The 55138-nt window shown below is 73.0% G+C and carries 54 protein-coding genes, 2 tRNA genes and 1 pseudogene (1 of these 57 cut by a window edge); 30 read left to right on the top strand and 27 right to left on the bottom strand.

Translation table 11 applies throughout. The features are described 5' to 3' along the window. The 3 genes from AB0F71_RS30180 to snpA (AB0F71_RS30170) all read right to left on the bottom strand — a co-directional run. Nucleotides 1–127: the 5' end (the start) of a pentapeptide repeat-containing protein gene (locus tag AB0F71_RS30180; RefSeq protein WP_360240794.1), read on the bottom strand. The gene continues 533 nt to the left of window position 1, outside the view; only the first 127 of its 660 coding nucleotides appear in the window; its start codon is at nt 125–127; the stop codon falls past the left edge of the window. A gap of 145 nt (nt 128–272) precedes the next feature. Further along, nucleotides 273–896 carry a snapalysin gene (gene snpA / locus AB0F71_RS30175; protein WP_360240792.1) on the bottom strand — a complete coding sequence of 208 codons (624 nt, stop codon included), beginning with the start codon at nt 894–896 and terminating at the stop codon, nt 273–275. Between the two features lie 333 nt (nt 897–1229). Further along, nucleotides 1230–1883 (bottom strand): snapalysin, encoded by a 654-nt coding sequence (gene snpA, locus AB0F71_RS30170; RefSeq protein WP_360240789.1) that lies wholly within the window; start codon nt 1881–1883, stop codon nt 1230–1232. Nucleotides 1884–2166: 283 nt separating this feature from the next. On the opposite strand from snpA (AB0F71_RS30170), the gene AB0F71_RS30165 reads away from it, so the two are divergent. Beyond that, entirely contained in the window at nt 2167–3141 is a 975-nt protein-coding gene (locus AB0F71_RS30165; RefSeq protein WP_360240786.1) for a LysR family transcriptional regulator, read from the top strand. 158 nt (nt 3142–3299) lie between these two features. Here the strand turns inward: AB0F71_RS30165 and AB0F71_RS30160 are convergent, their stop codons facing one another. Beyond that, nucleotides 3300–4514, bottom strand: a complete 1215-nt coding sequence (locus AB0F71_RS30160) for a low temperature requirement protein A (protein ID WP_360240783.1) — start codon at nt 4512–4514, stop codon at nt 3300–3302. A gap of 487 nt (nt 4515–5001) precedes the next feature. Next, entirely contained in the window at nt 5002–6708 is a 1707-nt protein-coding gene (locus tag AB0F71_RS30155) for an ABC transporter family substrate-binding protein (RefSeq protein WP_360240780.1), read from the bottom strand. A 366-nt stretch (nt 6709–7074) separates the two neighbouring features. Here AB0F71_RS30155 and AB0F71_RS30150 point away from each other — a divergent pair, with 366 nt between their 5' ends. From AB0F71_RS30150 to AB0F71_RS30135, 4 genes are all read left to right on the top strand, one after another. After that, complete coding sequence (locus tag AB0F71_RS30150) at nt 7075–8055, top strand: ABC transporter permease (protein ID WP_360240777.1); 981 nt, start codon at nt 7075–7077, stop codon at nt 8053–8055. Between the two features lie 16 nt (nt 8056–8071). Further along, a complete protein-coding gene (locus tag AB0F71_RS30145) occupies nt 8072–9046 on the top strand; it encodes an ABC transporter permease (RefSeq protein ID WP_360240774.1) in 975 nt (324 codons plus the stop codon). Next, complete coding sequence (locus AB0F71_RS30140) at nt 9043–11118, top strand: ABC transporter ATP-binding protein (RefSeq protein ID WP_360240771.1); 2076 nt, start codon at nt 9043–9045, stop codon at nt 11116–11118. The genes AB0F71_RS30145 and AB0F71_RS30140 overlap by 4 nt, the downstream gene beginning before the upstream one ends. Nucleotides 11119–11202: 84 nt before the next feature. Beyond that, nucleotides 11203–11276, top strand: a tRNA-Lys gene (locus tag AB0F71_RS30135). Nucleotides 11277–11393: 117 nt separating this feature from the next. Here the strand turns inward: AB0F71_RS30135 and AB0F71_RS30130 are convergent. Next, a complete protein-coding gene (locus AB0F71_RS30130) occupies nt 11394–12269 on the bottom strand; it encodes an alpha/beta hydrolase (protein ID WP_360240768.1) in 876 nt (291 codons plus the stop codon). After that, nucleotides 12266–13186, bottom strand: a complete 921-nt coding sequence (locus AB0F71_RS30125; protein WP_360240765.1) for a DUF998 domain-containing protein — start codon at nt 13184–13186, stop codon at nt 12266–12268. Before AB0F71_RS30125 ends, AB0F71_RS30130 begins: the two co-directional genes overlap by 4 nt. A 125-nt stretch (nt 13187–13311) precedes the next feature. On the opposite strand from AB0F71_RS30125, the gene AB0F71_RS30120 reads away from it, so the two are divergent. The 3 genes from AB0F71_RS30120 to AB0F71_RS30110 all read left to right on the top strand — a co-directional run bounded on the left by AB0F71_RS30120 (nt 13312) and on the right by AB0F71_RS30110 (nt 17245). Beyond that, nucleotides 13312–13385, top strand: a tRNA-Lys gene (locus tag AB0F71_RS30120). 223 nt (nt 13386–13608) lie between these two features. After that, on the top strand, nt 13609–16002 hold the full coding sequence (locus tag AB0F71_RS30115; protein WP_360240762.1) for a transglycosylase domain-containing protein: 2394 nt from the start codon (nt 13609–13611) through the stop codon (nt 16000–16002). 178 nt (nt 16003–16180) lie between these two features. Next, entirely contained in the window at nt 16181–17245 is a 1065-nt protein-coding gene (locus AB0F71_RS30110) for an EamA family transporter (RefSeq protein WP_360240759.1), read from the top strand. On the opposite strand, the gene lepB is transcribed toward AB0F71_RS30110, so the two are convergent. Together lepB and AB0F71_RS30100 are read right to left on the bottom strand one after the other, a co-directional pair. Next, nucleotides 17208–18029 carry a signal peptidase I gene (gene lepB, locus AB0F71_RS30105; protein WP_360240756.1) on the bottom strand — a complete coding sequence of 274 codons (822 nt, stop codon included), beginning with the start codon at nt 18027–18029 and terminating at the stop codon, nt 17208–17210. The two genes, AB0F71_RS30110 and lepB, sit on opposite strands and share 38 nt — an antisense overlap. Nucleotides 18030–18203: 174 nt before the next feature. After that, nucleotides 18204–18539 carry a chorismate mutase gene (locus tag AB0F71_RS30100; protein ID WP_360240753.1) on the bottom strand — a complete coding sequence of 112 codons (336 nt, stop codon included), beginning with the start codon at nt 18537–18539 and terminating at the stop codon, nt 18204–18206. A gap of 270 nt (nt 18540–18809) precedes the next feature. Here AB0F71_RS30100 and AB0F71_RS30095 point away from each other — a divergent pair, with 270 nt between their 5' ends. After that, entirely contained in the window at nt 18810–19235 is a 426-nt protein-coding gene (locus tag AB0F71_RS30095) for an OsmC family protein (RefSeq protein ID WP_350504848.1), read from the top strand. A 417-nt stretch (nt 19236–19652) separates the two neighbouring features. Then, on the top strand, nt 19653–21848 hold the full coding sequence (locus tag AB0F71_RS30090; protein WP_360240749.1) for an EAL domain-containing protein: 2196 nt from the start codon (nt 19653–19655) through the stop codon (nt 21846–21848). Here AB0F71_RS30090 and AB0F71_RS30085 read toward each other — a convergent pair. Continuing rightward, nucleotides 21824–22915: an LLM class flavin-dependent oxidoreductase gene (locus tag AB0F71_RS30085; RefSeq protein ID WP_360240746.1), complete on the bottom strand. Its 1092-nt coding sequence runs from the start codon at nt 22913–22915 to the stop codon at nt 21824–21826. The two genes, AB0F71_RS30090 and AB0F71_RS30085, sit on opposite strands and share 25 nt — an antisense overlap. A gap of 686 nt (nt 22916–23601) precedes the next feature. On the opposite strand from AB0F71_RS30085, the gene AB0F71_RS30080 reads away from it, so the two are divergent. The 4 genes from AB0F71_RS30080 to AB0F71_RS30065 all read left to right on the top strand — a co-directional run bounded on the left by AB0F71_RS30080 (nt 23602) and on the right by AB0F71_RS30065 (nt 30331). Further along, the gene (locus AB0F71_RS30080; RefSeq protein WP_360240857.1) at nt 23602–24189 is read left to right on the top strand and encodes a VTT domain-containing protein; all 588 of its coding nucleotides are present in this window, start codon (nt 23602–23604) and stop codon (nt 24187–24189) included. A 320-nt stretch (nt 24190–24509) separates the two neighbouring features. Beyond that, entirely contained in the window at nt 24510–25790 is a 1281-nt protein-coding gene (locus tag AB0F71_RS30075) for a hypothetical protein (RefSeq protein WP_360240743.1), read from the top strand. Nucleotides 25791–26240: 450 nt separating this feature from the next. Beyond that, on the top strand, nt 26241–28349 hold the full coding sequence (locus AB0F71_RS30070) for a cellulose synthase catalytic subunit (RefSeq protein WP_360240740.1): 2109 nt from the start codon (nt 26241–26243) through the stop codon (nt 28347–28349). 122 nt (nt 28350–28471) lie between these two features. Then, complete coding sequence (locus AB0F71_RS30065; protein ID WP_360240854.1) at nt 28472–30331, top strand: kelch motif-containing protein; 1860 nt, start codon at nt 28472–28474, stop codon at nt 30329–30331. Nucleotides 30332–30382: 51 nt separating this feature from the next. On the opposite strand, the gene AB0F71_RS30060 is transcribed toward AB0F71_RS30065, so the two are convergent. The 6 genes from AB0F71_RS30060 to AB0F71_RS30035 form a co-directional block, all read right to left on the bottom strand. Next, complete coding sequence (locus tag AB0F71_RS30060; RefSeq protein WP_360240737.1) at nt 30383–31297, bottom strand: glycoside hydrolase family 6 protein; 915 nt, start codon at nt 31295–31297, stop codon at nt 30383–30385. A gap of 352 nt (nt 31298–31649) precedes the next feature. Next, nucleotides 31650–32378: a uracil-DNA glycosylase gene (locus AB0F71_RS30055; RefSeq protein ID WP_360240734.1), complete on the bottom strand. Its 729-nt coding sequence runs from the start codon at nt 32376–32378 to the stop codon at nt 31650–31652. 78 nt (nt 32379–32456) lie between these two features. After that, a complete protein-coding gene (locus tag AB0F71_RS30050) occupies nt 32457–33740 on the bottom strand; it encodes a low temperature requirement protein A (protein ID WP_360240731.1) in 1284 nt (427 codons plus the stop codon). A gap of 82 nt (nt 33741–33822) precedes the next feature. Further along, entirely contained in the window at nt 33823–34602 is a 780-nt protein-coding gene (locus AB0F71_RS30045; protein WP_360240728.1) for an HAD-IIA family hydrolase, read from the bottom strand. 248 nt (nt 34603–34850) lie between these two features. Beyond that, nucleotides 34851–36425, bottom strand: coding sequence for a carboxylesterase family protein (locus tag AB0F71_RS30040; RefSeq protein ID WP_360240725.1), 1575 nt, complete (start codon nt 36423–36425; stop codon nt 34851–34853). A 38-nt stretch (nt 36426–36463) separates the two neighbouring features. After that, entirely contained in the window at nt 36464–37078 is a 615-nt protein-coding gene (locus tag AB0F71_RS30035) for a TetR family transcriptional regulator C-terminal domain-containing protein (RefSeq protein WP_360240722.1), read from the bottom strand. A 61-nt stretch (nt 37079–37139) separates the two neighbouring features. Between AB0F71_RS30035 and AB0F71_RS30030 the strand changes: the two genes are divergently transcribed. The 3 genes from AB0F71_RS30030 to AB0F71_RS30020 are packed head-to-tail and all read left to right on the top strand — an operon-like array spanning nt 37140 to nt 39226. Further along, nucleotides 37140–37952, top strand: a complete 813-nt coding sequence (locus AB0F71_RS30030; RefSeq protein WP_360240719.1) for a DUF998 domain-containing protein — start codon at nt 37140–37142, stop codon at nt 37950–37952. Nucleotides 37953–37965: 13 nt separating this feature from the next. Then, entirely contained in the window at nt 37966–39042 is a 1077-nt protein-coding gene (locus AB0F71_RS30025; RefSeq protein WP_360240716.1) for a Gfo/Idh/MocA family oxidoreductase, read from the top strand. A gap of 55 nt (nt 39043–39097) precedes the next feature. Next, nucleotides 39098–39226 carry a hypothetical protein gene (locus AB0F71_RS30020; RefSeq protein WP_360240713.1) on the top strand — a complete coding sequence of 43 codons (129 nt, stop codon included), beginning with the start codon at nt 39098–39100 and terminating at the stop codon, nt 39224–39226. On the opposite strand, the gene AB0F71_RS30015 is transcribed toward AB0F71_RS30020, so the two are convergent. Together AB0F71_RS30015 and AB0F71_RS30010 are read right to left on the bottom strand one after the other, a co-directional pair. Beyond that, entirely contained in the window at nt 39213–39635 is a 423-nt protein-coding gene (locus AB0F71_RS30015) for a type II toxin-antitoxin system VapC family toxin (protein WP_360240710.1), read from the bottom strand. The two genes, AB0F71_RS30020 and AB0F71_RS30015, sit on opposite strands and share 14 nt — an antisense overlap. After that, a complete protein-coding gene (locus AB0F71_RS30010; RefSeq protein ID WP_360240707.1) occupies nt 39628–39912 on the bottom strand; it encodes a type II toxin-antitoxin system prevent-host-death family antitoxin in 285 nt (94 codons plus the stop codon). The genes AB0F71_RS30015 and AB0F71_RS30010 overlap by 8 nt, the downstream gene beginning before the upstream one ends. Nucleotides 39913–40129: 217 nt before the next feature. On the opposite strand from AB0F71_RS30010, the gene AB0F71_RS30005 reads away from it, so the two are divergent. From AB0F71_RS30005 to yidC, 3 genes are all read left to right on the top strand, one after another. Next, a complete protein-coding gene (locus AB0F71_RS30005) occupies nt 40130–40660 on the top strand; it encodes a hypothetical protein (protein WP_360240704.1) in 531 nt (176 codons plus the stop codon). Nucleotides 40661–40751: 91 nt separating this feature from the next. Continuing rightward, nucleotides 40752–41045 carry a DUF6412 domain-containing protein gene (locus tag AB0F71_RS30000; protein WP_360240701.1) on the top strand — a complete coding sequence of 98 codons (294 nt, stop codon included), beginning with the start codon at nt 40752–40754 and terminating at the stop codon, nt 41043–41045. Nucleotides 41046–41156: 111 nt separating this feature from the next. Continuing rightward, nucleotides 41157–41849, top strand: coding sequence for a membrane protein insertase YidC (yidC, locus tag AB0F71_RS29995; RefSeq protein ID WP_360240698.1), 693 nt, complete (start codon nt 41157–41159; stop codon nt 41847–41849). Nucleotides 41850–41925: 76 nt separating this feature from the next. On the opposite strand, the gene AB0F71_RS29990 is transcribed toward yidC, so the two are convergent. Beyond that, entirely contained in the window at nt 41926–42615 is a 690-nt protein-coding gene (locus AB0F71_RS29990) for an HAD family hydrolase (protein ID WP_360240695.1), read from the bottom strand. Nucleotides 42616–42643: 28 nt separating this feature from the next. Then, nucleotides 42644–43261, bottom strand: a complete 618-nt coding sequence (locus AB0F71_RS29985) for an NUDIX domain-containing protein (RefSeq protein WP_360240692.1) — start codon at nt 43259–43261, stop codon at nt 42644–42646. Nucleotides 43262–43560: 299 nt separating this feature from the next. On the opposite strand from AB0F71_RS29985, the gene AB0F71_RS29980 reads away from it, so the two are divergent. The 3 genes from AB0F71_RS29980 to AB0F71_RS29970 all read left to right on the top strand — a co-directional run bounded on the left by AB0F71_RS29980 (nt 43561) and on the right by AB0F71_RS29970 (nt 45738). After that, complete coding sequence (locus AB0F71_RS29980; protein ID WP_360240689.1) at nt 43561–44328, top strand: CDP-alcohol phosphatidyltransferase family protein; 768 nt, start codon at nt 43561–43563, stop codon at nt 44326–44328. Between the two features lie 133 nt (nt 44329–44461). Further along, nucleotides 44462–45019 (top strand): hypothetical protein, encoded by a 558-nt coding sequence (locus AB0F71_RS29975; RefSeq protein WP_360240686.1) that lies wholly within the window; start codon nt 44462–44464, stop codon nt 45017–45019. A 290-nt stretch (nt 45020–45309) separates the two neighbouring features. Then, the gene (locus tag AB0F71_RS29970) at nt 45310–45738 is read left to right on the top strand and encodes a DUF6210 family protein (RefSeq protein ID WP_360240683.1); all 429 of its coding nucleotides are present in this window, start codon (nt 45310–45312) and stop codon (nt 45736–45738) included. Between the two features lie 55 nt (nt 45739–45793). Here AB0F71_RS29970 and AB0F71_RS29965 read toward each other — a convergent pair whose 3' ends face one another. Next, a complete protein-coding gene (locus tag AB0F71_RS29965) occupies nt 45794–46165 on the bottom strand; it encodes a metalloregulator ArsR/SmtB family transcription factor (protein ID WP_360240680.1) in 372 nt (123 codons plus the stop codon). A 110-nt stretch (nt 46166–46275) separates the two neighbouring features. Between AB0F71_RS29965 and AB0F71_RS29960 the strand changes: the two genes are divergently transcribed. Beyond that, complete coding sequence (locus tag AB0F71_RS29960) at nt 46276–47265, top strand: zinc-binding dehydrogenase (protein WP_360240676.1); 990 nt, start codon at nt 46276–46278, stop codon at nt 47263–47265. A gap of 22 nt (nt 47266–47287) precedes the next feature. On the opposite strand, the gene AB0F71_RS29955 is transcribed toward AB0F71_RS29960, so the two are convergent. Beyond that, on the bottom strand, nt 47288–48079 hold the full coding sequence (locus AB0F71_RS29955; protein ID WP_360240673.1) for an MBL fold metallo-hydrolase: 792 nt from the start codon (nt 48077–48079) through the stop codon (nt 47288–47290). A 94-nt stretch (nt 48080–48173) separates the two neighbouring features. On the opposite strand from AB0F71_RS29955, the gene AB0F71_RS29950 reads away from it, so the two are divergent. Both AB0F71_RS29950 and AB0F71_RS29945 read left to right on the top strand, forming a co-directional pair. Further along, nucleotides 48174–48488: a hypothetical protein gene (locus tag AB0F71_RS29950; RefSeq protein WP_360240851.1), complete on the top strand. Its 315-nt coding sequence runs from the start codon at nt 48174–48176 to the stop codon at nt 48486–48488. Between the two features lie 29 nt (nt 48489–48517). Further along, nucleotides 48518–49354 (top strand): NmrA family NAD(P)-binding protein, encoded by an 837-nt coding sequence (locus AB0F71_RS29945; RefSeq protein WP_360240670.1) that lies wholly within the window; start codon nt 48518–48520, stop codon nt 49352–49354. Between the two features lie 56 nt (nt 49355–49410). Here the strand turns inward: AB0F71_RS29945 and AB0F71_RS29940 are convergent, their stop codons facing one another. Beyond that, nucleotides 49411–49965 carry a GNAT family N-acetyltransferase gene (locus tag AB0F71_RS29940; protein ID WP_360240667.1) on the bottom strand — a complete coding sequence of 185 codons (555 nt, stop codon included), beginning with the start codon at nt 49963–49965 and terminating at the stop codon, nt 49411–49413. Nucleotides 49966–50148: 183 nt separating this feature from the next. Between AB0F71_RS29940 and AB0F71_RS29935 the strand changes: the two genes are divergently transcribed. Further along, nucleotides 50149–50592, top strand: coding sequence for an SUKH-3 domain-containing protein (locus AB0F71_RS29935; RefSeq protein WP_360240664.1), 444 nt, complete (start codon nt 50149–50151; stop codon nt 50590–50592). A 23-nt stretch (nt 50593–50615) separates the two neighbouring features. Here the strand turns inward: AB0F71_RS29935 and AB0F71_RS29930 are convergent. From AB0F71_RS29930 to AB0F71_RS29920, 3 genes and pseudogenes are all read right to left on the bottom strand, one after another. Then, a pseudogene (locus tag AB0F71_RS29930) lies at nt 50616–50834 on the bottom strand (IS110 family transposase); the annotation flags it as partial. Between the two features lie 169 nt (nt 50835–51003). Next, entirely contained in the window at nt 51004–51216 is a 213-nt protein-coding gene (locus tag AB0F71_RS29925; protein WP_360240661.1) for a DUF4287 domain-containing protein, read from the bottom strand. 82 nt (nt 51217–51298) lie between these two features. Continuing rightward, nucleotides 51299–52018 carry a DUF998 domain-containing protein gene (locus AB0F71_RS29920; RefSeq protein WP_360240658.1) on the bottom strand — a complete coding sequence of 240 codons (720 nt, stop codon included), beginning with the start codon at nt 52016–52018 and terminating at the stop codon, nt 51299–51301. Nucleotides 52019–52165: 147 nt separating this feature from the next. Here AB0F71_RS29920 and AB0F71_RS29915 point away from each other — a divergent pair, with 147 nt between their 5' ends. From AB0F71_RS29915 to AB0F71_RS29905, 3 genes are all read left to right on the top strand, one after another. Then, nucleotides 52166–52789 carry a TetR/AcrR family transcriptional regulator gene (locus AB0F71_RS29915; RefSeq protein WP_360240655.1) on the top strand — a complete coding sequence of 208 codons (624 nt, stop codon included), beginning with the start codon at nt 52166–52168 and terminating at the stop codon, nt 52787–52789. A 107-nt stretch (nt 52790–52896) separates the two neighbouring features. After that, nucleotides 52897–53829 (top strand): alpha/beta hydrolase, encoded by a 933-nt coding sequence (locus AB0F71_RS29910; protein ID WP_360240652.1) that lies wholly within the window; start codon nt 52897–52899, stop codon nt 53827–53829. A 16-nt stretch (nt 53830–53845) separates the two neighbouring features. Then, nucleotides 53846–54565, top strand: coding sequence for a YafY family protein (locus AB0F71_RS29905; protein WP_360240649.1), 720 nt, complete (start codon nt 53846–53848; stop codon nt 54563–54565). A gap of 200 nt (nt 54566–54765) precedes the next feature. On the opposite strand, the gene AB0F71_RS29900 is transcribed toward AB0F71_RS29905, so the two are convergent. Continuing rightward, nucleotides 54766–55041 (bottom strand): hypothetical protein, encoded by a 276-nt coding sequence (locus tag AB0F71_RS29900; protein ID WP_360240646.1) that lies wholly within the window; start codon nt 55039–55041, stop codon nt 54766–54768. Nucleotides 55042–55138 lie beyond the last annotated feature (97 nt).

The raw sequence follows: 55138 nt of genomic DNA, 5'->3' as shown, positions 1-55138 counted from the left end.
CGGTGCGCTGACCGCCGTCGAAGTGCGCGGTGTCGTACCGCTCGTCGCGGCGCAGCGGGCCGGTGTGCGGGTGCAGCAGCTCGGCGTACGGGAGGTCGGCGAGCTGCTCGGGGACGGAACGGGGCATGGCGGTGGCGCCTCTCGGATCGCGGGCGGACGGGTCTCGCCCGCATGCTCGCACGCCGTACCGACAGTGCGGCCGCACCCGCCCGCGGCGGCGCCCCGGCCCGGCCGCTGCGGACGCGGCCGGGCCGGGGCGCTCACGGGTGGCGTCAGCCGCGCGCCCAGAGCGAGTTGACCCGGCTGCGCTCGGTGCCGTTCGGGTACGGGTTGGTGCAGGAGGCGCCGGGGCCGCCGCCCGACATCAGCTCGCTGCACGGGCCGGAGTAGTGGTCCGGCAGCCCGAGCACGTGCCCGGTCTCGTGCGCCGTCACCCGGACCGAGTTGTACTGCCGGTTCTGCTGGTAGTCGAGGAAGACGTAGCCGCGCCCGTGCCCGTCGGTGCTGGCGTAGGAGCCGCGGCTGTCGTTGCCCTCGTAGTAGCTGAAGTCGGCGGCCGAACCGGCCCGCAGCTGGACGTTGCTGACCGAGCTGTTCCAGATCTGCGCGGCGCTGGCGATCTGGTTGCGGAAGGACGGCGCGGAGCTGGCGTCGTAGGTGACCACGACGGTGGCCAGGCCCGGGTTCGCGGCCTGCTTGGCCTTGGCGGAGGCCATCACGGCCTGGAAGAACGCCTGGTTGTCGGCCGCTTCCTGGGCCGAACCGGCGTACGTCGACGCGGTGTAGCCCTGGACGGCCGGGGCGGCCGGGGCGGCGGCGGCCGCGGTGGTGGGCAGCACGGCGAGACCCGCCGCGAGGGCGAGGCCGAGGGTCGCGGACAGCACGGATCGCTTCATGTGGGGGCTCCTGAAGGGGTCCTGGACGTGGGGGGTCCGGTCCCGGGTGCCGCAGCCGGGTTGGGGGCCGGCTCGGGGGGCACCTGGCGACCGGGTGTCCCCAGAGCTTCGGGCAGCCCGGCGGCCCGGCGGATGATGTCAACCACCGATAGCCCGGCCCAATACCCCTGGCTCCTACCGGATTCCGGCCGTCTTTTCCTCGTCTTGACCTAGCCATGCCCCTGGCATTCCGTTCCGGGGGCGGCTAGGCTCCGGGGCGGGGAAGTACCCATGCGGCGGGCCGCCCGTTTCCGGCCGGGCGGGCCGCCGCACCCGACTCACCTGCTGGGCAGGTCAGTTGGCCGCCGCCACGCCGTCCGCCCAGAGCGAGTCGACCTGGGCGCTCTCGTTGGCGTCGGGGTGCGCGTTGGTGCAGGACGTACCGGGGCCGTGGCCCGACATCAGTTCACTGCACGGACCGGAGTAGTCGTCGGGCAGGCCGAGCACGTGCCCCGTCTCGTGGGCGACGATCCGGAGCGAGTAGTACTGCTGGGCCTGCTGGTGGTCGATGAAGATGTAGCCGTGTCCGTGTCCGTCGGTGCTGGCGTACGAGCCGTTCGGGTCGTCGCCCTCGTTGTACGAGAAGTCGCCGGTGCCGCCGCTCGCCTCCTGGAGCCGGACGTTGTGCACGGAGCTGTTCCAGATCTGCGCGGCGTTGGCGATGTCGCCGGCGAAGGAGGGTGCGTTGGAGGCGTCGTAGGTGACGGTGACGGTGGTCAGGCCGGGGTCGGCGGCCCGCTTGGCCTGCACCGAGGCCAGCACGGCCCGGAAGAAGGCCTGGTTGTTCGCAGCCTCCTGGGCCGAACCGGCGTACCTCGACGAGCTGTGGCCGTGGACGGCCGGCGCGGCGGGCGCGGCGGTGGCGGGCGCGGCGACGGCGGTGGCGGGCAGCGCCAGGACACCGGCGAGGGCCAGGCCCAGGGTCGTGGACAGCAGGGATCGCTTCATGCGGGACTCCGGATTCGCGCGGCGCGCCGGCCCGCCGGGGCCGGTGGGGGCCGGCCGTGCGGCGGCGGCGCGCGGTGGGGGCCGTCCCGGTCGGCGCCGGGGCGGTGCGGTGTCCCCGAGCTTCGACCCGTCCGGGCCCGTCGCGGATGATGTCAACCGGCGATAGTCCGGCCGCATACCGGTGCGGCGCACCGGTGGGGATCCGCCGTGCGGTCCGTCGGTGCGCGCTTGATTCCCTGTCATGTCCTTGGCGATGTGGCTCGGTGACGTCTATGCTCCCGTCGTGGAGCTCGACGTGAGACACCTCCGGGTGCTGTGCGCGATCGCCGACACCGGCAGCCTCCGCAAGGCCGCGCTCCAGCTCGGCATGACCCAGCCCTCCCTCACCACCCAGCTGCACCGCATCGAACGGGCCATCGGCGGAACCCTGTTCACCCGCGAGCAGACCGGCAGCCGGCCCACCGCACTCGGCCACTCGGTGCTGTCCCGGGCCCGGCCGGTGATCAGCGAGATGGCCGCCCTGGTCGCCGCCGCCCGGCAGGAGGCCCGCGACACCGCGGGGCCCGGCCGGCAGCGGCGGCTGCGGATCGGCAGCGTCGGCAGCCGGGCCGTCGCCGCCTGGCTGCGCCGGGTGCACGAGCGGCTGCCGGACACCGACACCACCATCCACGTCGACATCTCCGCCAGCGCGCTGCTGCGGATGGTCGCCTCCGACCAACTGGACGTGGCCTTCGTGTACGAGAGCGAGGGCTTCCCGCTGCGGGTCCCGCCGGACGCCGAGCACCGGGTGCTGATGGCCCGCGAGCCGCAGTTCGTCGCGCTCGCCGCCGGGCACCCGGCCGCCGCCCGGCCGGTGGTCCACCTCGCCGACCTCGCCGAGGACACCTGGATGGTCGACCCGACCGCCGACCACGAGTACGCCGCGATGCGGCGGGTGTTCAGCGAGGCCGGGCTCAACCCCCGGGTGGTGCAGGTGCGGGACAACACCACCGCCGCCGAGCTGGTCGCCTCCGGCGAGGCCGTCCGCCCCTGCCAGCCGACCTCGCTGCCCGGGCCCGGCACGGTGGTCCGCCCGGTGCACGGGGACCCGCTGGCCGTCCGGCTGCTGTTCACCTGGCGCCCCCGGGTGCTCAGCCAGCCCGCCCTGGACGCGCTCTACGGCGAACTCCGCGCCGCCTACCTGGATCTGGCCAAGGTCAACCCGGCCTACCTGGACTGGCTGGCCCGGCACGAGCCGGTACTGCTGGAACGCGTCTAGGGCGTGTCTGACAATTCCCGCCGGGCGCGCGACGCCGGGGCACGCACCTCGCCGCGTTGTCGTCAGTCGCCGATGCTCCGCATGGACTCCCTCCTCCGCCTTGCGATGCACGCACCCCAACGCCGCGCGCTGATCCGACGCGAATTGTCAGACACGCCCTAACGCACGCCCTCCACCCGGCTCTCCCGGCTGTGGATCAGCACCCCCACCGCGACCATCAGCGCGCACACCAGGCCCGCCGCCAGCACCCCCGAGCCGCCGAACGCGGTGCAGGCCAGCACCAGCACCGCCGCGAGCGGCGCCATCGACTGGGCGACCAGCCCGCGCTTGGTGTGCCGGGAGTGCAGGTACCAGACGGTGGCCAGGTAGACGGCGGTCGGCACGGTGACCGTCGCGGTGGCGGCCGTCTCGGAGATCTCCGCCTTGTGCGCGGCCGACTCCACCGCCACCTCCAGTCCGGCACCGATCGCCGCCGCCGAGCCGAACACCAGGTAGTGCCCGTAACCCCAGGCGAAGGCCTGCCGGTTGGAGCGCAGGTGGTCGTGGACCGGCCGGGCGAAGTAGATCCACCAGGCCGCGAAGCAGATCAGCAGCCCGCCGACCGCCACCGGCACCAGCCGGCCCAGCCCCTCGTGCTCGTCCACCGCCGACTGCACCGCCACGGTCGCGGCGGCCACCGTCTCGCCGAGCACGATCAGGGTGAACAGCCCGTACCGCTCGGCGATGTGGTGCGGGTGCCAGGAGGTCTGCGCCCGCCGTTCGGCGACCACCGGCACGGCGAGCTCGCACAGCACGCCGATCGGGATGATCACCGGCCGGGCGGCGTCCGGCAGGAACAGCACCACCACCCAGGCGGCCTGGCAGAGCGCGATCCCCGCCGCGTAGCGCAGCGCGACCGTGCGCGCCTCGCCCTGCTCCCCGGCCGCCGCGCGCAGCCACTGGCTGACCATGGCCAGGCGCATCACCACGTAGCCGGTGATCCCCAGCGTCAGGTCCTGGGTCTCGAAGATCCTCGGCACCCCGGCGGCCAGGATCAGCACGCCGGCGATCTGCACCAGGGTGGTGACCCGGTACGGCACGTCGTCGCAGTCGTACGCGGAGGCGAACCAGGTGAAGTTCATCCAGGCCCACCAGATCGCGAAGAAGGCGATCACGTAGCCGCGCAGGCCCTCACCGTAGTGCCCGGCGGCGAGGGAGTGGGCGAGTTCGCGACCGGCCTGGCCGACCGCGACCACGAAGCAGAGGTCGAAGAAGAGTTCCAGCGGGGTGGCGACCCGGTGCGGCTCGGCGCGGTCGCGCGGGACCATCCGGCGCACCGGGGGCGGGTCGACGTGCGGGGCTCGGGGTGCCTCGGCGGCGTGGTCACTGGCCATCGGTGCTGCTCCGGGGGTCGGGGCGGGGCGGAGGCGGCCCGGCTGGGCCCGCCGTCCCGCGCATCCTGGCAGTGGCCGGGGTCCGACGCACGCACCGGCGCGGGCGCGTGCGCCGGTGCGGCAACTCCGTTCGAACCCGGGCGCGATGCCCCGGTATACCCCTTTTCTCCTTGCCGTCAGCGAGAGTTGACGCTCCGGTGCGCGAACTGGGTGACAGCACGGCGGGTTTCCGGGCGCGCCCCGCGCGCTGCGCCGCGACCGGCCCGGCGGCCCCGCTAGATTCGTCCCCGGTTGGAAGCGAGCACGGGCCCCTCGCGGGGCCCCACGACACGGGTGGCCTGCGGGCAACGCGGAAGGTCAAGGCCGGTGGCAGGACAGCGGGGGCGGCGAAGCCGACCCACCCGTGTCCGCACCACCGGCCTCGTGATCACCGCGCTGCTCGCCAGCGCCTGCCGTGCGGTCGCCCGCGCCGCCGCGGCGGCCGGGGTCACTTCTCCCAGCCGACCTTGGTGTAGTCCTCCTGGGCGAGGCCGAAGGCCCCGTAGTTGGCGAGTCCCTTGCGGGTCGCCACCACGGCGGGCCGCTGGTAGAGCTCGACGGTGTGGCCGAGCTCCCAGATCTTCGCGTCCGCCTGGTTGTAGAGCTTCGCGGCCTCCACCGGGTCGACCGTCCCGGCCGCCTTCTTCAGCAGGTCGTCGATCTCCTGGCTGCCCAGGCGGGACGGGTTCTGGAAGGAGTTGTCGCCCACCGGCAGGCGGAAGTTGGTCAGGCTCTTGGAGTTCGGGAAGGAGTCGGTGTTGCGCCAGCTCGCCAGGTCGAACTTGCCCGGGGTCACGTACTTGGAGAAGAAGTCGTTGGCGGCCACCTTGTCCAGGTCGACCTTGACCCCGGCCGCCTGCCACATCGCCGCCGCCGCGGTGGCGAGGTCGAGCTGCGCCTGCGCGGTACCGTCGCTGAGCACCCAGTGCAGTTCCAGCGGCTTCCCGTCCTTGGTCCGCGGTTGACCGCTGCCGGTCTCCTTCCAACCGGCCTCGTCCAGCCCCTTCTTGGCGGCGGCCAGGTCGAACTTGGCCCAGTCGCCGGAGTTGTCCTGGTAGCCGGCCTGGTTGGGCATGATGATGTGGTTGCCGAGCGGCTTGAACTCGACCGGCACCCCGTTGTTGGCGATCTTGATCAGCGCCGAGCGGTCGAGCGCCCTGCCGAGCGCCTGCCGGACCTTCTGGTCCGCCAGGGCGCCGTTGCCGCCGAAGGAGATGTGCACCTCGTCCCACGGGCTGGCGGAGCGGATCACGGTGTCCTTGGCGTTCTTGAGCTGCCCGTACGCGGCGGCGGTGCTGGCCGAGGCGAGGTCGATCTCGTTGTTGAGGTAGGCCTGGATGCTCGCCGACTTGTCCATCACCCGGAAGGTGATCTTGTCCAGCTTGGGCTTGGTCCCCCACCAGGCCGGGTCCGGGACCAGGCTGAGGGTCTGCGCGGTCTTGTCCGCCGTCCCGATCTTGAACGCGCCCGCGGTGACCGGGATCTTCTCCACCCAGCCCTTGTTGAAGTCGTCCGGGGTCGAGATGGCGGCCGCCGGGATCAGCGGGCGGAACAGGTTCTGCCAGTCCGCGTACGGCTGGGCGAAGGTGACCTTCACCTCGGTCGGGTCCGCGCCCTGCTCGACCGCGGAGATCAGCTCGTAGCCGGACGGGTCGGCGATGTTGTACGCCGGGTCCTTGCCGTTGCTGGTCTGCCAGTCCGCCTTGAAGTCCAGGTAGCTGAGCGGCTTGCCGTCCGACCACTTGGCCTTGGGGTTCAGCTTGTAGGTCACCACCTGCGGCGAGGTCGAGGTGACCTTGGCCTCCACCAGGTAGTTCGGGTTCGGCTGGAAGGTGCCGGAGGCGTCGGTGCCGAACAGGGTCGGCTCCACGGCGCGGATGAGGTTCACCGTGTCGGTGTACGCACCGCCGTCCACCTGGAGCGGGTTCCACTGGGTGATCCACTGGTCCAGCTGGAAGCGCACCTCGCCGCCGTCCTTGATCTGGTCCAGCGGCTTGGCGTTGATGTCCTGGGAGTCCTGTCTCGGCGGCTCGCTCTTGGCCACGTTGTCGGCCGAGCCGCCCCCGCCCGAGGTGCACGCGGTGACCGCCAGCGCGACGGCGACGGCGAGAACGGCCGTCCGGCCGAGGCGACGGGCCGTGCTGGAAGCGTCCATGAGGGTCCCCCTGGGGTCGATGGCAGGCGTCGGGCGCGCGCCACGGGTCCGGTTCGTGACACGAGTTGGGCCGTACGAGGCATGACCGGGCTTGAGCATGGGCACTCAATCCGGCACCGAGCCAGAGGAACGTAACAGCGGATCAGATCCGCCACCAGGGGGAGGAGCGGACGCCTGATCAAAAAGTCACACGGGGCAATCCCGCCGCAACATCACGGCCGTACCCCGGTGCAACACTGCGACCTGCGCGTTCGCCAACTGCCGTGCTCCCCCTGCCAGCTGAGGCCCTGACCGGGCCCCGACCGAAGGCCACCCGCCGATGCCCACCAGACGCGTCGCCGCCGCCCCCACCCCGGGCGGCCGCTGATGCTCCGCTACCTGTCGAAGCGGCTGAGCTACTACGCGGCGCTGCTGATCGCCGCCGTGTTCCTGGCCTACGCGATATCCGCGAGCGCCCTGCAGCCGCGCACCTACTTCGACGCCAAGGTGCCGCGCCCGTCCGCCGCCTCGGTCGAACGCCAGCTCACCGCGCTCAACCTGAACGACCACACCCCGGTCGTCGAACGCTTCGGCCACTGGGCCGGCGGGCTGCTCCACGGCGACCTCGGCCGGACCATCCACGACACCCCGGTCACCGACGACTTCGGCCGCCGGGTCTGGGTCTCGCTGCGACTGCTGCTGCTCGGCAGCCTGCTCGGCACCGTCCTCGGTGTCGCCGCCGGGGCCTGGAGCGCCGTACGCCAGTACCGGATCTCGGACCGGCTGCTCACCGTGGTGTCCTTCGTGCTGCTCTCCACCCCGGTCTTCCTGGTCGCGCTCTTCCTCAAGAACGGCGCGATCGCCGCCAAGGACGCGGCCGGCCACGAGGTCGTCCCGTTCACCGGCTACGAGACCCCCGGGCTGGCCGGCGGGCTCGGCGCCCACCTCGCCGACTGGGCCCTGCACCTGCTGCTGCCCACCGTCTCGCTCGCCCTCGGCGGCCTCGCCACCTACAGCCGCTACCAGCGCGGCACCATGCTCGACGTGCTCGGCTCCGACTACCTGCGCACCGCCGAGGCCAAGGGCCTCACCCGGCGCCGGGCCCTGCTCAAGCACGGGCTGCGCACCGCCGTGATCCCGATGTCGACGATGTTCGCCTACAGCTTCCTGGGCATCTTCACCGGCGCGATCTTCACCGAGACCATCTTCGGCTGGCACGGCATGGGCGAGTGGCTGATCCAGTCGATCAACGAACAGGACGTCAACTCCGTGGTGGCGATCAACCTGTTCACCGCCGTCGTCGTGCTCGCCTCCGGCTTCCTGGCCGACACCCTGCACGCCGCCCTCGACCCGCGCGTGCGGTCCTGACCGGAGGGAGACCGAGATGACCGCCCTCTCCGTGGAACCCGTCGAGCCTTCCGGCCCCGTCGGCTCCGCCGGCCCCGTCGAGCCGCCCGGGCCCGTCCCCGCCCGGGGGACCGGCCGCGGCCGCCTCGTCCTGGCCCGGCTGCTCGCCGCCCGCAGCGCCGTGGCCGGAGCCGTCGTCGTCCTGCTGCTGTTCGCACTCGCCTTCGGCGGCCCGTACCTGACGCCCTGGGACTACGCCGCCCCCGACTTCACCGCGCTGCACCAACCCCCGTCCGCCGAGCACTGGTTCGGCACCAACGGGGTCGGCCAGGACGTGTTCGCCCAGACCGTCCGCGGGCTGCAGAAGTCGCTGATCATCGGCCTGCTGGTGGCCCTGTTCTCCACCGTGCTGGCCTCGCTGGTCGGCGCCTGCGCCGGCTACTTCGGCGGCTGGACCGACCGGGCCCTGATGTTCCTGGTCGACCTCCTGCTGGTCTTCCCCAGCTTCCTGATCATCACCATCGTCTCGTCCCGGCTGAAGAGCGCCGGCTGGATCGCCTTCGTGCTGCTGCTCGCCCTGTTCAACTGGATGATCACCGCCCGGGTGGTCCGCTCGATGACTCTCTCCCTGCGCGAGCGCGAATTCGTGCGCGCCGCACGGTTCATGGGAGTGCGGCCGCTGCGGATCATCAGCCGGCACATCCTGCCGAACGTCGCCTCCTTCCTCATCATCGACGCCACCATCGCCGTCGGCGGCGCGGTGATGAGCGAGACCGCGCTCTCCTACTTCGGCTTCGGGGTCAAGGCGCCGGACGTCTCGCTCGGCACCCTGCTCGCCGCCGGAACCAGCGAGGCCCCGGTGTTCCCGTGGATGTTCTACTTCGCGGCCGGGCTGCTGGTGCTGTTCGTGCTCGCCGTCAACCTGGTCGGGGACGGGCTGCGCGACGCCCTCGACCCCACCGCCGGGGGCGCACCGCGCCGCACCCGCCGCCTTCGGAGGAAGCAGAAGTGAGCACCGCCGTCGAGACCCCGCTGCTCGCCGTCCGGGACCTGCGGGTGGACTTCGCCGGACCGCACGGACCGGTGCCCGCCGTACGCGGGGTGGACCTCACCCTGCACCGCGGCGAGACCCTCGGCATCGTCGGCGAGTCCGGCTCCGGGAAGTCCGTCACCGCGCTGTCCGTGCTCGGGCTGCTGCCGGGCACCGCCCGGATCGACGGCTCGGTGCGGCTGGACGGCCGGGAACTGGTCGGCCTGCCCGGCAGGGAACTCGCCGCGATCCGCGGCCGCCGGGTCGCCATGGTCTTCCAGGACCCGCTGTCCGCCTTCACCCCGGTCTACCGGATCGGCGACCAGATCGCCGAGGCCGTCCGGATCCACCAGCCGGTCGACCGGGCCACCGCCCGCCGCCGGGCCGCCGAACTCCTCGACCTGGTCGGCATCCCGGCGCCCGACCGGGCCCTGGACAGCTTCCCCCATGAGTTCTCCGGCGGCATGCGCCAGCGCGCCATGATCGCCATGGCCATCGCCAACCAGCCCGACATCCTGCTCGCCGACGAACCCACCACCGCACTGGACGTCACCATCCAGGCCCAGGTGCTCGACGTGCTGCGCACCGCCCGGGAGGAGACCGGCGCGGCGCTCGTACTGGTCAGCCACGACCTCGGGGTGATCGCGGGGGCGGCCGACCGGGTCGCCGTGATGTACGCGGGCCGGGTGGTCGAGACCGCCGGGGTGGACGAGCTGTTCGCGGCCCCGCGCCACCCGTACACCCTCGGGCTGATCGGCGCGCTGCCCCGGCTGGACGGGCGCGGCGGCCCGCTGGTGCCGATCCCCGGCACCCCGGCGCCGATGGCCGAACTGCCGCCCGGCTGCCCGTTCGCCGCGCGCTGCCCGCTCGCGGAGGAGCGCTGCTCGACGGCGGAGCCCGCGTTGAGCGGGGACGACGGGCACCGGGCGGCCTGCGTGCGCTCGGCGGAGCTGGCCGAACGGCGACCCGCCCCGAGCGAGGTGTACCCGGTGCCGGAGCTGCCCCCGGGGCCCGCCGCCGGGGACCGCTCGACCCGGCCGCAGGTGCTCTCGGTGAGCGGGCTGGGGAAGACCTTCCCGCTGCTCAAGGGCACGGTGTTCAAGCGGAAGGTCGGCGAGGTCTACGCGGTGGACGGCGTCGACCTGGACCTGCGCCAGGGCGAGACCCTCGGCCTGGTCGGGGAGTCCGGCTCCGGCAAGTCCACCACGCTGTTCGAACTGCTGAGCCTGAGTGCCCCGGAGACCGGCCGGATCGAACTGCTCGGCCACGACACCGCCCGGCTCACCCGGGCCGAGGCCCAGCGGCTCCGCTCCGAACTGCAGATCGTCTTCCAGGACCCGATGGCCAGCCTCGACCCCCGGATGCCGGTCGGCGACATCGTCGCCGAGCCGCTGCGCGCCCAGCACGCCCCGCGCGAGGAGATCGCCCGCCGGGTGCCCGAGCTGCTCCGCCAGGTCGGGCTCGACCCGGAGCACGCGGTCCGCTACCCGCACCAGTTCTCCGGCGGGCAGCGCCAGCGGATCTCCATCGCCCGGGCCCTCTCCGTCCGGCCCAAGCTGCTGGTACTGGACGAACCGGTCTCCGCCCTGGACGTCTCGATCCAGGCCGGGGTGCTCAACCTGCTCCAGTCGCTCAGGGCCGAACTCGGGCTGTCCTACCTGTTCGTCTCGCACGACCTCTCGGTGATCCGGCACCTCGCCGACCGGGTCAGCGTGATGTACCTCGGCCGGACGGTCGAGCAGGGCCCGGTCTCCGCCGTCTTCGAACGGCCCCGGCACCCGTACACCCGGGCGCTGCTCTCCGCCGTGCCGCTGCCCGACCCCGCCGCCGAACGCGCCCGCGACCGCATCCTGCTGGCCGGCGACCCGCCCTCCCCCACCGAGCGCCGCGCCGGCTGCCCGTTCCGCACCCGCTGCCCGCTCTACGCCGGGCTCGCGGACGCCACGGCCCGAACGCGCTGCGAGCAGGAGCGGCCGACCCTGGACGGCGACCGGGCGGGGGCCGGGCCCGAGACGGAGGGCGACCACCGGGCTGCCTGCCATCACCCGGGGTGACGACACAGTCCTAACTCCCGGTGGCCACGCGATTACGATTCGGCGGAACGGGCTGCCGACGTGTACTGTCTTCCACGTCAGCAGGCGCCGCTAGCTCAGTTGGTTAGAGCAGCTGACTCTTAATCAGCGGGTCCGGGGTTCGAGTCCCTGGCGGCGCACAGACAGCCGGAAGGCCCTTCGCGAGAGCGAAGGGCCTTCCGGCTTTTTCGGCGTTTCCGGCGTTTCCGGCGTTTTCGGCCCTCGGGACACCTTCCGTCCGGGGCCGTCCGGGGCCGTCAGCCGGTGTCGAGGACGGCGGAGGCCACCGCGTCCGGACGGTCGAACATCACCAGGTGCCCGGCCGGCGCCGTGGTTCGGAAGTCCGCCCCGAGCAGCGTCGCGAGCTCCCGCTGGTCGGCCAGCCAGGACTCGGTCCGGCTGGTCCGGCAGCCGTCGTCGGCGGCCAGCACGGTGATCGGCAGGTCCTCGGGCAGCGGCCGGGCCCGGCGCAGCGCGTCCAGCTCGGCGGCCATGTCGAGGTAGCGCCCGTTCTCCCGGAGCAGCGCGCGCAGGGCCCGTCCGGTGCGGTAGCAGTGCCGGACCAGCAGGGGCGGGGCCAGGTCCTCCCGGCGGACGGTGGACAGCCGGGCGGTCACCCGGCGGGCGGTCGGGCCGAGCAGGTACGGCACGGCGAGGGCGGTCGCCGCGCCCGCCACCACCCGGGCCGCGAGGTCCCGTACGGCCGGTGCCGGGTAGGGGCGGGCCGCCGCTTCGACGCTGCCGTCGACCAGGACCAGCCCGGCGGTCCGCTCGGGGTGCAGCCGGGCGAAGGCCTCCACGTGGAAGCCCGCGAGCGAGTGGCCGACCACCGTGCAGGGCCCGCCCAGCCCCAGGCCGTCCAGCACCGCGCGGATCCGGTCGGCCTCGCCGACCACCGTCGGGGCGGGCCGCCGCCCGGTGGCGGGCTCGGCGGCGCTGAGCCCGTAACCGGGCCGGTCGAAGCGGATGACCGTGCGGTACGGGGTGAGGAACGGGACGACGAGGTCCCAGTCGAACCAGCTGCTGCCGAGACCGCCGGTGAGCAGGCAGATCGGGCCGCTGCCCTCGGTGCGGACGTGCAGCGGGACGCCGTCGACGCGCAGGAAGCGGGCATTGGCGGCGGGCGCGCTCACGCCGGCCTCCGGTCGGCGGCCTGCGGTGCCGCCGGGGCGGCCTGCGCGCCCGGAGTGTCCTGGGCGTCCTCCGGAGCGGGCAGCACCTGCGGGGCGGACGAGCGGGCGACGGCCACGGCCAGGACGGCCAGCCAGAGCGCGACCAGCAGCACCTGCAACCGCTGCCCGGCACCGAGCGCCCAGGTGCCGCGACCGGCCTGGAAGGCGGCGATCGCGCCGAGGCTCCAGCCGGTGGCCAGCAGTTCGGCGCCGAGCAGCCAGGGGCCGAACCGGCGCACCGCCGGCCAGCGGTGGTGGCGACGGGCGAGGACGGTGAGCGCGACCAGTCCGGTGAGCGCGCCCAGCATGGCGAGGCTGCTGCTGACAGCGTGGGCGGTGTGGGTGGCGGGAACCAGTCCGGCGGTCTCCCGGGCCGCGCACATCTCGTCGCTGGTGGGGGCGCAGCTGAGCGGCAGCCGGGAGTCGGCGGCGGTGGCCGCGCCGAACAGTGCCAGGGCGGACCAGCCGACCAGCGCCCAGCGGTTCCGGCCGGGGTCCGCAGAGTGCCGACCAGGGCCCGCGGGGTCCTGACCAGGGGCCGAAGCACGTCGACCGGGTGCCACGGCGTTCCGGGCCTGCCCGGTGGCGAGGGCGGTGACGGCGGCGGCGAGCACGCAGAGCCCGGCGGCGAGGTCGGTGGCCCGGAAGAGGCCGCCCAGCGGCTGGTCCTCGGCGGCGAGCTCGCTGATGTACGCCTGCACCGGGTCGAGCCCGGTGCTGAGCACCACCTCCAGCACCCACGCCGTGTACGCCACCGCGCTGAGCAGCAGCAGCGCGGCGACCGCGGTCCGTGCGCGCCGGTCCGACGGCCGGCGGCGTCGGGAAGGGGGCCGCGGGTGGGTTCGGGGGCGGGGGTGTCCGGGCTGGGGGCTGGGCACGTTTCCACCCTAACCGGGCACGAACTCCGCCCCAACCGGGAGGAAACGGTCACCCGCGGCGCCCGGCGGACCGACCGTGGTGCAGGGCACCCCCGGGGACCGTGTATTGTTTTCCAGGTCAGCAGGCGCCGCTAGCTCAGTTGGTTAGAGCAGCTGACTCTTAATCAGCGGGTCCGGGGTTCGAGTCCCTGGCGGCGCACAGACAGTTGGGGAGCCTCTCGCAGCAGCGAGGGGCTCCCCGATTTTTTGGCCCTTGATGTCCGTTTTATGTGTGATGTCGGTCTCGATTGCCGCTCCGGTGGAGCCATGGGGCCCGCCCGGCTCGTCCAGGGCAGTAAACCGGAATCGGGACAAAGGTCCCTAACCGCCGATGTCCCCGTCTGTGCAGGCTGGCCCGGTCCGCCCGCAGGAAAGGCCGCGCCTTGTTCCGAAACGCCCAGAGCGGCCGGTCGCCGATCGACCTCCGGCCGGTCAAGCGACTCAAGCGCTCCACCACCACCCCGGGTGGCAAGAAGCCGCGCCGCCCCAAGCGCACCGGCTGGCGCCGGCTGATACCCACCTGGCGGATGACGCTGCTCGGCCTCGCCTCGGCGCTGCTGCTCGGCGTCGGCCTGTTCGCGCTGGGGATCGCGCTGGTGAAGGTGCCCGACGCGCACGCCGCAGCGACCGCGCAGAGCAACACCTGGCTCTACTCCGACGGCTCGGTGATCACCCGCACCGGCCAGACCAACCGGCAGAACGTCGGCCTGGACAAGGTCTCCCCCGCCGCCCAGCACGCGGCGCTGGCCGCCGAGGACCGCAACTTCTACAACGAGGGCGCCGTCAACGTGCAGGGCCTGGTCCGGGCCGCCCTCAACACCGCCAAGGGCGAGGGCACCCAGGGCGGCTCCACCATCACCCAGCAGTACGTGAAGAACACGTACCTGGACCAGAAGCAGTCCATCACCCGCAAGGTGAAGGAGCTCTTCATCGCCATCAAGGTGGACGCCACCATGAGCAAGGACGACGTCCTCTCCGGCTACCTGAACACCTCCTACTACGGCCGCGGCGCCTACGGCATCCAGGCCGCCGCCCAGGCGTACTTCGGCGTCGACGCCTCCGCGCTCAACGCGGCCCAGGGCGCCTACCTGGCCACCCTGCTGAACGCCCCGAGCGCCTACGACGTGGCCACCGCGACCCCGGCGGGCAAGCAGAACGCCGTCAACCGCTGGAACTACGTCATGGACGGCATGGTCAAGGAGGGCTGGCTCGGCGCCGACGAGCGGGCGAAGACCACCTTCCCGGACGTCAAGGACCCACAGCCCAACCCGGGCCTGTCCGGCCAGTCCGGCTACCTGGTGGACGCGGCGACCCAGTACCTGACCTCGAACAACGTCATCAGCGAGACCGAGCTGGCCAAGGGCGGCTACACGATCAAGCTGAGCATCGACCCGGCCCGTCAGCAGGCCCTCCAGGACTCCGTCCAGGCGCAGCTGCACGACACCCTGAACCCGGACAAGCGGAAGAAGGACGCGGCCGCCCAGGCCGGCGCCGCCTCCGTCGACCCGAAGACCGGCGCGGTGGTCGCCCTGTACGGCGGCGTCGACTACGTGAAGCACTACGTGGACAACGCGACCCGGCGCGACTACCAGGCCGGTTCGACCTTCAAGGCGATCGCGCTGGCCGCCGCCTTCGAGAACAACGCCAAGACCCAGGACGGCCGGACGGTCACCCCGCGCACGATCTACGACGGCACCAGCGGCCGCAAGGTCCGCGGCGGCAAGAGCACCCCGTACGCGCCGCCGAACGAGGGCGACGTCAGCTACGGCCAGATCTCCCTGCAGCAGGCCATCGACAAGTCGGTGAACTCGGTGTTCGCCCAGCTCGCGCAGGACACCGGGCTGCAGAAGGTCAAGGACACCGGCATCGCGCTGGGCCTGCCCGCCAACACCCCGGGCCTGGACCCGGTGCCCTCCATCCCGCTGGGTGCGGCCACCCCGAGCGTGCTCGACATGGCCGGCGTGTACGCCACCCTGGACAACGGCGGCAAGCAGATCACCCCGTGGCTGGTGCAGTCGGTGGACCGCGCCGGCGAGGCCGTGCAGCTGCCGGCGCACAAGACCACCCAGGCGATCAGCGCGGACACCGCCAACCAGGTCACCTCGATGCTCCAGGGCGTGGTGAGCGACCCGGGCGGCACCGGCTTCCGGGCCCAGGCGCTGGGCCGCCCGGCGGCGGGCAAGACCGGCACCACCGACGACCAGAAGTCCGTCTGGTTCGTCGGCTACACCCCCGAGCTGGTCACCTCGGTGGCGCTGTTCGGCCAGGACCCGGGCACCGGCGCCCAGGTCAGCCTGAGCGGCGTCGGCGGCATCAACGGCGCGGCGGGCGGCCAGTTCCCGACCCAGATCTGGACCGCCTACATGAAGGCCGCGCTCAAGGGCCAGCCGGTCAGCGACTTCCCGACCCCGGCGGACGGCGGCGACTCCGGCGCCACCGACGTTCCGACGGCCCCGAGCACGCCGAGCGGCACCCCGTCGACCGGCGGCGCCACGCCGAGCACCGGCGCGGGCAGCCAGCAGGGCGACAGCTCGGGCACCGGCTCCACCGGCTCCGGTTCGGGTGGCGACTCCGGTTCCGGCGGTTCGGGCACCGGCCCGACCACCGCCCCGACCGGTCAGCCGACCACCCAGCCGACCTCGCGGCCCACCGTTCGGCCGACCCCCAAGCCGACGCCGACCAGCAAGCCGACCACCGACCCCACCGCTCAGCCGACCACCCAGCCCACCGGCGGGACGGACGTGTCCAACGGGGCGGCGGCAGGGTCCGGGGGCTGACCGCCTCCCCGCTCCGCCCGCACCACCCGCTCCGTCCGCTCTCCTCGGCCGGACCACCGACCTCGGGTCGGTGGTCCGGCCGACGTTCGTCACCGCGCCTCTACGGACAGTTCAGACCAGGATCAAATGCCGATATGGCGCCTTACCGAGACATCGGTAGGACTGTCACAATGCGCCAGTGCACAGATCAACGGCCTCGCCCACCCTCCCTTCGGGCAGAACCCTCGGCCTCGGCCTCGCGCTGGTCTCCGCCTTCGCCTTCGGCGGCTCCGGCACCGCGGCCAAGCCACTGATCGAAGCCGGCCTCTCCCCCCTGCACGTGGTGTGGCTCCGGGTCACCGGGGCGGCCGTCGCCCTCCTCCCGATCGCCTACCGGCACCGCGACGCCGTGCTGCGCCGCCCCGGCCTGCTGATCGGCTTCGGCCTGCTCGCCGTGGCCGGCGTCCAGGCCTGCTACTTCGCCGCGATCTCCCGCATCCCGGTCGGCGTCGCCCTGCTCATCGAGTACCTCGGGCCGCCGCTGCTGATCGGCTACGTCAGGTTCGTCCAGCGCAAGCCGATCAGCCGGGGCGCGGCCGTCGGCGCCGGCGTCGCGGTGGCCGGGCTGGCCTGCGTGGTGGAGGTCTGGAACGGCCTGAGCTTCGACGCGCTGGGCGTGCTGTTCGCCCTCGGCGCGGCCTGCTGCCAGGTCGGCTACTTCCTGCTCGCCGACGCCGGTCGCCGGGGCGAGCGCCCGGTCGACCCGCTGGCCGTCAGCGCGTACGGGCTGCTGATCGGCGCCGTCCTGCTCACCGTCCTCACCCGGCCCTGGCAGGCCGACTGGGGCCTGCTGGGCGGATCCGTGGTGATGAACGGGCACAGCCTGCCCGCGCTGATCCCGGCCGCCTGGATGGTGCTGGTCGCGACCGTGCTCGCCTACCTGACCGGCGTGATCTCCGTCGGGTACCTCTCGCCGCCGATCGCCGGGGTGGTGGCCAACCTGGAGGCGGTGGTCGCCACCGTGCTGGCCTGGGTCCTGCTCGGCGAGCACCTGGGGCTGCCGCAGGTCGCGGGCGGTCTGCTGGTCCTGGCGGGCGCCTTCGTCGCGCAGACGAGCCGGCCGGCGGCGGAGAAGGCGGATGCGGAACCGCTGGAGGCGGCGACGGTGGGAGTGCCGACGGTGGAGGCGGGGGCCGCCGGTACGGCCGGTGCGACGGCGTCCCGGGTCAGCGGCCGGTCCAGCCGAACCAGTCGAGGTGACTGACCGGCCACACCACGGCCGCCACCGGGCCCACCACATTGCCCACCGGCACGGCGCCGCCCCCCGGCCCCTGCCGGTGCCAGCGCGAGTCCGCCGAGTCACTGCGGTGGTCGCCCTCGACCCAGATGTAGCCCGAGGGCACCTTCACCGGGCCGAAGTCCAGCCCTGCACAGGAGTCGTCGCCCGGGTGGAGGTACGGCTCGTCGACCTTCCTGCCGTCCACGGTCAGCGTGGTGCCCGTGCACTGCACTGTCTGGCCGCCGGTCGCGATGACCCGCTTGACCAGGTAGTTGTCGTCCTTCGGCGGCACCAGCCCGGCGAAGCTCAGCACCGAGCTCACGGCGTTCGTGAACGGGTTGGTGTCGACCGGCTGCGGCGGCAGCCAGTTCCCCGGGTCCTTGAACACCACCGGCTGCCCCGGCTCGGGCGTCCAACCGGTCAGCGGCGCGAGCTTGTTCACGCCGACCCGGTCGCCGACCCGCAGGGTGTTCTCCATCGAACCGGACGGGATGGTGAAGACCTGGAACAGGCAGGTCTTGATCAGCAGCGCGACCACCAGGCCGACCGCCACCATCGCCGGGATCTCGATCCACCACGGCCGGGGACGGCGCCCCGCCCAGCGGGCCTTGCGACCGCGCGAACCCCCGGCCCGGCGGCGGGCCTCGGCGCGCCCACCGGACGCGGCCGGGGCGGACTGTGCCTGCGGCCCGTCCTGGACGTCCCAGGCGGCTGGTACCGCGGATCCGCTGGGAGCTCCGCTCGGCGTTTCGGGCAGGTTCACCGCCATCGTCGCTGCTCCACCTCTCCGGCTGGGGAAACCTGCACGCTACGCCAACCGGGGAGCCGTACGAAATCCGGGCCTTAGGGCGTGTCTTGTGGATCAGGCCAGGCCCTAGCCGCCTCCGACATCGCGGCGGCAGCTCGGAGCACGGCCGGAGCCGCCGCAGCGCTGTCCTGGAGGTCAGGCGCGGGCGATGGCCTCGTGGTGCCTGATGACCTCGGCGATGATGAAGTTCAGGAACTTCTCCGCGAAGACCGGGTCGAGCTTGGCCCCGGCGGCCAGCTCCCGCAGCCGCTTGATCTGGTCCCGCTCCCGGGCCGGGTCGGCCGGCGGCAGCTTGTGCTCGGCCTTGAGGCGGCCGACCCGCTGGGTCGCCTTGAAGCGCTCGGCCAGCATGTGGACCACCGCGGCATCGATGTTGTCGATGCTCTCGCGCAGGCTGGTCAGCTCGGCCCGCACCGCGTCGTCGATCCCCGCCGGCACACCGGCGTCGGGGGTCGTGGGCTGGTCCGTCATCGGGGCGGCTCCCGGTGTCTTGGGTGGTCACCCGACCGTACGGCGGCCGGGCTCGGACCCCGGCAAATCTAACAGGGCTCTCGCGCCGGACCGGCACCGTCCGGGGAACCGTCCAGCATCCGGACGGCAGGAGCGGGCGCCGGCGGGAACACGGGAGGACCGCGGCCCTGCCGCCCGTCGCCCGGCTCCGCGGCGGGCCTGCCCGTAGTCTGGTGCGTGCATGACCGGAAGTGACGACTCAGCAGTCCCTCAGCACTGGAGGAACCGATCGTGGCAACCACCCGCACCGCCCGCACGGCCTGGGAGGGCGACCTCCTGCACGGCAAGGGGCAGGTGACCTTCGCCTCCTCCGGGATCGGCGAGTACCCCGTCTCCTGGCCGGCCCGCGCCGAGGAGCCCAACGGCAAGACCAGCCCCGAGGAACTCATCGCGGCCGCCCACTCCGCCTGCTTCTCGATGGCCCTCTCCAACGGCCTCACCAAGGCCGGCAACCCGCCCACCACGCTGGACACCCAGGCCGACGTCACCTTCCAGCCCGGCACCGGCATCACCGGGATCCACCTGACCGTCACCGGTGCGGTCCCCGGACTGGACGAGGCCGGCTTCGTGAAGGCCGCCGAGGACGCCAAGGCCAACTGCCCGGTCAGCCAGGCCCTGACCGGCACCACCATCACCCTCACCGCCAAGCTGGCCTGACCGCGCCCCCGGCCCGTCCGGGGGCGCACTCCGGCCCCGCCCCCGGCGCGCAACCAGCGTCCGGGGGCGCGCCAGCGGCGCACGCGCTCCCGGCACACCTCAGGTGATGTGTACCGGGGGCGTCCGAACGTTCCACCACGCTTGATGGCAAACGGGGCGAATCACCCTGCCGGCGGTCACCGCGCGTTGCCGTCGCGGCCTATGATCGGCCGCAGCGCCCTGTTCTCCACCCGGGTCCCCGCGCGGCAGCGCCCCACGGCGGACGCACCGCAGCGGACCGGCCCCGAGGCCCCGACAGAGTGCGGAGCCGGCCGCCGGGATCCCGACCGGCCAGGCAGACCATCGTCAAGCGTCAGCAGCGGACGGGAGCATGCCGTGCCGGGCCAGAACGAGGGGGCCGACGCACACCACCCAGGCGTGCGACACGAGGAATCGTCACATCACCGCGCGTCCCACCACCGCCTCCTCGCCTCGCCGGTCCTCGATCCGGTCGGGCTCGCCGCCGGCACCTCCGGCGTCCCCGTTCCCCCGGCCGTGGCCACCACCGCGACCACGACCGCGACCACGGCCCGCGTCACCCTGGAGGACCCGGAGGGTCCGGAGGTGCGGCTCTGCCCCACCTGCTCGGCCCCCTTGGCCGACGGTGCGCACCCGGGCGACCCGGACGGCGCCGACCACGCGGGCGGCGGGACCGACCGACTGCTGGCGGCCCTGCAGGCCAGCGAGTCCCGCTTCCGGGCGGCCTTCTGCGACGCCGTCATCGGCATGGCCCTGATCGACTCCGAGGACCGGATCATCGAGGTCAACCCCGCCTTCGCCGCCCTGATCGGCCGCGGCGTCGGCGAGTTGGCCCGCATCCACCTGCACGAGATCGTCGACCCGGAGGGCCTGCCGCACCGGCTCTTCGACGGGCTCGTCCACGGCGAGCGGGAACGGTTCCGCGTGGAGAAGCAGCTCCGGCACCGCGAGGGCCACACGGTCTGGGGCAAGGTGACGGTCTCGCTGATCCGGGACCCCGCCGGGCAGCCGCTCTACACCCTCGCGCTGGTCGAGGACCTCACCGAGCAGCGCCGGCTCGGCGACCGCCTGGAGTACCAGGCCCTGCACGATCCACTGACCCGGCTGCCCAACCGGACCTCCTTCTTCGAGCGGCTCGACGCCGCCTGCCTGCCGGTCGCCGAGGCCACCGCGGTGAAAGCGCGCCGGGTGGGCGTCTGCTACCTGGACCTCGACGGCTTCGCGGCGATCAACGAGACCCTCGGCCACCACATCGGCGACCAGCTGCTGATCGCCGTCGCCGCCCGGCTCCGACGCGGACTCACCCGCACCGCCGACGATGCCGACGATGCCAACAACGCCGCCGCCGACGGGCAGGAGACCCACCTGGTGGCCCGGATGGGCGGCGACGAGTTCGCCGTCCTGGTCCCTGACAGCGACGGCAGCGAGCAGCTGACCGCCCTGGCCGGGCGGATCCTTGAGCTGCTGGAACGTCCCTTCGACGTCGCCGGGCACCGGCTGGTGGTCACCGCCAGCGTCGGCGTCGTCGAACGGTCGGTGCACGAGACCACCCCGACCGACCTGGTCAAGGACGCCGACGCCACCCTCTACTGGTCCAAGGCCGACGGCCGCGCCCGCTGGACCCTCTACGACCCGGACCGCGGAGCCCACCAGCTGACCCGTCAGCTCCTCGCCACCGCGCTGCGGCCGGCCCTGGAGCGCGGCGAGTTCACCATCGAGTACCAGCCGCTGGTCGGCCTGGCCGACGGCACGGTGCGCGGCGCCGAGGCGCTCGTCCGCTGGCGCCACCCCCGCTACGGAACCCTCTCCCCCGACCGCTTCATCCCGCTCGCCGAGGAGTCCGGCGCCATCGTGCCGCTCGGCAAGTGGGTGCTGGAGGAGTCCTGCCGCCAGGCCCGACAGTGGCTCACCGAGTTCCCGGACACCGAGACCTTCGTGAGCGTCAACCTGGCGGCCCGCCAGATCTGGGACTCCGACGTGGTCGCCGACGTCGCCCGCGCCCTCGAGAGCACCGGCCTGCCCGCCCGGCTGCTGCAACTGGAGATCACCGAGAGCGCCCTGCTCGGCCCCGGCGGCCGCCCGTTGCAGGCCCTGCAGGCGCTCGCCGACATGGGCGTGCGGATCGCGATCGACGACTTCGGCACCGGCTACTCCAACCTGGCCTACCTGTCCCGGTTGCCGGTGCACGTCCTGAAGCTCGACGGGACGTTCATCGAGGGCTTCCGGGACCCGGCCCCGGCCGCGGCGCTGAGCGCCACGGCGACGACGGCGGCCACGACGGCCACGACGGCCACGACGGCCACAGCAGCAACCGCGGCCGACCGGTCGGCCGTCCCCGAGCTCCGCTCCCGACGCAGCGACGCGGACGAGCAGATCGTCGGCGCGATGGTGCAGCTGGCCCACACCCTCGGACTGACCGTCACCGCGGAGGGCATCGAGAGCGCCGCCCAGGCCGAGCGGCTCCGGCTCACCGGCTGTGACACCGCCCAGGGCTGGTACTTCGCCCGACCGGGCGAGGCCGCACTCGTCGCGGCCATACTCCGCGAGGGCCGCCCCGCCCCGAGCGGCCGTCAGACGGACGCCGTCAGGCCGTAGGCCTCGGCGATCAGCCCGTAGGAGCGGAGCCGGGCCTCGTGGCCGTGGATGTGCGAGGTGACCATCAGCTCGTCCACGCCGGTCCGCTTGCGCAGGGCCTCCAGGCCGTCCGCGACCTGGCCCGGGTCGCCGAGCACCACGTTGTCCAGCCAGTTGTCGACGAAGTCCGCCTCGACCGGGCTGTACGGGTACTCCTCCGCCTCCTCCGGGGTGGGGATCGGGCCGGGGTTGCCGCGCCGCAGCCGGAGCATGCCGAGCGCCGCGGACCGGGCGAGGCGGCGGGCGGCGGTCTCGTCCTCGGCGGCGACCGCGCTCACGCCGATCAGCGCGTACGGCTCGTCGAGCACGGCGGACGGGCGGAAGGACGTCCGGTACAGGTCCAGGGCCGGAACGGTGTTGGCGCTGCTGAAGTGGTGGGCGAAGGCGAAGGGGAGGCCGAGCCGGCCCGCCAGCTGGGCGCTGAAACCGGAGGAGCCGAGCAGCCAGACCGGCGGGCGGCCCTCACCCTTGGGCACGGCGGTCAGCCGCTCGTACGGGTGGCCGGCGGGGAAGTCCCCGTCGAGGAAGTGGGTCAGCTCGGAGAACTGGAGCGGGAAGTCGTCCGCGCCCTCGGCGACGCCGCGGCGCAGTGCCCGGGCGGTGGCCTGGTCGGTGCCGGGGGCGCGGCCGAGTCCGAGGTCGATCCGGCCGGGGTGCAGGGCCTCCAGCAGGCCGAACTGTTCGGCGATGGCCAGCGGGGCGTGGTTGGGGAGCATGACACCGCCCGAACCGAGGCGCAGCGTGGTGGTGTTGGCCCCGAGGTGGGCGATCAGGACGGCCGGGGTGGAGCTGGCCACTCCGGGCATGCCGTGGTGCTCGGCGACCCAGAAGCGGTGGTAGCCCCACTGCTCGGCGCGGCGGGCCAGTTCGGTGGTGGCGGCCAGGGCCTCGCTGGGTGTGTAGCCGACGCCGACGGTGGCCAGGTCGAGGATCGAGAGCGGAGCGGGGGCCGTACCGCGGGCGGTGCCCCGGATCGCCTCGTCGGCCGCGGGCCCGGTTCCGTGCTCCTGCTGGTCCTCGGTGGTCATGCCGTCCGCCTCCTCGCTGTCGTGGTCCGGCTCTCCTCCGAGCCGTCCGTCGGCGGCGGCCGCGGGTCTCGGACGGCCCGGCGGTCGCTGCCGACCGGGGTCAACCACGGTCAGGGGCTCGCTGTTCCCGTACCGACCGTCGGATGTCGGTGCGGTTCGCGTGCGGTTCGGATGAGATTCGGATGAGATTCGAGCGCGCCCGGGGGCGGGTTCGGCCCGTCCTCGACGGCCGCCCGACCGACCGTTCGGATGACTCAGCGCCAGCGGGTCGACACGGATGGCGACTTTCCGCCAGGGTCGGAAGTCGCCAGCCGGCACGCTCGCGATCGGCCACCGGCATCGGGCAGGCTGATGATCAGGAGCTGGACCACCGAGCGGGTCCGTGTTCCGTCAGCAAGGTCGTCGGGCTGGACCAGCGCCGATCGATCGCTGCGAGCCCCCGGTGCGGCACCCCGCCCCGGGGGCTCGTTCCGTTTCCGCCACCGCCGCCACGGCCGCAGCCCTCGTCCGTTCAGGCCGGCCCGTCGGCGCCGGGCCGTCGAGTGGCCCCGCAGGCCGTGGCCCCCACTGTGACCTCCGGCTCACCGGGGTGCTTCATGGCATGAAAAGTCGAAGCGCTAGCGTTGACCTCAGAGCCACCTGCTCCACCAGGGCGGCGTGGTGGAGGGAGTAAGGCCTTGAACTTCGTGGCGGCGATCGGATCCTCGTGGATCTGCGCCCTTGCGCTCTTCGCCGTACTCGGCGACGCGCTGCTCCCCTTCATCCCGAGCGGCACGCTGGTCATCCTGGCCGTGCTCAAGACGGCCCAGATCAACGGCGCCCCGGTGCTGCTCGGCCTGGGCGTGGCGGTGGCCTCCTTCCTGGGGGACGTCCTCCTGCTCCACCTGGCCCGGCGCGGGGCCCCGCTGCTGCAACGCCGGCTCGCCCAACGTCCGAAACTGGCGGCCAGCGTGGCCAGGGTCCAACAGTCGCTGATCGAGCGCCCGCACGCCGGGGCGGCCGCGATGGTGGTGATCGCGCGGTTCGTGCCGGCCGGGCGGACCGTCCTGGACCTGGCCATCGGCCACTCCCCCGACCATCCGCACCGCTTCCTGCACTGGTCGGCGCTGGCGGCACTGGTCTGGGCCGCGTACATCGTGACGCTGGGCTGGCTGAACAGCCACTGGTTCAACACCGCCTGGCTGAGCCTGGCGGTCTCCTGCGCGGCGGCCACCGCCGTCAGCACCGCGATCGCGCGAATAGTGCGCCGCCACCGGCGGCTGGCCGTGGTCTGAGCGGTCCCCGGAACGACCGGTGGTGTCCGATGAGCGTCCGGCACCGAGTGCCGACGAACTCTGACCGGGCCCGGCGGGGCGGCGGTACCGTACTCCCCTGACGGCACGCGATGCGAAGCGTCACAGGACCGCAACAGACGACGAATCCCTGCAGCCCGGCCGGGCGCCCCCGGCGTGTTCACTGTCGTCGGAGCCCGGCGACCTTGGAAGCCGCTGCGGCGACATGGCATGCTAACGGCGGAAAATTCATCAATTGCCCGATTTGACCGGTGCGGCCCGGACCGCCCTTACCCCCGGTCGATCGGCAGCCAGGGGAGACCATGACCAGCATCTCGCGCAGGACGGTGCTCAGTGCAACCGCTGCGACCGCGGCCCTCGGCGCGGTCTCGGCCTGTTCCAGCGGCGGATCCGGTTCGGGGCAGAACTCCACCTCACCTTCCTCCGGCGGCAACGCCAACGCCGGCCAGAGCGGCACCACCGACCCGACCCAGGCGGTGGTGCCCAAGGGCGCCCCGATCGGCGACGGATCCACCGCGGACACCGGTCCGCAGCCGAACCAGCCCAAGCCCGAGAAGCTCAAGCCGGGCGAGCGCCCGCCGCAGTTCGTGGTCTTCTCCTGGGACGGCGCGGGCGGCACCGACGACGGCCAGTTCCCCCGCTTCCTCAAGCTGGCGGAGCAGTACAAGGCCACCATGACCTTCTTCCTCTCCGGCATCTACGCCCTGCCCAAGGGCAAGTCCCAGCTGTACCACCCGCCGAAGCACGCGGTCGGCGCCTCCGACATCCCCTACCTGTCGGACGGCGCGGTCAAGAGCACCCTCAAGCTGGTCAGCCAGGCCTGGCTCGCCGGGCACGAGATAGGCACCCACTTCAACGGGCACTTCTGCTCCAGCCGTCCGGACAAGAACGGGGTCAACATGTGGACCCCGGACGACTGGCAGAGCGAGATAGACCAGGCGGTCTCCTTCGTCACCCAGTGGCGGACCAACACCGGCTTCACCGACGTCGACCCGCTGCCCTTCGACTATAAGAAGGAGCTCATAGGCGGCCGCACCCCGTGCCTGGAAGGCCAGAAGGCGCTGCTTCCGACCATCGCGAAGCTGGGCTGGAAGTACGACGCGAGCTCCTCCGGCGGGCTCCAGATATGGCCGCAGAAGGTGCAGGACGGCAAGATCTGGGACTTCCCGCTCCAGTCCATACCCTTCCCCGGGCACACCTTCCAGGTCCTGTCGATGGACTACAACATCCTGGCCAACCAGTCCAACGGCAGCACCAAGGGCGACCCGGGCAAGTACAACGACTGGCGCACCCAGGCGACCAACTCCTACCTGGCCGGGTTCGACCGCGCCTACAACAGCAACCGCGCGCCGTTCTTCGTCGGCAACCACTTCGAGCAGTGGAACGGCGGCATCTACATGGACGCCGTCGAGGAGGCCCTCAAGGCGATCGCGGGCAAGCCCGAGGTCCGGCTGGTCTCCTTCAAGCAGCTGGTCGAATGGCTGGAGGTGCAGGACCAGTCGACCCTGCGCAAGCTGCGCACCCTCAACGTCGGCCAGGCGCCGTCCGGCGGCTGGGAGAGCTTCCTCGGCGCGGCGGGCTGACAGGCCGCCCTCCGCACCCGGCCGGATCGCACCTGGGGCAACAACTCCCCTCGGCGGTCCGGCCGTTCGCATACCCGCCGCGGCGTCGTTCACTCGCCGCCGGGCCGAATTCCGCTGCATTAGCACCATCGCGAGCCACCGTGGCCGGGAACCGTACCATCTTCACGCCTGAGCCGCGATCGTCGTGTGGAACTGTTGCGATCAGCGTTACGCTCCAGGAGAGTTGAGCAAGCCACGGATCCCCTCGCGCCCGCTGGGGAAGCTGGACAGCGCACCGGGATCCCGCATTCGAAGCCGTCGTGCCGGCCCACAACCGATCCGGTCGCACACACTCCACGTACCGCGTTCCCGGTACGGGATTCCCGGTATCGCGTTCTGCCCGGGCGGCTCCGGGGGCGAGGCGAGCACCGCCGAGCACAGCAAGCCGCAGAACTCCGGGGGGAGCACGTCATGACCGACCCGTCCGCGCGACGGAAACACGCCGGAACGACCCGCGAGGGCCGATCGGGCCGAAATCGCCGGGGCGCCGGGCAGCTCGACGAGGCCGCACTGCGGACCGAGCCGGTGCCCGAAGCCCCGTACGACTACGGCCATTTCAGCCGTCTGGCGGGCCCGGCCGTGGATCCGGGCGAGGACCGGGAGCTCGGGGCCGGCGTGTACCGACCGGAGCCGGACGGCGCGCGGGCGCCAGCAGGTGCGCGGCCGCCCGCAGGTACGCTGCCAGGCACCCAGCCGAGCACCCCGTACCGGGTCCAGTACCGGAGCCTGCTGCGCCACGATCCGCACCGGTTACGGGCCGCCCTGCTGCTGGTGGCGGCCCCCCTGGTGGAGGCGATCCTGCTGGTCTGGCTGCTGCTGCCGGAGCACTGGCCGGAGCGCCAGGACGAGACCAACGTCCTGGTGCTGCTCGGGGACAAGGTGATGATCGGCATCATCGCGGTGGTCGAGCTGTTCCGGCTGGTCAACGTGGTCTCCAACACCCACGCCACCCTGGTGGCCCGGGACCCGATACCGGTGACGCCGGAGTCCGGCACCCGGGTCGCGTTCCTCACCACCTGTGTGCCCGGCAAGGAGCCGCCGGAGATGGTGCGGGCCACGCTGCTGGCGGCGCGCGGCGTCCGGCACGAAGGACCGTACGACGTCTGGTTGTTGGACGAGGGAAACGATCCTGCAATGCGCGCCCTCTGCGCCGAACTGGGCGTCCGCCACTTCACCCGTTCCGGCCGGCCGCACTGGAACCGGCCGAAGGGGCGGTTCCGCGCCCGGTCGAAGCACGGCAACTACAACGCCTGGCTCCAGGCCCACGGCGACGACTACGACTTCTGGGTGTCCGTCGACACCGACCACGTGCCGCTGCCCGACTTCTGCGAGCGCATGCTCGGCTACTTCCGCGATCCGGACGTGGCATTCGTGGTCGGACCTCAGGTGTACGGGAACTACCGCAGCTCGGGTTCGGCCGTCACCAAATTCTCCGAGAGCCAGCAGTACCTCTTCCACGCACTCATCCAGCGCGCCGGAAACCGTTACGGCGCACCGATGTTCGTCGGCACCAACAACGCCGTCCGAATCCGCGCGCTCCGGTCGATCGGCGGGTTGTACGACTCCGTCACGGAGGACATGGCGACCGGTCTGGAGTTCCACCGCAACCGGAACCCGGAGACCGGGGAGAAGTGGAAGTCCGTGTACACCCCGGACGTCCTCGCCGTCGGCGAAGGCCCGTCCTCCTGGACCGACTTCTTCACCCAGCAACTGCGGTGGAGCCGCGGCACCTACGAGACCCTGCTCACCCAGTACTGGCGGGTGCTCTGGCGGCTGTCGCCCGGCCGACTGCTCAACTACACGCTGATGGTGGGCTTCTACCCGATGGCGGCGCTCACCTGGCTGCTCGGCGGGGTGTCCAGCGTGCTCTACCTGGGCTTCGGCGCCTCGGGTGTGCACGTCTCCTCGGAGCTCTGGATGATGCTCTACAGCGACGCCGCCGCGCTCCAACTCCTGCTCTACACCTGGAACCGCAAGCACAACGTGAGCCCGCACGAGCCGGCCGGCTCCTCCGGGGTCGCGGGCATGGTGATGTCGGCGCTCTGCGGCCCGGTGTACGCGGCCTCACTGCTCCAGACACTGGTGCGCCGCCGCGGCGGCTTCGTGGTGACGCCCAAGGGCCGGGAGGCCAGCGCCGACCGGCTCGGCACCTTCCGCTACCACCTGTTCTGGGCGGTGGTGTTCGGCGGCGCCGTCGCCGTGTCCTTCCGCACCGGCTACGACCACGTGGCGATGCGCACCTGGGCCTGCATCGCCCTGGGCCTGACCGTGCTGCCGCTGCTGATCTCGGCCGGCGACGCCGTCCGCCGCCTGCGCACCCGGCCCACCGCCACCCTGACCGTGACCGGCGACCCGGGCGCGGCGCCCAAGGTGCTGCTGGAGAAGCGCCGCCCGGCCCTCACCCTCCGCCCGGCCGCGCCGGACACCCCGACGGTCACGCTCCGCCTCGTCCGGCCCGCCGGCCCGGCGTCCGACGACCCGGCGCCCGACCGCGCAGAGAGCGGCACGCCCACCCGCTGAGCCGCCCCGCCCCGTACCAGTCCCGCCCGCCTCCCGAGGGGACCACCACCGTGAAGATCCACAAGACCGGCCGCACCAAGCGCTTCGCCCTCGGCAGCACCGTCGCGCTGACCGTCGCCGGGATGAACGCCCCGGCCGTCCTCGGCTTCGCCAGCGACCAGTACCACCAGTACGTGATCAACCGCCCCGAGTACAAGGCGCGGTACGGCCACTGGCAGACCCTGTCGCTGCCCGCCGAGTTCCGGGTCAACGCCGTCCACGCCACCCTGCTGCGCACCGGAAAGGTGCTGATCGTGGCCGGGTCCGGCAACGACGAGAAGCAGTTCAACGCGGGCACCTTCAAGAGCCTGCTCTGGGACCCGGCGAGGAACACCTACAAGCTGATACCCACCCCCGCCGACATGTTCTGCGGCGGCCACGCCTCCCTCCCGGACGGCCGGGTGCTGGTGGCCGGCGGCACCCAGCGGTACGAGAAGCTGGACGGCGCGGTGAAGAGGGCGGCCGGCGTGATGCGGGTGCGCAACGAGAGCCCGGAACACGACCGCACCTTCCCCAAGGGCACCCTGTTCGTCGCCCCGAACGGCCGGGAGTACGCCAGCACCATCCAGGTGACCGTCCCCGCCGCGACCAAGACCGGCGCCGGGAAGCAGACCGTGGTCACGGCCGGCGAGCAGCACGTGTTCGTCGAGGCGGTCGGCGAGGGCCGGGACTACGTGAGCAACTCCCCCGCCCAGTACCGGATCAAGGGGCTGACCGGCGTCGACGCCCACAACCTGTACGGGCAGAGCGAGAAGCTCACCCTGGACAAGCAGGACTACCAGGGCATCCGCTCCGCCTTCGAGTTCAACCCGGACACCGAGCTCTACGAGCAGGTCACCGACATGGCGCACGCCCGGTGGTACCCGACCCTGACCGGGCTGGGCGACGGCCGTGTGATCACCGTCTCCGGCCTGGACGACACCGGGCTGATCCTCAACGGCAACGACAACGAGATCTACGACCCGAAGGCCAGGACCTGGGCCAAGGGCCCCGACCGCTACTTCCCGACCTACCCGTCGATCTTCCTGACGGCGAGCGGCAAGCTCTTCTACTCCGGTTCCAACGCGGGCTACGGCCCCGCCGACAAGGGCCGCGAGCCGGGCCTCTGGGACCTGTCGAACAACGGCTTCCGGCCCGTCCCCGGACTGCGCGACCCGAAGCTGACCGAGACCTCCGCCTCGGTGCTGCTGCCGCCCGCGCAGGCGCAGAAGGTCATGGTGCTGGGCGGCGGCGGGGTCGGCGAGTCCCCGCTGTCCACGGCCCGCACCGACATCGTGGACCTGACCGCGCCCGAGCCCGCCTTCGTCCCGGGCCCCGACCTGCCGGCCGGCGGGACCCGCTACCTCAACAGCGTGGTGCTCCCGGACGACACCGTGTTCACCACCGGCGGCTCCAGCGGCTACCGCGGCCGGGGCGACAGCGACCTGCTCAAGGCCCAGGTGTACCACCCGGATTCCAACACCTTCAGCACCGCCGCCGAGCCCGCCGTCGGCCGCGACTACCACTCCGAGGCGCTGCTGCTGCCGGACGGCCGGGTCGCCGTACTGGGCTCCAACCCGCTGTTCGCCGACAAGGCCGAGACCCAGCCCGGCGGCTTCGAGCAGCGCATCGAGATCTACACCCCGCCGTACCTGTACCACGGCGACCGGCCCGAGGTGACGGCCTCGCCCGCGGCGGCGAAGCTCGGCGGCACCGTCCGGATCGGCACCGCCCGGCCGGACGCGGTGACCACCGCCAAGCTGATCCGGCCGAGTTCGGTGACCCACGTGACCGACGTCGAGCAGCGCTCGGTCGCCCTGGACATCACCGGGCGCACCGCCGACGGGCTCTCGCTCACCCTCCCGGGCAACCCGAACCTGCTGCCGCCCGGCTGGTACATGCTGTTCCTGACGGACGCGGCCGGCACGCCGTCGGTCGCCCGGTGGGTCCAGGTCACGGGCTGAGCGGACGGCCCCGGGCGGGGCGGGCGCCTGTGCTCAGGGCACCGCCTGCGCTCAGCGCGCCGCCTGCGCCAGCCCGAGCGCGTACGGCAGCCAGAACTCGCCCGCCCGGGGCTCGCCGCGGCCGCACTCGCCGTCCGACTCCCCCGGGTTCTTGATCCACAGGTAGGCGTCGACCCCGGGCCGCCCCGTCTCGGTGGTCGGCGCCTCGCCGAGTGCCCGGCCGGGCGGGTTGCACCAGGATTCGGCACCCGCCGAGCCGTTGCCGCTGCGGCTGGTGTCGATGACGAAGTGCTTGCCGCCCAGGGCGGCGGAGAGCCGGTTGCCGTAGTCCACGTTCCGGTCGGTCGGATAGAAGTTGGCGACGTTCACGGCGAAGCCGTCCGCCGCCGCGATGCCGGACTTGCGCAGCGCCGCGGCCATCTCGTCCGGGTCCTGCGCCCAGCCCGGGTTGCCCGCGTCCAGGTAGACCCGGACGTTCGGGCGCTTCTTCAACTCCTGGACGGCGAAGGCCAGCAGGCCGTACCGCTCGGCGGCCAGGTCCCCCTTGATCCCGCAGGTGTCCAGGGTGTGGGCGACGGCGTCCGGCTCCAGCACCACCCAGGCCCTGCGGTCGCCGAGGGCCCCGGCGACGCCGGTGATCCAGGAGCGGTAGGCGGCGGCGTCGGCGGCGCCGCCGGCCGAGTACTGGCCGCAGTCCCGGTGCGGGATGTCGTACGCGACGAAGACGGCCGTCCGGCCGGCCTCGGTGGCCCGGCGGCTCACCTGGTCGGCGATCTCCCGGGCGCCCTGTTCGCCGAGCCACTGGGAGGAGGGCTGGGCGGCGATCCGCAGCAGGGTGTCGGCCTCGGCCGCACGGCCCTGGCCGCGCAGCACGGCGAGCTGCTGGGCCGCGTTGGTGCGGTCGGAGACGTAGAAGGCCTGCCCGGGAAGCTGGTTGAGGCCAGCGGCGCCGCCCGCCGGAGCCACGGCGGAGGTTCCGGCCCCGCCGGGAGCCCCGGAGCCGCCGGGGGATCCGCTCACCCCGCCGCGCTCAGCGCCCCCGCCACCACCACCGCACCCGGCGACCGCCGGCAACGCCAGCAGTGCCAGACCCGCCGTCAGCCCGACCCACCGGCTGGTTCCTGCCCGCCCCACCCCGCGCACGTACCGCCCCTCCGCACCGACTCCCGCCCCCGTCGGACCGGTCCGGCGACCGGTCGGCACCAGCTAAGCACACCCGGCCCCGGCCGACGGCCGCCACCGGTGAACGGCAAGTGGCCGTGGGCGGACGGGAATCCGAACCCCGTCCAGCCACGGCCACGTGCGGCACGACTGCGCGTCAGCCCTGCTTGAGGTCCGGCACCCGCCAGTCGATCGGCTCGCCGCCGAAGGCGTCCAGCGCCGCGTTGATCTGCGAGAACGGGCGGCTGCCGAAGAACAGCTTGGCGGAGAGCGGCGACGGGTGCGCGCCCTGGACCACCACGTGCTTCTCGGTGTCGATCAGCGGCAGCTTCTTCTTGGCGTAGTTGCCCCACAGCACGAAGACCACCGGCTCCTCGCGATCGCTCACCGCCTTGATCACCGCGTCGGTGAACTTCTCCCAGCCCTTCGCCTTGTGCGAGTTGGCCTCGTGGGCGCGGACCGTGAGCACCGCGTTCAGCAGCAGCACGCCCTGCTCGGCCCAGTGCATCAGGTAGCCGTTGTCGGGGGCCGGGATGCCGAGGTCGGCGTCCAGCTCCTTGAAGATGTTGCGCAGCGAGGGCGGCGTCTTCGTCCCGGGCAGCACCGAGAAGCTCATGCCGTGGGCCTGGCCGTTGTCGTGGTACGGGTCCTGGCCGAGGACCAGCACCCGGACCTTCTCGTACGGAGTGGCCTGCAGCGCGGCGAACTCCTGGCCGCTCGGCGGGAACACCTCGTGCTCCGCGCGCTGGGCCGCCACGAAGGCCGCCAGCTCCGCGAAGTACGGCTTCTCCGTCTCGGCGCCGAGCACCGCGCGCCAGGACTCGGGCAGCTCCAGCCCGCCGCCCTGGCCGGCCTCGACCACGCCCGCCTCGACCGTGTCCGTCACGACATCTACCTCCCACACCGCGGCTGCTGCGCCGCCCGCCCTCTTACACCCCGAACGCTACACAGCCCCACCGACAACTCACTCCACGGGCGCCGGAGCCGCAGCCGTCGCAGTGGCCGACGCCGGAGCCGAATCCGGAGCCGAATCCGCCGGAGCCGGGGCCGGAGCCGGAGCCGCAGCACCGACCGCCCTGGCCGCCCGCACCACCCGCACGTGCTCCACCCCGTTGAGCGCCACCAGCAGCACGGCCAGCACCACCAGCACCACCAGGGCCGGCAGCCGCACCATCGCGGGCAGCAGCCCCAGCGCCACCGCCGCCGCCGCGATCCGGGTGGTCGAGACCAGCCGGAACATCATCCAGCGGGTGTACCCGAAGGTCAGCAGGTACAGCCCGCAGCCGCCGTAGAGCAGCCCCACCGGTCCGGCGCCGAGCGCCTGCCACGGGTCCGCGACCGTCTCCGCGAAGCCGACCGCGACCCCGATCACCCCGGCCGCCAGCGCCAGGTGCCCGTACTGGAAGACCCGCCGGATCACGTCCCGCCGGGAGTCGGCGACCACCACGGCGTGCCGCATCGCGTCCGCCGCGAACACGAAGTACTGCCACCACAGCCCGGCCGAGATGGTGAACGCGGCTGCCACGGCGGCCAGTTCGGCCGCGTCCAGCCGGGCCGCGGCGGCCGAGCCGCCGATCCCGACGACCGACTCGCCGAGCGCCACCAGCAGGAACAGCGCGAACCGCTCCGGCATGTGCGACGGGTGGTAGGCCACCTTGGCGAGCCGCCGCCGGAACACCAGCGGCGCGGCCAGGTCGCAGAGCGCGGCCGCCGCCCAGAGCGCCAGCCGCGGCCCGTCCGGCAGCAGCCCGCCGACCACCAGCAGCGGTCCGCTGACCAGCACGCCCGCCCCGTACGGGCCGCGCCACACTCCCGGGACGCGCACCAGCAGGAGCAGCAGCACCACCCGGGCCAGCCAGTACCCGGCGCCGAGCAGCACGCCCCGGCCGCCGTACGCGCCGGGGACGGCGAGCGCCATGAACAGGCCGGCCAGTCCGACCAGCAGGATGCCCAGGCGGTCGCGCGGGTTGTCCACGTCACGGATGTTGGCCTGCACGGTGGTGCCGACCCAGCACCAGTACACCGGCACGAACACCACCAGGGCCCGGACCAGGCCGGTCAGGTCGTGCTGGTGGTGCAGCAGTCCGGAGACCTGGGTGATCGCGAAGACGAAGACCAGGTCGAAGTACAGCTCCGCCCAGGTGACCCGCTTCTCCGGCTCCTCCCCCGCCGCCGCCTCCCCGGCCGCTTCCCCGGCCGTTTCCCCCGCCGCGCCTTCGCCCGTCGCCGCTTCCCCCGCCGTGCTCATCCGCCCGGTCCTCCCCACGCGTACGGAACGAGCCCCGCCCCGGCGCTCGGCCGGGACGGGGCTCGCGACTGCACCGCAGAGGTTAGACCAGCTCGACCAGGTCCGCGATCGACTTGACCACCCGGGTCGGCCGGTACGGGAAGCGCTCCACGTCGGTGGCGGAGGTCAGGCCGGTGAGCACCAGGATGGTCTCCATGCCGGCCTCCATGCCCGCGACGATGTCGGTGTCCATCCGGTCGCCGATCATCACGGCGGTCTCCGAGTGGGCGCCGGCGGTGTTGAGCGCCTCGCGCATCATCAGCGGGTTGGGCTTGCCGACGAAGTACGGGTCCACCCCGGTGGCCTTGGTGATCAGGGCCGCGACCGAGCCGGTGGCCGGCAGCACGCCCTCGGTGGAGGGGCCGGTCTCGTCCGGGTTGGTGCAGATGAACCGGGCACCCGCGTTGATCAGGCGGATCGCCTTGGTGAGCGCCTCGAAGGAGTAGGTCCGGGTCTCGCCGAGCACGACGTAGTCCGGGTTGTTGTCGGTCAGCACGTACCCGGCCTGGTACAGCGCCGTGGTGAGGCCGGCCTCGCCGATCACGTACGCGGTGCCGTTCGGGCGCTGGCTCTTGAGGAACTTGGCGGTGGCCAGGGCCGAGGTCCAGATGCACTCCTCCGGCACCTCCAGGCCCATCCCGGCCAGCCGGGCACTGAGGTCGCGCGGGGTGTAGATGGAGTTGTTGGTGAGGACGAGGAAGGGCTTGCCGGACTCCCGCAGCCGGCGGAGGAACTCCTCCGCCCCGGGGATCGGCGTGCCCTCGTGGATGAGGACACCGTCCATGTCGGTCAGCCAGGACTCGATGGGCTTGCGGTCTGCCACGTAGGTGTCTCCCTCGGTCTTGCAACGGTTCTGAACGATCTCGCACATCGCTCCGGACCGGACACCCTCGGCCGGCCGGGCGCCACTGGCTGCCCCAACGCCGACCAGCGTAGCCGCGCCCACCGGCAACGGCCCAGCACACCTCCCGGCACCCGGCACTCGGCACTCGGCACCCGGCACGTGCGGATCGCCCCTACCGCCGGCTCCCCGACGGCAGCCCACTCGAAGCCGCACCAACCCCCGGAGGATCAGGCCGCCGTCCCATCGCCTCGATCCTCCTCCGGATCCGGTCCGTTGAGGACGCCCTCGTCGCCCCAGAAGCCGCAGTCGTGCTCGGCCCCGAGGTCGACCGGCCGGACGGCGTCGGGGCGCAGGGACATCACGTCGTCGCCGCGGAACCGGGCCCACGGGCGGCCGCTGGTCGCAAAGGCGGTCCAGGCGTGGATCATCCGGTCGGAGAGCCGCTGCTGGGCCGGCGTCAGCCGGGCCGGCCAGCCGGCGACGTCGAACAGGTACGGCAGCTCGGAGCCGTGGTACGCGCCGGGCGGCAGGCCGGGGGCGAAGCCGGGCTGCCCGGGGGCGTCGCGGTCGGCGAACTCGTAGGCGTACACCTCGGTGTGCCGGGCGAGCAGGCGGTCACCGGTGAGCGTCGGGCAGGACCAGATGCGGTCCGTGGCGAGTGCGGCCCAGGCGAGCGCGGGGGAAGGGTAGGCGTCGGCCGGGTACTCGTCGGCGACCTGGCCGGCCTGGTCACCGAAGCTGTCGGCGAGCAGGTGGTCGTACCGCTCCGCGGTGATCGGTTCGACGTAGCGGTTCTGCGCGGCGACCCAGCCCCGGTGCTCGTCGCGGTTGCCACCGCTGAGCACCGGCACCCGCTGGAACCGGCCCTCCCGCAGCGCGGCCGCCGGTTCGAGCGGGAGCAGCGAGGTGCCGTACGCGGGCCGGGTGAAGGCGGTGCCGTGCCGGTACAGGGCGGCCGTCGGCTGCTGCCGGAGGCAGTCCAGCGTGTGGCAGCCGACCGTGGCGGCGAGGGTCTGGCCGGCCGCCTCGACCGACGTGCGGTCGGCCCAGGGCGAACCGGCGGCCATGCCGGGGAAGAACAGGTTCCGCGGGTAGTCGATCAGGCAGGATCCGCTCTGGATCACGGCCTTGTCGAACAGTCCGGCGGCTGATGGCGAGGTCAGCTGGGAGCACACGCTCATGCCGCCCGCGGACTGTCCGGCCAGCGTCACGTTGCGCGGATCGCCGCCGAACGCGGCGATGTTCCGGCGTACCCAGCGCAGCGCGGCCTGCTGGTCGGCGAGCCCGAAGTCGCCCGAGTCCGCCAGGCCCGGGTAGCCGAAGGTGCCGAAGACGCCCAGCCGGTAGTTGACCGTGACCACGACCGCGTCGCCGCTCACCGCCATCCGGTGCGGGTCGTAGTCGCTGCCGGCGCCCGAGGTGAAGCCGCCTCCGTGCAGCCAGACGATCACCGGGCGGTGGTCGGCCCGGGCGGGCACGGTCACGTTGAGGTAGAGGCAGTCCTCGCTGCCGTCGGGCTGGTCGGGCCGGCCCTGCGGGCAGCGGTTGCCGGGTGCGGTGGCCGACCGGATCCCGGACCACGGCGCGACGGGCTGCGGATCGCGCCAGCGCAGCGCGCCGACCGGCGGTGCTGCGTACGGGATGCCCTGGTAGGTGCGGTAGCCGTCGTGCGCGCTGCCGAGCACCGTGCCGGCGTCGGTGGCAGCCACCGCGCCGGTGTCGGCGGCGGCGGCCGGTGCGGTCGGCAGGGCGGCGAGTGCCGCCAGCAGCGCAGCGGCCAGCAGCCTCGGGACGCGTGTCATCACAAGCTCCCCCCGTCGGGATTGTTGATACGTGTGTATCACACGGCAGGGGAGGTGCGGAACAGTTCGTCGAGGTGGTGGGTCAGGATCGCCAGCGCGGCCTCGCCGTCCCGCTGGCCGCCGAGCACGCTGGAGCCGAGCCCGTTGGTCATGGCCAGCAGCCCGGCGGCGGTCAGCTCCGGATCGCGCCCGGCCGGGACCTCGCCGAGCTGCTGGGCGGCCCGGATCTGCTTGGCCAGGAAGGATTCGAGCATGTCGGGGTACGTGGTGCCGTGCTGCTCGGCCAGCCGCGGCTCGCTCAGGACCAGCGTGTAGTACGCGGCGTAGGTGCGGGTGATCCGGCGGCTCTCGGCGTCCGTGGGCAGGATGCAGGACAGGATCGCGGTGACGATGCCGCGCGGGGTGGGCGGGCTGCCGGCCGCCGCGATCCACTTCTGCATCCGCACCTGGAGCTGCGCGCCCAGCCGGGCGAGGGCGTCCATCAGCAGCTCGTCCTTGGTGTGGAAGTAGTACTGCACCAGGCGCAGCGACACCCCTGCCTCGGCGGCCACGACCCGCATGCTGGCCGCCTGCAGGCCCTGGGTGTCGGCGATCCGCAACAGCGCCTCGGCGATCTGAGTACGCCGCTGCTCGTGGTCGACGCGGGTGGACACTTCTCGACTACCTCCGAAATCTGATACAACCGTATCACCGAGAACCAGAGGGGGGCGCCCGGTGACCAGGACGAGGAACGCGCTGATCTGGGGTGGCATCGCCGCCCAGCTGTTGTTCACCGTCTCATGGCTCGTCGGCGGGCTGGTCGAGGGCCGGGGCTACCGGGTGTCCGCGGACACCATCAGCGACCTGGGCGCGCTCACGGCGAGCCACCCCGGCTGGAAGCTGGCAGCGCAGGGCATCGCCGGACTGCTGACCATCGCGTTCGCGCTCTTCGCACTGCGCCCGGCACTCGCCGTCCCCGGCGGCCCCCGCCCGGTCGCGGCCTGGCTGGTGGCCGCCTCCCCGGTGGGGCTCGACAACGTCGCGGACGTCTTCTTCCGACTGGACTGCCGGGCCGCCGACCCCTGGTGCGCGCACCGCCTCACCGGCGACTCCTGGCAGGCGAGCGCGCACGTCGGGCTGGCCCTGGCCGGCTTCGTACTGCTAGTGATCACCCCGGCCGTGCTGGCCGCGCAGTTCCGGGCCCACCCGGCTTGGCGGGGCAGCGCGAACGCGGCGCTGGCCTACAGCCCGGTGATGTTCCTCGGCGTGCTGGTCTACGTCGGCCTGCACGGGCGCGACGGCGCCGGCTACGCCGAGCGCGCGCTCGCCCTGGCCGCCTCGACCGGAGTCGTCCTGCTGGCGCTGCGGGCGAGCAGGCTCACGGGCCAGGAGCTGGACAGGGGCGCCCCGCGGACGGGAAAGCCCCCGTACGCGACGGCCCCGGCGGACGCGACGGCCCCGGCGGACGCGACGGCCCCGAGCGGGGAACGGGAGGAGCCGGGAAACCGGGAGGCGCCGGGAAACCGGGAGCAAAGGGGCGCCTCGTGATTGAGTGGGCCGCATGAACCCGCTGACCGCCCCCCGCCCCCTCCGCGTCGGCCTGATCGGCTACGGCCTGGCCGGCTCCGCCTTCCACGCCCCGCTCATCGCCACCACGCCCGGGCTGCGGCTGGACGCCGTGGTCACCGCCAACCCGGAGCGCCGCGAGCAGCTGCGGCGCGAGCACCCGGAGGCCCGCGCCGTCGACACCCCCGAGCAGTTGCTCGCCGACCCGGACGCGCTGGACCTGGTGGTCGTCGCCTCGCCCAACCGCACCCACGCCCCGCTGGCCCGCGCCGCCCTGCGGGCCGGCCTGGCCACCGTGGTGGACAAGCCGCTGGCCGGCACCGCCGCCGAGGCGCTGGAGCTGTGCCGGCTGGCCGAGGAGCGGGGCGTCCTGCTGTCGGTGTTCCAGAACCGGCGCTGGGACGGCGACTTCCTCACCGCGAGCCGGCTGGTGCGCGGCGGCGCGCTCGGCCGGGTGCACCGCTTCGAGTCCCGGTTCGAGCGGTTCCGCCCCAAGCCCAAGGCGGGCTGGCGCGAGCTCGCCGACCCGGCCGAGGTCGGCGGCACCCTGTACGACCTGGGCAGTCACCTGGTCGACCAGGCGCTCACCCTGTTCGGGCCGGTCGAGACGGTGTACGCGGAGATCGACGTGCGGCGGGACGGCGCGGTGGTGGACGACGACGCCTTCGTCGCCCTGACCCATGCCTCCGGCACCCGCTCGCACCTGTGGACCAGCGCCATCACCCCGCTGACCGGTCCCCGGCTGCGGGTGCTCGGTGACACCGCCGGGTACGTCAAGCACGGCATGGACCCGCAGGAGGCCGAACTGCGGTCGGGCCGCCGCCCGGACGGCACCCACCCGTGGGGCGCCGACCTGCCCGAGCACTACGGCACCCTGGGCAGCGACGGGTCCACGATCCCGCTGCCCACCGACCCGGGCGACTACCCCGCCTTCTACGCCGGCATCGCCGCCGCCCTGGCCACCCCCGGCACCCCGCCCCCGGTCGACCCCCGCGACGCGGTGGCCACCCTCACCGTCCTGGAGGCCGCCCGCACCTCGGCGGCCACCGGCCGGACGGTCCGGCTGAGCTGACGGTCCGACCGACCGACCCCGCTTCACCTTTCCTCGACCGACTCTCCTACTCGCCGTGATCCCGTTCGCCGGGATCCCGTTCGCCGGGATCGTCGCGGCCGCGGTGGCGGCGATGAAGGCCGCGACCGTGCCGGCGGACGAGGTGGAGCGCAGCGGGGCCGACGCCGCCCTCACACCCCGATGACCTCCACGGCCGAGCCCAGCCCCCGGAAGTCCGCCACGTTGCGGGTGTACAGCGGCAGCCCGTGGGCGGAGGCGACCGCGGCGATCATCAGGTCGATCCGGCGCGGGCGCGGCTGCCGTCCGGCGGCGATGGTCAGGGTGACGAGGGTGCCGTAGCGGGCGGCGGCGGCCGCGTCGAAGGGCAGCGGGTCGAAGTCGGCCATCGCCGCGCCGAGCACCTCCAGCCGGGCCGCCCGGCTGATCGGGTCGCGGGCCATCGAGACGCCCTGCTGGAGTTCGGCGAAGGTGATCGCGGTCAGCTCCGGCACGGCGGGCAGGTCGCCGGGGTTGAGCAGCGCCAGGTCGATGTACACACAGGTGTCCAGCACCCCGGCGGGCCGCCGCCGGGACGCCCTCCGGCGCTCAGCCACGCCGCCGCTCGAACGGGTCGTCGCCCTCGTCCCCGACGAGCTCCTCGGGCCCGAAGTACTCCTCGGCCTCCTTGCGCATCTCCTGGTAGTCCACCCGCGGCAACTTCACGTGCCGCGCCACCAGCTCCTCCGCCGTGAGCCGCCGCCGCCCGGACACCGGCCGCAGCTCCGCGACCTCGACCCCGTTCCTGGTGATGTGGAAGGTCTCCCCCGCCTCCACCGCGTCCATCACCGCGGCGGAGTTGTTCCGGAACTCCCGCTGGGTAATCGTCCTCATGCCCTCCAAGGTAGCCCCGCGTAGCACCAACGGCTACACCCCGCGCGTTCGTGGATTCACGCCCCGCCGCCCCGGCCGATCGACTACGTTCGAACGCCGGAGTGGCGACGGCCCTCCCGGAACGTCCGGCTCGATGACGCCGAGGGTGGTCCCGGCGGTGGCGCCGGATCCCGAGGGGGACGCCAGGGTGCGCGGGCGGGGCTGTGAGGCAGGAGCAGTGAGGCGACGGCGATGGCGGACCCTGCTGTTGGGGGTCGTGCTGCCACTGGTGCTCACCGCGGGCGCCGTGGGAGGCCTGTACTGGTTGCGGGAGTGGGATCGACATCCGGCGGCGGACAGCGGGCGGCCCGGGTCGTGGGTGACGGTGGGCTCCGAGGAGGTCGCGGCGTTCGCGCGGGTGCGGGTGCCCGGGTCGGCGGGCGAGCTGCGGTGGGCGTACCGGAAGGGGCTCCAGGACGACGTGGCGTTCCTCTCGTTCCGGCTGCCGCCTGGCGGGGAGCAGGGGTTCCTGAACGGACTGGGGATCCCGCTGACGCCGGACGCCGGCACGGACCTCGGGAGCGGTGTGCTGGAGGGGTTCCGTCAGGCCGGGGCGCCGGACCCGAGGGCAGCGGGGGCGTTGCGCCACGGTTCCGTCGTCGCCGACGCGCTGCCCGGCCACAACAAGCGCCTCGCCGAGTCGGCGTGGCTGGCGGAGGAGGCGGACGGGGGGACACGGGTGTGGGTGCACGCGATGGACGCTCCGTGAGAAATTCCCCTTTACACCGGGAACCCGGGGGGTCGTAGGATCGTCGTGCTGAACGTCCGGAGCCGGGAAGACATCGAGAGGGGGGCCTGCCGTGGGTGTTGTCGCGATGTTGCTGGGCCTGCTCCGGGTGTTGACCGGGCAGTTGGTGACCGAGGGCGGCGGGCTTGCGTCCGTCGCCGCCGTGGCGGCGATGGTCCTGGTGGCCGGGGCGGTCGCGGGGGCTCTCGCCGGGGCGCGGTTGCTGGGGGCACGGGCCCCGGCCGCGGTGCGCAGCGGGGTGCTGCGGCGCCGCGCGTTCCGTACGGCGTTCCTTCCGCAGCGTGATCCGGACGCCCGGGGCAGGCGACGCCCCAGGGCGCCGGGAGCGGCCCTGGCGGCCGCGTAGTCCCGCAGTTCTCCCGTACGGTGCCCGCGCTCTCGCGGCTGCCCGTACCTTCTTCGCGGCCGTCCTCCGCCGATCACTCATGTCCTGAGACCCCGGAGGGCTCGCTTCACCATGTTCGTTCTGTCTGTTCTCGACCCGGCCGTCACCGTCGCCCACGCCGTGGTCGCCACGCTCGCCCACGCCCTGCCGGCCGCGCTGGCGATCGTCCTGTTCGTGCTCGCCGTGCGGCTCTGCCTGCACCCGCTGGCGCGGGCGGCGGCGCGTGGGGAGAAGGCCCGCTCGAAGCTGGCGCCGAAGATCGCCGCGTTGAACGCGAAGCACAAGAAGAACCCGGAGAAGGCGCGCGAGGCGCTCGCGGAGCTGTACCGGAAGGAGCAGGTCTCGCCGTTCGCGGGCTGCCTGCCGATGCTGGTGCAGATCCCGTTCTTCTCGGTGATGTACCGGCTCTTCACCACCCCGAACGACCTGCTGGACCACACCCTGTTCGGGGTGCCGCTGGGCCTGCACGTCGGGAACGCGCACGGCGCCGGGCAGTTCGCGGTGTTCGGCCTGCTGTACGCCGGGCTGGCAGCGGTCGGGTACGTCAACTACCGCCGGGCCCGGCGCGCGACGGCCGCGCAGACCACCCCGCAGCCGGGGGCGGGGCTGCTGCCGTACCTGTCCTTCGTGTCGGTGGTGTTCGCGATGCTGGTGCCGGTGGCCGCCGCGCTCTACCTGCTCACCACCAGCGTGTGGTCGGCCTCCGAGCGGGCCTGGCTGTACCGGGGCACCGGCCAGGTCCCGGCGACGGCGCTCGCGGTCTGACCGGGAGGACCTCCGCAGGACCGGCCGGGCCGGCGGTTCGGCCCCGCGGCTCGGCCCCGCGGCTCGGCCCCGCGGCTCAGAAGTGGCGCAGCAGCTCCGGGAAGGCCGCGAGCTGCAGCGTCGCCTCGTCCGGGCCGAGGTCCTCGTGCTCCAGCACCCAGGTGTGCTCGTGCGGGATGAAGACGGTGCGCAGGCCGGCCCGGCGGGCGGGGGCGATGTCGGACTTGGGCGAGTTGCCGATCATCCAGGTGCGGTCCGGGTCGAGGCCGAGTTCGGCGGTGAGCTGCCGGTAGGTGTCGACGGACTTCTCGGCCACGATGTGGATCCCGCCGAAGTGGTGGTCGATGGTGGAGGCCGTCACCTTGGCCTGCTGCTCCTCCTGGTCGCCCTTGGTGAGCAGGAGCAGCCGGTGGCGGCCGGCCAGGGCGGCGAGGGTGTCGGCGACGCCGGCGATCAGTTCGACCTCGCCGCGCCGGGTGAGCGGGGTGAGCAGCTCGTCGATCCGGGCGAGCTCGGCCGCGGTGGGGGTGCGGTCGTCGTTCAGCTGCCGCAGGCAGTCGGCGAGGCTCTGCCGGAAGACAGTGGCGCCGTAGCCGAGGGCGGCCGCGTTGGCGGCCTCGATCCGGTCGAGCAGGGCGCGGGCGCCGTCGCGGGATTCCGGGGCGGCGGCCCAGTCCAGGAAGCCGTCGATGACCCGCTCGAAGAGGACGTTGTTCTCCCAGAGGGTGTCGTCGGCGTCGAAGATGAGGATCTGGTCGGTGTGCATGAGGGTCCTTGGGTGAGGGTGGTCCGGTTCAGCCGAGCAGGCGGGCGGCGCGGTCGAGGGTCTCGCGGAAGTTCTCCTCGGTGGTCCGCTGCCGGGCCTCCTCGATGCTCAGCCACTCCAGCGGGGAGGCCGGGTTCTCCGGGCGGGCGTCGTCCGGGCTGTCGGTGGCGAGCAGGAAGCGCAGGTCGGCGTGCTCGTGGGCGGGCTCGACGGGCGAGGCAGGGACGGGCACCACGGCGAGGTGGACGAGGGCGGCGTCGGGCCAGGGGGTGAGGTCGGTCAGGCCGGTCTCCTCCAGGCCCTCGCGCAGGGCGATGTCCAGCGGGAGGGTCTCCCCCGGGTCGCCGTGGCCGCCGACCTGCAGCCAGGCCTGCTGGCGGACGTGCCAGCGCAGCAGCACCCGGCGGGTGGGCGGGTGGACGATCAGCGCGGAGGCGGTGAAGTGCAGCGGGGTGCCGCGGTCCCAGACGGAGGCGGCGTCTGTGGCGTCTGCGGCCTCTGCGGCGTCTGCGGCTTCGACCAGGGCGGTCGCCCTGGCATGGTCGGCGGTCTCGACCGGGCCCTGCGGCCGGTGGCCGGCCAGGAGCCGGGCCAGGTCGGGGCTCTGCGGGGCGGGGCTCTGCGGGGCGGTGTCCGTGGTCACCATGGTGCTGGACTCTCCTCGTTCCGCCCCGGGGCGCCTCCGCCCCGCCCCGCGCCGGAGCGTCGCGCCCCGGGCCGCGGCACGCCGGGCGGCGTCGCGCGGCACGGCGTCAACGGGCTTGCGGGGGTGGGCGATCGGGCCCGGGGGCTCCGGTTCCGGTGAACCCGGGAAGCCTAGCCCGGGGGTGCTCGGGCGGCCCACCGGTTTTCCCGGCCGCCGGGGGCCGTACCGGCTGGTCGGGCGCCCCCTCGGGAGGCCGTAGCCTGTGGTGATCGTTTCGGGACAGGTGGAGGGATGTCGTCATGGTGGCTGCTCCGGCGCTCGCCGAGCTGCGCGAGGTGTGCCAGCCGCAGGCCAAGCTGCAGAGCCGCAACGGTGAGCACTGGGCGGGCCGGCTCTACATGCGGGCGGTCTCGCTGCGGACCACCCGTCAGCTGGTGCGCACCTCGGTCTCGCCGAACACCCTGACCTGGGTGATGGTGGTGTGCGGGGTCGGCGGCGGCGCGGCCCTGCTGATCCCGGGCCTGACCGGCGCGGTGCTCGCGGCGGTGCTGTTCCAGCTGTTCCTGCTGTTCGACTGCGTGGACGGCGAAGTGGCGCGCTGGAAGCGCCAGTTCAGCATGGCCGGGGTGTACGTGGACCGGCTGGGCGCCTACCTCGCGGACGCCGCGCTGATGGTCGGCGCGGGCGTGCGGGCGGCGCGCGGCGGCTCGGAGCTGTGGGTGTCGGCGGGCCTGGCGGCCGCGCTGGGCGTGGTCCTGCTCAAGGCCTCGACGGACCTGGTGGACGTGGCCCGGGCGCGCAGCGGGCAGGCGCCGGCGGACGAGGAGTCCACCCAGCCGCGTTCCCAGGGCATCGCGACGGCCCGCCGGCTTGCCTCGATCTTCAAGATCCACCGGGTGACCAACGGCATCGAGGCCTCACTGGTGCTGCTGGCGGCCGCCGTCGTGGACGCCGGACTGCACAACCTGGACGCCACCCGGTGGACGCTCGCCGGGATCACGGTGATCACCTGGGGGATGGTGGTGGCGCACCTGGCGTCGATCCTGTCGTCGTCGCGGCTGCGCTGAGGGCGCGCTCGTCGCGGCTGCGGCGGGGCTGAGACGGGGCTGAGACGCTCCTCCCCCGGCCGGGGGAGGAGCGCGTCGCAAGCCCGCCGCCGGGCGGACGCGGCGTCACCGGCCCGCACCGGAGGGTGGAGCCATGACGACGCCGCAGCCGACCACCGCCATCACCCGCTCCCCCGCCGCTGAGGCCGTGCCCGCCCCGCCGCGCTGGGCCGTCCGGGCCGCCCACCTGGCCGCGGTGACCGCCCTGCCCGCCGGGCTGTGGCGGCTCGGCCTGGTCCTGGGCCTGCACGGCGGCTACACCGACGCGGGCTACCACGCGGTGGGCTTCACCGGCTGGGACGCGGTCTGGCCGCTCACCCTGAGCGTGCTCACCGAGGCGCTGGCCCTGCTCACCCTGGGCCTGGTCCGGCCGTGGGGTACGGTGCCGCCGCGCTGGATCCCGCTCCTCGGCGGGCGGCCGGTGAACCCGCGCCGGGTCGTCCTGGCGGCCTCGCTGGGCGCAGCCGGGCTGACGGTGCTCTGGACGCCGTTCCTCTTCTGGTGGGGCGTGCAGCATCCGAACATGACCCCGCTGGGGCATCTGCTGGTCGGCTTCCTCTACCTGCCCGCGGTCGCCTGGGGCCCGCTGCTGGCGGCGGTCACGGTCTCGTACCACCGCCGGCACCGCGCGGCCGCGCCGCGCAACCCCTGATTCTCCAGTGAGAGTCCTCGTTGCGCAGGAAGTCGGCCGGGCCGACTTCCTGCGCAACGGGCGGAGATCAGCGGCGGGCGCCGACTACGGCTGCAGGGTGATCGAGTTGATCGGCGTCATGTCCTTGTCGATGTACTGGCCGGCGGGCAGGTAACCCTGGCAGCCCACGCCGTCAAGCGACACTGCACGGGAAGTCGGCCCGAAGGCGATGGACCGAGCCCTGTCTCGTAATTGATCTTGCAGGGCCAAAGTCGTTGAGCTCGTGGCGGGCAGCCCGGAAGACTGGCGCCATGAGCTCTCGACGCTTCGTCTTCCTCGATCCTGACGGCATGAGTGCCGGCGGCTGGCTGTATGTGGTGGTCGAGGCGAAGACCGGGGTCTTCTACCAGCAGCAGTACGGCGGAACGGCTTGTCGGCAGGGGCAGGTCGAAGGCTTTCTGGTGCCGTTGTTCGGCCCTGATGAGCTGGACGCGTTGCGCGAGCTGTTCGAGAAGCACTTCCGTGGTGCCGGCACCTGGAACTACGGGTGGCCGGATGCCGAGCGGGACAGGCTCCGGGAGGTCATCGGCGCCCTCCGCTACTGGGCATGCGATGGGACTACCGAGGAGCCGCACGCTCTGCGCCTGGACGAGAGCCGGATCCGTGAGGCCGATGAGGCGTGGGTACCGGTGATCACGCCGGACGGCCCGGCAACGCTGGTGTGGTTCAACTCCGACTGAACTCCGGGATGGTCGCCCTGATGCTGCGGCGCCGCAGGGGGTCGCGGATCCCGACCTAGCCGTGCCAGGCCGGTTCGGCGCCGAGCTCCGCTCCGTGCTCGTTGCGTGCGAGCGCGGCCAGGACGGTGTCGAGCAGGCCGGGGAAGCGCCGTTCGAGGTCGACCGTCCGCAGCGCGGAGAACCGGCGGTTGCCCTCCTCGCGCTGGTTGATCACGCCGGATTCGCGCAGCACCTTGAAGTGGTGGCTGAGCGTGGAGGGCGCGACGTCCACCGGGAAGGTGCCGCAGGCCCGTTCGGGCTCGGCGCGCAGAATCCGGACGATGGTCATCCGGGTGGGGTCGGAGAGCGCGTGCAGGACGTCGTACAGGTCGATCTCCTCGACCGCGGGGTGGGCGAGCGCCGGCCGGCGGCGGGTGCTGCGGGGCATCTTCCTACCTCCTCTGATCTGCGATGTTCGACAAACGACGAAACTGGGTGGTACCACTGTGTCTCGGCAATTTCGCCGTTCGTCGAACATCGTAGTCGAGGGGGACCGACATGCGCGCACTGGTGATGACCGCACCCGGCGGAGCCGAGAACTCCGAGATCCAGCAGATCGAGGCACCGCGCCCCGGCCCCGGCCAGGTCGCGATCGACGTCGCCTGGGCCGGGCTGAACTTCGTGGACGTGATGACCCGCCGCGGGGACGGTGGCTACACCGCCGAGTGGCCGCACCTGCCGGGCAAGGAGGTCGCCGGTACGGTCCGCGCGCTCGGTGAGGGCGTCACCGGACTCGCCGTCGGCGACCGGGTCGCGGCCGCGCCCGTCGGCGGCGGACTCGCCGAGGTGGTGCTCGCCGACGCCGTCCTCACCGTCCCCGTCCCGGACGGGCTGGCGCTCAGCGCGGCCGCCGCCGCCCCGCTCGGCCTCGCCACCGCCGTCCTGCTGCTCACCGACGCGGGCCGGCTCACCGCCGGGGACAACGTCCTGGTCCACTCGGCCGGCGGCGGCATCGGCAGCGCCGTCGCCCAGCTCGTCCCGCTGCTCGGCGGCGGGGGCGTCCTGATCGGCACCGTCGGCCGCCCGGAGAAGGCCGCGGCCGCCGTCGAACTCGGCTACCACCACGCCTTCGCCCGCGACGAGAAGCTCGCCGACGCCGTCCGCGCCGCCACCGACGGCCGGGGCGTCGACCTCGTGCTCGACCCGCTCGGCACCGCCGCCCTGGACCTCGACCTCGCCGTCACCGCGCCCGGCGGCCGGATCGTCCTGTTCGGCAACGCGGGCGGCGGCGAACTCGACGCACTGCCCCCGCTCGGCCGGCTGATGGGCGGCAACCTCTCCGTCACCGGGTTCAGCCACCGCGGCTACGCCGTCACCGCACCCGAACGCCTCGCCCGGGCCATCCGGACCACCCTCGACCTCCAGGCGCACCGCGGACTCACCGTGCCGCTCACCGAGCTCCCGGGCCTGGAGGCCGTACCGGCCGCCCACGACGCGATGCAGGAGGGGCGGGCCACCGGCAAGTACGTGGTGCGGGTGGGCGGTTGACACTTCGCGACGGCCGGGCCCGTCAGACCGTGAGGACCGCTCCCGGGTCGGCGTGCCCGACCGGGCCGGCGAACCGGGACGCGGCGCGGGCCACCGCCTCCGCCGGGGTCAGCGCCCGGCCCACGTGGGTGACCACCAGCCGACCGGCCCGGGCCGCGGCGGCGGTGGCGCCGGCCTGCTCGGCGGTGTGGTGCGCGGGGTCGTCGCCCTCCGCCTCGCACAGCAACAGGTCGCAGTCGGCGGCCAGTTCGGTGAGTGCGGCGCAGGGCGCGGTGTCGCCGGAGTAGACCAGCGAGCGGCCACCGGCCTCCGCCCGGAGCGCGAAGGCCGGCATGCCGTGTTCCACCGCCCGGCTGGTCAGCGTCAGTGGCAGCGCGCCGGAGCCCACCACGACCCGGTGCCCGTCGGACAACTCGGTGACGGCGAAGGCGGATTCGACCGGGCTGCGGCGCGCCGAGTTGGTCAGGAAGTCCGCCAGCCGGTCGGCGATGCCGGGCGGGCCGTAGAGCGGGATCGGCGCGGCGAGCCGCACGTCCGCGTACAACGCGCCGTAGTAGGCGGTGAGCAGGTCGGCGCAGTGGTCGGCGTGCAGGTGCGAGATCCAGATCGCGTCCAGCCCGTCCAGCCGGACGTACCGCTGCAACGGACCGAGGGTCCCGGTGCCCGCGTCCACCCACACCCGGGCTCCCCCGGCAGTCACCAGGTAGCCGGAACACGGGTTGTCCGCGCTCGGGTAGGGGGTGGCGCTCCCCAGGACGGTGAGTCGCAGGGCGCTGTCGGGGCCGGGGCCGGGAGCTGATGAGGATTCGACCATCGGCCGAGCCTAGCTCCGCCCGGGAGGTCGGCCGGTCCGACGGTGCGATGATCGGTCCGCAGATATGCGTCCAGGTCGAGGAGTGGTGTCGGAGATGTTCGCCGGGGGAACCGCGCGGCTGCTGGTCAGGAACGACGGCGATACGCCGCTGGAGCTGACCGTGGAGCCGTGGGCCGACGCCTACCAGCTCGGGCCGGGGCAGACCCGGGTCGTCATCACCCACTCGCCCGCAGCGGACGGTTCGTGGCCCGGGACCGTGCGCGGTGATCAGCCCTTCCAGGTCGACCACCGCCGGGATTCGGTCACGGTGTGGGCCTTCGGCCACTGCTTCCACCTCGGCGACACGGCGGACCAGGAGCTCGACGCGGCCGACTGGCAGTGCCCCGCCCGGGCCGCGCGAGGGGAATAGGCCGGTCCGGTCGCGCAGTTGGGCCCGGCATGACCAAGGTTCTGGTGATCGGCGCGAACGGCAGTGTGGGCAGGCACGTGGTGGCCTCGCTGGTCGAAGGCGGGCACGAGGTACGGGCGCTGGTGCGGGACGCGGCCGCGTCCTCGCTGCCGGCCGGGGTGGCGGCCTTCGAAGGGGATCTTGCGGCGCCGGAGAGCCTGACGGCAGCCCTGGACGGCGGGGTGGACGGCGTCTACCTGATGTGGCCCGGGATCCCGGTGCAGCCACGGGTGGTCGAGCTGATCGCCGAGCACGCCGAGCGCGTCGTCTACCTCTCGACGGACGTGCCGGACCTCGCGGACGACGAACCGGCCGTGGTCTTCCACCAGGAGATCGAGCGGCTGATCCGCCGCTCCGGCACGGCCTGGACCTTCGTCCGGGCGATCGACTTCGCGGGCAACGCGCTCGGCTGGGCCGACCAGGTCCGCACGGGCGTGGTCCGCTGGCCGTACGGGCGGGCGCGCCGCTCGCTGGTCCACGAGCGCGACATCGCGGACGTGGCCGTCCGGGCGCTCACCGAGGACGGGCACGACGGCGGCAAGTACGTGGTCACCGGGCCCGAGTCGCTCGCCCACGCCGAGCTGGTGCGGATCATCGGCGAGGAGCTGGGCACCGAGGTCCGCTGGGAGGAACTGGCGCCGGAGACGGCCCGCGAGCAGCTGACGGCGGCCTGGGGCAACGCGGCCTTCGTGGAGTCCCGGCTGCGGGCCTGGGAGTCGTTCACCCGTGAACCGGAACGGGTGACGGACACGGTCGAGCAGGTGCTCGGCCGCCCGGCCCGCAGCTTCCGCTCCTGGGTCCGGGACCACGCGGAGGACTTCCGCTGACGGGCGGCGGGCGGCAGGCGGCGGGCGCCGGACGGCTTACGGCCGTCGGGCGGGGCTCAGCCCCGCTCGACCGCGAGCTCGATCTCCCGGTGCGTCTCGTCACCCGGCACCGGCACGGAGACGCCGGAGCGCCGGAAGCCGGCCCGCAGGTACATCGCCTCGGCACGGGCGTTGTCCTCGTGGACGAACAGCCGGACCCGCTGGACCTTGGGCTCGGTGAGCGCCCAGGAGCACTCCTGGGCGGCCCGGATCAGCTCGTGCGCCAGGCCGGTGCCGCGCGCCTCGGGGCGGACGTAGACCCCGACGACGTGGGTCTGCGGCACGGTGACGACGTCGCCGCCGAGGGCACCCTCCCCGCCGGGCTGCTCGAGCAGCACGGTCATGGTGCCGAGCCAGCGGCCGTCCGCGGCCTCCGCGACAAGCTGGTGCACCGCGTCGCCCTCGGCGGCTCCGGCGGTGCGCTCCTGCCAGAACTCGTCCGGCTTGGCAGCGGCGCTCTCGTAGGTGTCCAGGAAGGCGATGCCCGCGACCGGGTCCTGCAACGCGGCGAGCCGGATCTCCTTGACCCGCTCCCACTCCTCGACCCGTACCCGTCTGATCACTGTGCTCATCGCATGATCGTCAGCGCTACGGGAGCCCCCGCGCAACCCCCTTCCTGCGGCGGCAGCGCCCTGAGCCGCTACTGACACCGACCGCAGACACCTCACGGCGCCAAGCCGTCAGGTCGATCTCGTGCAGTGCTCGAATCGAGGGTCCATTGCGACTGCGCCCTGGTGACGCCAGGATGTGCCGACATGAGCGATCTCGCCCCCGTCACCCAGGCAACCTTGCGCTCGGTGGGCTGGTTCTCCGGTCGCCGTGTGGACACCGACGTGTGGCGCGTGAGCTTCGCGGAGACCGGCCTGGTGATGCACCAAGCTGCGAAGGAGTTCCTGGCAGAGTTCGGTGGGTTGCAGGTCGGGTGGCTTGGCGCCGGAATCACCCGCGCTCGTGAGGCATTCGACCTGGACCCCATGAACGTCTGGAACAGTGAGGAAGACCGCTTCGCGGCCTGGAGCGAAGCCAGAGGAGTCAAGATCTTCCCTGTCGGTGAGCTCGACCACGGCCATGCCCTTCTTGGCATCGACGAACAAGGCGAGCTCTACACGGTCCAGCCCTTTGGCCTGGCCACCTTCGGACGGCTGCCCACAGGCATGGACGGCCTCGTCCTCGGAGCCATGCCGCACAGGGTTGCCTGACCTCGGCACCGACCACCAGACGGTCAGGCCGCGACGGGCAGTGCGGTGGGGAAGGCTGTCTGTTCGTCGAACAGACAGCGGGCCTTGAGGCAGTCGTAGAGCTGGCCAAGCATGCGGTTGAACAGGTCGCGCTGGGCAGCGGCGTGCCAGCCACCGTGGTCGTCGCGGCGGCGCCGGTAGTGAGCCTTGGCGCCGGGCGAGGCGGTGATCGCGGAGAACGCCAAGAGGCAGCCGGCGGTGAGGCTTTCCAGCCAGGTACCCCGATGGCGTCTGCCCGGCACCCACAGGGCCGCCGCCAGTTCAAGCCGCTAACAACGGATTAGGGGCCCCGGCGACGGGGCGGGCGGAGGAGGTAGGTGCGGATTGCGAGGATCACGAGGCTTCCCCCAGGTGGTGGCGGGTGGCGGCCGGTCAGCCGGCCTTGTGCTCGGCGAGGGTGTGGGCGACGAGCGCGTTGGCGTGGCCGTGGCCGAGGCCGTGCTCAGTCTTGAGCCAGGCGACGAGTTCCATGTACTTGGTGAGCGGCGAGCTGCGGATCAGGCCCTGCCACTCCTCGACCGGGCGGCCGTACTTCTTCTCGATCGCCGGAAAGTAGCTGGCGGGGCCCTTGACGGGAGTGGTCATCGCGCGGGTGTCCTGTTCTCTACTCGGCCGGTGTGCGGCTGTTCTGAGGTGACGTGAGGAAGTTGACGTTACGGAGCCGACGTTAGCGGTCGGCACTGACAACGGCCCCGACCCGCAGGATCGCTGCCGCGAGGGCGAGGAGGCCGAGGCCGGCGCCGAGGGTGAAGGCGAGGACGGTGGCGCCGGAGCCCGCGAAGCCGGCCAGCACGCCGACCGGGACGATGCGGTAGGCCACGGCCCAGCCGCGCTCCCCGCGCGCGGCGAAGTGCCGGGCCAGGGCGAGGAAGGCGAGGCAGAGCGCCAGGTAGCCGAGGGTGCCGCTGAGCAGGTGGACGGTGCCGTGGCCGCTCAGTTCACCGCGGCCGTCCGGCGTTCCGGCCGGGAAGCCCGCGCCAGGGTCGGCTTTGAAGACGCCGGCCAGGAGGAAGGAGACGCCGAACGCGGCGACCAGCCTGGGCGTCCAGGTGCCGCCAGGGGTGCCGCCGATGGTGCGGCGGAGACCGACCGCGCCGGCGGCCAGCAGCACGCCGGTGAGCAGGAAGCTCGCGACCTGGATCCAGCCGAGGTCGCCGAGGCCGAGCTGGCTGATGGCGTTGCGGGAGAAGTCGAAGCCCTGACGGATGAGGCCCTGGGCCACTCCGAGGCCGAGGAACAGCGGGCCGGCCAGCGCGCCGCCGGCCAGCAGGGCGCGCCGGCCGGTGAACGTGGTGGCAGACGTGGAAGCGGTGGAAGCGGTGGAAGCGGTGGAAGCGGTGGAAGCGGTGGAAGCGGTGGAAGCGGTGTCGATCGCCTGCTGAGCCATGGAAGTCCCCTCAAGGACGTAAGGCCGCCAGAACTGGACTGTCCAGTACTGCGGAACTGGACGGTACGGTACTGGAGCAGGAACTGGACTGTCCAGTACTGTTTCGCCCAGGACGAGGAACCAAGAAGTAGGAGGAGGGAGACGGGAATGGAAGCGAACGAGCCCGGCACCCGGTCGGCCCGCAAACACCAGGCGATCATGGAAGCCGCGACCACGGTCTTCATGGCGAAGGGCTACGCGGGCACGAGCATGGACGACATCGCCAAGCTCGCGGCCGTGTCCAAGCAGACGGTGTACAAGCACTTCGCCGACAAGGAGAAGCTGTTCGCCGAGATCGTGCTCGCCACGACCGACCGGATCGAGGCGATGATCGACCTCGTGTCCGACATTCCGGCCGACCCGGCCACACTGGAGGAGAACCTGGGCGCCCTCGCCCGGCAGTTCCTCACCACCCTGACCCGGCCACAGGTGCTCCAGCTGCGCCGGCTGATCATCGCCAACGCCGACAACTTCCCGGAACTGGGCGCCACTTGGTACGAGCAGGGCTTCGAGCGGGTGCTCGCGACCCTCGCCGAGACCTTCCAGCGACTGGCCGACCAGGGCGCGCTCAAGGTGGACGACGCACTGCTCGCGGCCAACCACTTCTCGGGACTGCTGCTCTGGATCCCGGTGAACAAGGCGATGTTCCACGGGAGCCCGCAGCACACGGACGCCGAGCTGGAGCGCTACGCCGAAGCCGGCGTACGGGCCTTCCTCGCCGCCTACCGCTGATCTCCCGGGGGCTGACGGCGCACGCAAGGAGGCTCCGGCCAACTGTGACGCAGTTCACCGGGAAAGGGTGACAGGGTGTTGTCGCGGACAGCGGCGACGGTCGACGCATGACGATCACAGACGAGGACTGCCTCGCCGAGACCCTGGCATTCAACGAACAGTTCGAGGCTGCTGCTGCAAGCCGCCCACCTCGCGGGCGGGCACCGGATGCAACCGTGCTGGCGCTCCTGCGGCGCAACCGGCTCGGAGGCGACACGCCACCGGTGAGCCTGCCGCAGGGCCAGGACCGCGTCGTCGCGGGCGGGGTGAAGGTCCGGGTGCTCGTGCCGGATCACGTCGAGGGCGTGTACCTGCACATCCATGGCGGTGGCTGGGCGTTCGGCTCTGCGGGCGGGCAGGACGAGCGGCTGTGGCGGCTTGCCGTGCAGGCGCGGCTGGCCGTGGTGAGCGTGGAGTACCGCCTGGCTCCGGAGCACCCGTTCCCCGCCGGCCCCGACGACTGCGAAGCGGCCGCGCGGTGGCTGGCGGACCACGCCGCGACCGAGTTCGGCACCGGGCGGCTGCTGATCGGTGGCGAGTCGGCCGGCGCCCACCTGAGCGTTCTGACCCTGCTGCGCCTTCGCGACCGGCACGGCATCACCGGCGCGTTCCGGGCGGCCCACCTGCTCTTCGGCCCGTACGACCTGTCGATGACACCGAGCCAGCGGTCGTTCGGCTCCAGGCAGTTGCTGAGCAACACCGACGCACTGCACGGCAGTTACGAGCTCTTCACGCCGGGCATGGAGGCGGAGCAGCGCCGCGACCCGGAGGTCTCGCCGCTCTTCGCCGACCTGGCCGGCCTGCCGCCCGCCCGGATCGTCGTCGGTACCGAGGATCCGCTGCTGGACGACTCGCTCTTCCTGGCGGAGCGGTGGCAGGCGGCCGGGGCGCCCGTGCAACTCGGCGTCGTCGCCGGCGCAATGCACGGCTTCACGCTGTTCCCGCTGACCATCACCGAGCGGGAACTGCAGCGGGAGCGGGACTTCCTGGCCAGCGCGTGACAGTAGCGTCAGCCTCATGAACCGCACTCCTCGGCTCTATGCACTGGTGGAAGAGTTGCGCGCGGCGGCGCCGCGGCCGTTGACGGTCGCGGTGCTGGCCGCGCGGTTCGAGATCAGCACGCGCACGGTGCAGCGTGACCTTCAGGCACTGATGGAGGCCGGTGTCCCGGTGCGCACCACACCTGGACGAGGCGGGGGCTGGTCGATCGACCCGGCGATGACTCTCCCCCCGATCCGTTTCACCGCCGACGAAGCCTCGGCGTTGGTTGCCGCGCTCGCCATGGCCGATGCCTCGGCCCCCTACGCCAGTGCGGCCCGCACGGCATCCCAGAAAATCGCGGCCTCGATGACCGGTCCAGCCTCGGTGGCGGCCCATGAACTCGCCGCACGGATTGTCACGCTGCCGGCTCGGACCGCGCAGCCGGTCCGAGCCGCAGTGGAACAGGCCCTCACCAACGGCTCGGTGCTGCAGCTGTCCTATCTCGACGCGGCAGGGCGGGAGAGCGACCGCGTGGTGGAGCCGGCCGGACTGCTCACAGCCGACGGCAGGTGGTACCTCATCGCCTGGTGCCGCAAACGGCAGGCCGGTCGAGGCTTCCGGCTGGACCGAATCACAGCGGCGGCTCCGACCGGTGAGCAGGCGCTGCCTCATGACCTGGCCGGCCTGCTGCTCGGCTCGGCCGCCGCCGGTGCGGTGCGGCCCACCGCGCTGGCTTCACTCACACCCCCACCATGAGGATCCGAAGGCACCAGGGCTGCACGGGCGGGGTGTGCACAGGAAGTCGACCGGGCCGACTTCCTGCGTACGGACGGACCGGAATCGGCTACTGGGGGCGGGCGCCGGTGAGCGGGGGTCGGACGTCGGTCGGTTGCGCCAGAAGCCGGTGGAGCGGGTTTCGCAGAGCGCGCCGAGGAGGGCCGCGAGGAGGTTGACGATCAGGAGTCCGAGCATCGGTGGTGACCGCCGTCGCGGCTGCGCTTGTACTCGCGGAGGAGCGCGAGGAGGTTGATCAGGGTGCTCGCCGGGACGTTGCCGAAGTTGACGAGCCGGCGGCCGGTCAGGTTGGTCTCACCCGGGTGGGCGGACGGCCAGAGGAGGCCGAACTCGCGCCCCTCGGTGCGGAGTTCGATGATCAGTTCGGTGAGCTGGCGGCCGGTGAGGTGGAGCAGGGCCGGGTCGGCGGGGTGGATCGGGTGGTGGGCGGCGCTCACGCGGCACCGTCCAGCGTGAGGTGGGCCGCCGGGCGAGGTGCCAGCCCGTGGGCTGGCCCTTTTCCCAGCGGCCTCCTCCCGAACCCGTCGTGCGACG

The organism is Kitasatospora sp. NPDC028055, assembly GCF_040637885.1.
In the GTDB taxonomy this organism is placed as follows: domain Bacteria; phylum Actinomycetota; class Actinomycetes; order Streptomycetales; family Streptomycetaceae; genus Kitasatospora.
This window is presented reverse-complemented; position numbering and strand designations above follow the sequence as displayed.

Bases quoted from the DNA above. Each gene is read 5' to 3' on its own strand.
- AB0F71_RS29945 (WP_360240670.1), top strand. From the start codon at position 48,518: ATGACCAAGGTTCTGGTGATCGGCGCGAACGGCAGTGTGGGCAGGCAC.
- AB0F71_RS29935 (WP_360240664.1), top strand. From the start codon at position 50,149: ATGAGCGATCTCGCCCCCGTCACCCAGGCAACCTTGCGCTCGGTGGGC.
- AB0F71_RS30150 (WP_360240777.1), top strand. From the start codon at position 7,075: ATGCTCCGCTACCTGTCGAAGCGGCTGAGCTACTACGCGGCGCTGCTG.
- AB0F71_RS29905 (WP_360240649.1), top strand. From the start codon at position 53,846: ATGAACCGCACTCCTCGGCTCTATGCACTGGTGGAAGAGTTGCGCGCG.
- AB0F71_RS30160 (WP_360240783.1), bottom strand. From the start codon at position 4,514: ATGGCCAGTGACCACGCCGCCGAGGCACCCCGAGCCCCGCACGTCGAC.
- AB0F71_RS29920 (WP_360240658.1), bottom strand. From the start codon at position 52,018: ATGGCTCAGCAGGCGATCGACACCGCTTCCACCGCTTCCACCGCTTCC.
- AB0F71_RS29955 (WP_360240673.1), bottom strand. From the start codon at position 48,079: ATGGTCGAATCCTCATCAGCTCCCGGCCCCGGCCCCGACAGCGCCCTG.
- AB0F71_RS29970 (WP_360240683.1), top strand. From the start codon at position 45,310: ATGAGCTCTCGACGCTTCGTCTTCCTCGATCCTGACGGCATGAGTGCC.
- AB0F71_RS29965 (WP_360240680.1), bottom strand. From the start codon at position 46,165: ATGCCCCGCAGCACCCGCCGCCGGCCGGCGCTCGCCCACCCCGCGGTC.
- AB0F71_RS30100 (WP_360240753.1), bottom strand. From the start codon at position 18,539: ATGACGGACCAGCCCACGACCCCCGACGCCGGTGTGCCGGCGGGGATC.
- AB0F71_RS30050 (WP_360240731.1), bottom strand. From the start codon at position 33,740: ATGAGCACGGCGGGGGAAGCGGCGACGGGCGAAGGCGCGGCGGGGGAA.
- AB0F71_RS29960 (WP_360240676.1), top strand. From the start codon at position 46,276: ATGCGCGCACTGGTGATGACCGCACCCGGCGGAGCCGAGAACTCCGAG.
- AB0F71_RS29985 (WP_360240692.1), bottom strand. From the start codon at position 43,261: ATGGTGACCACGGACACCGCCCCGCAGAGCCCCGCCCCGCAGAGCCCC.
- yidC (WP_360240698.1), top strand. From the start codon at position 41,157: ATGTTCGTTCTGTCTGTTCTCGACCCGGCCGTCACCGTCGCCCACGCC.
- AB0F71_RS30155 (WP_360240780.1), bottom strand. From the start codon at position 6,708: ATGGACGCTTCCAGCACGGCCCGTCGCCTCGGCCGGACGGCCGTTCTC.
- AB0F71_RS30070 (WP_360240740.1), top strand. From the start codon at position 26,241: ATGACCGACCCGTCCGCGCGACGGAAACACGCCGGAACGACCCGCGAG.
- AB0F71_RS29980 (WP_360240689.1), top strand. From the start codon at position 43,561: ATGGTGGCTGCTCCGGCGCTCGCCGAGCTGCGCGAGGTGTGCCAGCCG.
- AB0F71_RS29990 (WP_360240695.1), bottom strand. From the start codon at position 42,615: ATGCACACCGACCAGATCCTCATCTTCGACGCCGACGACACCCTCTGG.
- AB0F71_RS30040 (WP_360240725.1), bottom strand. From the start codon at position 36,425: ATGACACGCGTCCCGAGGCTGCTGGCCGCTGCGCTGCTGGCGGCACTC.
- AB0F71_RS29925 (WP_360240661.1), bottom strand. From the start codon at position 51,216: ATGACCACTCCCGTCAAGGGCCCCGCCAGCTACTTTCCGGCGATCGAG.
- AB0F71_RS30065 (WP_360240854.1), top strand. From the start codon at position 28,472: ATGAACGCCCCGGCCGTCCTCGGCTTCGCCAGCGACCAGTACCACCAG.
- AB0F71_RS29915 (WP_360240655.1), top strand. From the start codon at position 52,166: ATGGAAGCGAACGAGCCCGGCACCCGGTCGGCCCGCAAACACCAGGCG.
- AB0F71_RS29940 (WP_360240667.1), bottom strand. From the start codon at position 49,965: ATGAGCACAGTGATCAGACGGGTACGGGTCGAGGAGTGGGAGCGGGTC.
- lepB (WP_360240756.1), bottom strand. From the start codon at position 18,029: ATGGCGGTGAACCTGCCCGAAACGCCGAGCGGAGCTCCCAGCGGATCC.
- snpA (WP_360240789.1), bottom strand. From the start codon at position 1,883: ATGAAGCGATCCCTGCTGTCCACGACCCTGGGCCTGGCCCTCGCCGGT.
- AB0F71_RS30145 (WP_360240774.1), top strand. From the start codon at position 8,072: ATGACCGCCCTCTCCGTGGAACCCGTCGAGCCTTCCGGCCCCGTCGGC.
- AB0F71_RS29950 (WP_360240851.1), top strand. From the start codon at position 48,174: ATGTTCGCCGGGGGAACCGCGCGGCTGCTGGTCAGGAACGACGGCGAT.
- snpA (WP_360240792.1), bottom strand. From the start codon at position 896: ATGAAGCGATCCGTGCTGTCCGCGACCCTCGGCCTCGCCCTCGCGGCG.
- AB0F71_RS29910 (WP_360240652.1), top strand. From the start codon at position 52,897: ATGACGATCACAGACGAGGACTGCCTCGCCGAGACCCTGGCATTCAAC.
- AB0F71_RS30075 (WP_360240743.1), top strand. From the start codon at position 24,510: ATGACCAGCATCTCGCGCAGGACGGTGCTCAGTGCAACCGCTGCGACC.
- AB0F71_RS30085 (WP_360240746.1), bottom strand. From the start codon at position 22,915: ATGACCACCGAGGACCAGCAGGAGCACGGAACCGGGCCCGCGGCCGAC.
- AB0F71_RS29975 (WP_360240686.1), top strand. From the start codon at position 44,462: ATGACGACGCCGCAGCCGACCACCGCCATCACCCGCTCCCCCGCCGCT.
- AB0F71_RS30025 (WP_360240716.1), top strand. From the start codon at position 37,966: ATGAACCCGCTGACCGCCCCCCGCCCCCTCCGCGTCGGCCTGATCGGC.
- AB0F71_RS30010 (WP_360240707.1), bottom strand. From the start codon at position 39,912: ATGAGGACGATTACCCAGCGGGAGTTCCGGAACAACTCCGCCGCGGTG.